The organism is Pseudomonas triclosanedens (genome assembly GCF_026686735.1).
In the GTDB taxonomy this organism is placed as follows: Bacteria; Pseudomonadota; Gammaproteobacteria; order Pseudomonadales; family Pseudomonadaceae; genus Pseudomonas; species Pseudomonas triclosanedens.
Genome location: NZ_CP113432.1, coordinates 2686121 through 2743791, shown reverse-complemented (window position 1 = coordinate 2743791; position 57671 = coordinate 2686121). Strand labels below are relative to the sequence as shown.

The following is a 57671-nucleotide window of genomic DNA, read 5'->3' as shown; positions in this document are numbered from 1 at the left end:
CCAGCACCTGCGCCACCTGCCCCGCCTCTCGGGCGCGCAGTTCGCTGGACGGCACATGCAGTTGCGCGGGCGCCTCGATCAGCCAGAGGCCAAGCATTTCGCGGCCCACCAGGAACAGCAGCGGGCTGGTCACCACCAGCAGGATCAGATACCAGCGCAGCTTGAACGCCACGCGCTTGCCCGGCGCATAGAGCACCTTGAGGCCCTGTTCCTGGGTGGGCTGATGTTCCTTGGGGCTGGAGAATCGAATCTTCATGGGATGCTCAATGGGGGAAGTAGGACCAGTCCTGCCAGTCGATACCGGAAACCCCGGCCGCCTGCAGACGCTTGCGCCAGCGCTCCACCTGCTGCTGTAACTGGGCGCGCGATACTCCGGCCCAGGACTCGTCGGCCGACAACTGCGGCTCGACGCTCTGCGCCAGTCGGAAACGCAGCGCCGGCCAACGCCGGGCGATGGACTCCGCAAGCTCCGCGCTGCGTTCGGGGTTGCGGGTGTAGATCATCAGGCTGACCTGGCGCACACCAAGCTTGGGCAGCGCGCAGGGCACGCAGGGGCCTCCGCTGGATTCGGCAAACCAGCGCGGGTGGCTGGAGAGCTCCAGCGGCCAGTAGTCGAGCCGGGCTACCGCGCCCACGGTGTCCAGCCAATCCTGAAGGCGGCTGTCGGGCACCGGCCAGCCGAGCTGCTCGACTTCCAGGTCCAGATGCACGGCATCGAAGCGGATGTCGCGCAGCCGGCCCAGCAGCGCCAGCAGGTCCTTGCGGCCGCCGGCGGACAGCCATGCCGGATCGCCCAGCAACAGGACGACCTGCATGCCCTGGGCTCGGGCGTCATCGAGCATGACCTGGAGCTGGCCGCGCAGGGTCGGCATGTCCGCGATCTGGCGGGCATCGAGGCCCACGTAGAGACGCTGCATGCCGGCGTTGCGCAGGGCCTTGAGTTCGGCATAGCGGGTGGTCGGTTGCAGCAGCGCCTGGCTCTTCCACACATAGGCACCCTGGTTCCAGGCCGCGCTGCGCGAGGGGCTGGCCTTGACCTGCGCCTGCGCTGCGGCCGGCGCCTGCCAACTGAGGTGCTGCGCACCAAGCAGCGGGCTGAGCGCCTGGTCGTCGTCGACGAACAGGCGCAAGGCCGCCTCGCGCAGCCAGACGGCATGCCACGCTGCGATCAGGCGCAGGCCGCTGTCGTAGCGCTCCAGCTCCACGGCCTGCTCTTCGCCCGGCCCATCGGACGCCGAACGCTCCGAGCGCAGGCGCTGCTCGCGCAATGCCACTGCCGACACGGCGAACTGTTCGCGCTCGCGCTCCAGCCCTTCCACGGCCTGTTGTTGACCTTGCAGTGCCCTGCCCAGGTCCTGCAGCAACTTCTGGCGCTCGGCCTTCAACTGGGCCAGCGCGGCCTGGTGCCGCGCCTCCACTTCCCGTCCACGGGCCTGGCCGTAGGACATCAGGTCGAAGGGTGCGGAGAAGTTCAGGCTGGCGACCAGACCGTTGCCATTGCTGCTGGCGCCATTACGGTCCTCGAGGCTCTGCGCGACACTGAAGCTGGAGTCGATGCTGTCATACCAGGGCGAGTTCAGGTTGCGCTCGGCATCGCGCACTTCATCCTGGCGCTCGCGCAGACGCGGATGTCCTTCCAGTGCCTGGCGCCAACTGGTCAACGGCTGGACCCGCGTGGCCAGCGATTCCGCCTGGGCCTGCTGGCTGGCGGTGATGTCCAGCCCGGAAAGTTCGGCGAGGCTGGCTCGGGTATCGTCAAGCAGCCGCGCGCTGGCCGCGCAACGACGCTGCAGGGCCTGCCACTGGCCATCCAGCAGCTTCGCCTGGGATGGCAGCACCCAGCCCTGGCGCTGGCGCAGGGCCAGCCGCTCGCGCGCGCTCGACGCAGCCGGCAGCAGGCCCTGGCACCAGCGGTTTTCCTCTTCCGCACGCCACCAGTCGGCGTAGGCGCTGCGCAGCGCCAGGCGCTGCTCGGCTTTTTGCAGCAGACGGCGGGACTGCTGGCGCTGCTGTTCCAGTTCAACGGCAGAAACCGCCTGGACCTGGCGCCGCAGGCTGCCCAGCAAGGGATGGCGCAAGCCCAGCGCCAGGTCCCGGCCGTAGTAGGTGTCGATCACACTTTCGGTCACCAGTTCGCGATAGTGGCCCGCGCTGGCCGCACCGAACCATTGCCAGCCCGCTTCGGCCTCGCGCTGCTCCTTGAGTGCATCCAGCGCCTGCAGGCCGGCATTGCTGGCCTGCATGGCAGCACTGTCGTCGGCGCTTTGGAGTACCTGCGACAACGGCAGTACGTCGGCCCGGGAAATGCCGGCGGCCAGCAGCAGGGAGCCAAGGAGCAGGTGACGCATCATCGATCAGAACCTCTTTGCCTTACGTAGCACCCACCAGGGCGCCATGCTGGTTTCTTCGTGGCCGCGGCGCAGGGCCTCGTTGAGCATGGCCACCGCGCTCCACAGGCGCATGACCAGCATGAACAGGGGAAAGACAAAGACCACCGGGAACAGCTTCAGGTCCTTGCGCGGGCGCTCGGAGACCAGCAACAGCATGACGGCGTACAGCAGCAGGGTCATGCCCAGGTAAACCAGGTAGATGAGCGATGCCAGGGCGAGGAAGCGCGGCAAGGGCACGACCAGGGGGCCGATCACGCAGTAGCCGAAAATGATGAACGGCAGCACCAGCTGGAAGAAGAAACCGGTCATCAGCGTCATCAGGAAGTTCGGCCAGCCGAGCAGGCGCGGGTTGAAGCTGTGGCGATGCTTGCGGATGTAGAGGAAGTAGAGGTCGCCATCCCAGCGCAGCCGCTGCTGGAGGAACTGGAAGAATTTCACCGGCGCATCGGTATGACCGATGGCACCGGGTTCGAAGGGAATGCGCAGCGGCTTGCGGCCGAAGTAGTTCTTGATCCGCAGGGTGAGATCCAGGTCTTCCGCCGTGTGGGTGTCCCAGCCACCGATCTTGTCGAGGAAGCTGCGGCGGAAGGCGCCGAATGCACCGGAGACGTTGTTCACCAGGTTCCATTCGCTCAGGCCGATCTTGGCCATGTGGATCGACAACTGGTACTCCAGCGCCTGCATGGCCGTAGTGACCGAGGCCCAGGCGTTGCGCACCCGCAGGCTGCCCGCCACCGCCGGTACGTCAGGGTCGGCGAAATGCCGGACGATCCTGCTGACCATGTCGTTGTCGAAAGACGTGTCGCCGTCCAGCGCCATGATGATCTCGCCCGTGCAATGCGCGAGGCCTGCATTGAGCGACGACACCCTGCCCCCGCGCTGCCATTTGGCGATGGGCCGCAGCAGGCGACGCGAGTACAGCGTCGGATCGACGCGGAAGTCCCGCACCGCCTGCATGGTGGGCTTGTTGACCGCCGCGCCGTCGACGACCGGGATCATCTCGATGTAGCCCGGATAGGTCTGCTCGCACAGGCTCAGCAGGGTCGTCTGCACGTCCCGGCCTTCGCTGTAGCAGGTGATGATGCAGGACACGCGCGGGCGGTAGCCGTTGTCCTTGGGCAGCTCGAACGGCTTGCGGATGAACCAGCGCAGCACGCCGATCAGGACCAGCAGGTTGAGCGGCACCTCCAGGAGCAGGAATGCCGGCAGCAACATGAAGGTCGCCTGGAAGAATCCGCCGCTACGGGCGAACTCCCCGATCAGCAACAGCCATTGCTCGATGAAGGCGTCCATGCGTCAGCCGAGTTGCCCGCCCAGCCTGGCCAGCAGCAGGGCAGCGTCTTCCTGCTCCAACTGGTCGTCCGGGGCGGTGAAGCCTACATGGCGGACCTCGATGCGCGTTGCCTTCTCCTGTGTCAATTGTTCGGCGCCCCTGGTCAGGCGCTGGCGCACCACCTCCAGCCCGGCGGCGTCGGTTTGCGGCATGAGCACCCAGAGCACCTCCTCGCTCATGCGCGAGCAACGGTCCGTTTCCCGCACGGCTTCCTGCAGACGCTCCACCAGCCCATCGACCAGGGCATGGCCACGCATCTCGCCCAGTTCGGCGAGGGTTTCCAAAAGGTTGACGAAGCGCAGCCCGAGCAGGGAGAACGGCGGATTGCGGTGTCGCGCGGTGAGCTGCAACTGCCAGGTGAGCAACTCCATGAATGCCTGACGCGGCAACAGGCTGAGATTGCCGAAGCGTTCCATGTTCGCCGTGGTGGCGGCGAAGCCTTCGCGGCAACGCAGACGCCCTGCCTCGGCAATGCGGAAGTGACGCACCTCACGCACCCGCAGCTTGTCCGGCTCGTGCTTCTCCCCGCAGTCCAGGCAACGCGCCTCCACGGCGGCATCGACGAAGAACGCCTGGCAGCTGCGGCAGCGGTAGTTTTCAAGGGGGCGGTCGTAGTCACTGCCGATGTGGCGCAGACGAGTCAGGCAGTTCGGACACAGCAGCAGGCCATCCTTGAGGAAGTGTTCCTGGGGCCCGACGTGCCCACAGGTGAAGCAGTGCAGCGATGGCTGGCGGCCGATGTCCAGGGCCTGGCACTCCGGGCACACATCCACGTAGTTCAGGCGCCCCGAACCACAGTCGGTGCACAGCCGCAGGCGGTCGAGCAACTCGCCCTCCTCCAGCCAGCCGTGCTGCCCCATCAGTTGCAGCCAGGAGAAGGCATTGACCTCCTCGCTATCGCTCAGCGCTTCGAGAATCGGGTAGCGGTAGTGCTGGGGCACGGAGGTATCGCGCACGGCATGCACGTCCCCGCGGGAGCGCAGCCACAGCCAGGCCAGTACGCGCTCCTCGAAGCGCGCCGGGGCCTGTCCGCGGTTGAACAGGCTGAAGCGCTCGCGCCACAGGCGCCAGAGCGGTGTGATGGCACCCACATCGGCCGGCGGCGCGCCATCTCCCAACGCGATACACCAGGGGTCGAGGTCCTGGCAGCAATAGATCAGCGAGAAGCGATAGCGCGGCTCCTGGCGCAAGTTGCGGAGTATCTGCCCGGCCTGGACGCCAGGCAGGTAGCAGCAGCACATCGTAGGTCGCCGCCGAGTGCAGGCTGGCCAGCTCGGCGAAATGGTCCAGCTCGCTGCCACTGTAACGGGAGGAAGCGTTGCCAATGACTGCTACCAGGGGTGACGCGGTATTCATGGAGAGTCTCTGTGAGTTGTCCCTAACCTGTTGATTGATTATAGCCAAAAAGCATCAAAAGGACGACATTTATTTGTCGCTGAAATTTAGAAAAACCCGAATTCAGTCAATTTATTGACTCCAATGAGTGCCAGAAACTTCACACCTTCAAGGGCGTACGCACACCGGCTTCCGCCAGCGGCCGTTCAGCACTTTAGATTGCCCATTCTAGACAGCCGGGGCGAGGCTTCCAGGCGCCTCCACACAAGAACAAGCCAGGAGCGTCACCTGCATTTTCTGCCCGTCTGCGAACCGGAGCGATCCGGAGGAGGACACATGCGATTGCGCTGCTTTTTCCTGGGATGTCTTTGGGATGAAGGGAATCTGACGGAAGTTGGCAATGTGCCGATGCTGTGCCAGCGCTGCATGCGCTGCGGTGCCCAGCGTTACCTGAGCGCGGAACCCGACGGCTGAGGTCCGCGCCACCGGAAAACCTGCCCGGGGCATTGCGTCCCCGGGCAGTTCTTTCAGCCGATCAGTTGGCGACGAACGCCTGGCTGGTGGTGATCGCCATGTCACCGCCGGGCAGCTTGAGGTCGCCGATGCGCTCCAGGCTGTCGGCGTCGAAGATCGCCACGTCGTTGAGGGTGCCGGTGAGGTACAGCTTGGTGCCGGCCTTGTTGGTGGACAGGCAGTAGTAGGAGTGATCGAGGTTGGCGGCCTTGATCAGCTTCTGCTCCTTGATGTCGTACTTGGCCAGGCGATTCAGCACGCCGTACACCACGTTGCGATCCTTGGCCGAGCGGATGCCGCTGAAGTACACCTCGGTAACCGGCCCGAAGTCGACGGTCTCGGTCTTGCCGGTGGCCAGGTCGATGTTGAAGAAACCGTAGAGGAAGTCAGCGGTGGCCGGATCCTGCTTGGCGTCCTTGAACTTCGCCGTGGTGTAGAGCAACGAGAAGTCGCGCGGATAAGTCTGCTGGTTCCACACATACAGCACATCCGGCGGCGAGTAGTTCGGGCGCTTCCAGTTGCGGCTGGGGATGACCACCTCGAATTTGCCGGTCTTCACGTCCACCTTGTAGATGTCCGGCCCTGCCACATAGAGGGTGCCGTCGTCGCCGGTCTGCATGATGGTGAGCTGGCGCGGCGCCGGGAAAGTACGCACCGGCCTGGCGCTCATGCCGTCGGCCACCGAGTACACCTGCAAGCGCGGTTGCTGCACCTCGTAGTGCTCGGCGAGGATCAGCGTCGGGTTGGCGACAGCGTAGATCTCCTTGCCGTCATGGCTGACGGTCATGGAGAACATCGCCCGCGCGTTCTCCCCCGGCTTCTGCGCGATGGTGGCGTGGAATACCGGCTTGCAGTCGTCGAGGCGGATGCCATAGATGTCCGCGTAGTGGTTGCTGAGGATGTAGGCGACCTTGCGGTCCGGCGACAACTGCGTCATGCCCGGGCCATACGCGCCAGGAATGGTGCAGGTCTTGTAGAGCTTGTCGGTCTGCATGTCGACCACATGCAGGTTGTTCGGATAGTTGGTGCTGATCAGGTACTCATGACCGGCTTCCAGCGCCTTGCTCTCGTCGGCGGCGGCATGCAGCGCGCAGGCCAGCGAGAGACCGCCGAGAACGGCGGCGAATGCTTTTCTGGACATGCAATTCTTCCTCTTGTTCTTCTGTCCGCTCATTTGTCGTCCGGGAATACGGTGCCAAGGTTGCGCCAGTTCTCCGCGGAGGCCTGGGCATCCTTGTTCCAGTCGGGATAGGTGCTCATCATGTCCGGCACCTGCGCCGGCCACCAGCAGGGGTCGGAGCAACCGTAGAGGTCGGCCTCCATCGGCTGGCAGAGCGACGAGACGCCACCGAACACGTCGATTTCCCAGCCCGGATCGGTGGTCGATGCGCAGCCGGCGACGGAGTTCATCGCCACCACGTCCTCGATGCGATCCTCGGCGGCAGCCTGTTCGAGCTTCTGTGCTTTGTTGTTGATCGGCTTGAGATGTTTCATGTCAGTGCGCCTTCCGCGGAGTGATGTGGCGGTCGATGAAGCTGGGGTTGGCAGCCATGATCCGGCTGTAGACCTCGATTCCGAAGTCGACCCAATCCCTCATCAGTTCGCAGTAGTGGTAGGTGGGGTGCGCCGGATCGCCGTAGCGCGCGTAGCTCTCGTGATAGCAGCCGCCGGAACAGAGATTGCGGATGCGGCAACTGTCGCAGCCGGTGTTGGTGCGATCCAGACGTTGTGACAGGAAGTCATTCAGCTCGGCCTGCTTCACGCCCTCGTGCACGTTGCCGAAGGTCGGCAACGATGACCCGGTGAAGCGGTGGCAGAGGTTCAGCTCGCCCTTGTGGTCCACTGCCAGCATCTTCAGGCCGGCACCGCACGGCAGGGCCTTTTTCTGCCCTTCGTGGATGTCGGTGATCAACTGGTGCAGGTTGGAGAAGCCGATGTTGCGCCCTTCCAGCGCCTCGGCGAGGTAGCGACGACCCAGCGCCTTCATGTTGGCGAAGACCTGCTTGAGCTCATCGCTGGTGAGGTTGAAGCTGCTGATGTCGCCGGAAGTCACCGGCGCGAAGCCGACCTCGGCGAAGCCCAGTTCATTGAACAGGTGATCCCAGATGGTTTCGACATCGGTGACTCCAGTGGTCAGTGTCACCCGCGCCCCGACCGGGCGGCTGCGGTAGCGCGACAGCAGCATCTCGGCCTTGCGCCGTACCACGTCATAGGTGCCCTGCCCGCCCACGGTGATGCGATTGCGGTCGTGCACGGTCTTCGGCCCGTCGATACTCACCGACAGGCCGAAGCGATGGGCGTTCAGCCAGTCGACGATCTCCTCGGTGAGCAGCGTGGCGTTGGTGGTCATGACGAACTCCACCTGCTTGCCCAGCTCGCCGAAGCGCCGCTCGCAATAGGCAACCATGTGCTCGATCAGCGAGCGGTTCGACAGCGGTTCGCCACCGAAGAACACCACGGTGTAGCGCTGCTCGTCGGGCGACTCCCTGAGCAGCATTTCCACCGAGGCTTCAGCGGTTTCCGCACCCATCTTCTTGCCGGCGGAGGGCTTGTCCAGGTCCTCCTTGTAGCAATAGGTGCAGGAAAGGTTGCAGCCGGTGTTGACGTTCAGCACCACGGTGTTGATCGCCGTGCGATCGACCTTCCTGATGCCGACCTCCGGCGTCAGCGGCGAGCCGTCGCTGACCAGCTCCAGCGCGATCAGCTCGCGCAGGGTCTCGTCGATCTCGGCGGCGGCGAAGCGTCCGCCCAGGCGTTGGCTCAGTTCGTCCGGCGAGCAGGCATGCCCGCGCAGCGCGTCGATGATCCCGCCGGTCAGCTCGTCGCTGGCGAACAGCGAGGAACTGGGGATGTGGAACAACAGTCGGTCGGCATCCACCCGCACTTCGTGCAGGTTGCGTTCGACCAGATTCAAGATGGCGCCCATGAGACGACCTCCCGGAACATACTCGTTACCCCCACCCAGGGCCTGTGCCGATTGCCGCAGGACGGCGCGGGTCACCCGCCGCCTGCTCGCTCGATCCCGGCCTGGCCCCTGGAGGGGCGCTCGGATCATCCTTCCCGTGGGTTACGGGATAGGCGGGTTGTTCCAACGCTGCACGGTCACGATCATGTGCCCTTCGCCCTTGTGCGACTGGCCCGCGTCGTCCACCGCGGCGATCACCTTCAGGTTGCCGGCGTTGTTGGTCATCATCTTGCGCGCCGGGTTCGGGCCGGCATCGCCCGGGGTGAAGATGCCCGTGGCGGCGTCCATCTCACCGGCGAACTTCACGTCCTGGTCTTCCCTGGCGCGATCGTCGAACGGCTCCACCGACCACTGGGCGGGGAACACGCCGATGCGGAACGGCTTTCCGTCGGCCCCCTTGCCCCAGGCCTCGGCATCGAAGCTACCCTGGACCTTCGGCGTGGAGCCGCCATTGCCGCCGATGCGCGATACCGAGAACTCCGGCACCACCTTCACTTCGGCGATTTCCTTGTACACCGCCAGGCTGCCGCCCTTGGCGGTGCCCACGGTCACGTCACGCTCGCCCACTGCGGCGGAATCGCTGGCCTTGACCTTCACCGTCACACGCTCCGGCGACTGCGCGACCACCGACAGCACCTCGACTCCGGGACCGAACGACGGCGTACCGGAAAGACCACTGCCGATCACGCTGACCTCCGCCTCGCCGCCCGCCTTCAGATACGCCGGCTGCACGCCCAGCACACGGGAACTGCCCTGCTGTGCGGCAACGAAATCCAGCCCGCGCTCGTCATGGCTCTTGTCGAACATGCGGCCCTGCATCCGACCGTTCAGTGCGGCGAACACCTGACGCATGGTGGTATCGCCGATGGCGACGTTGCCGCGCCACTCGTAGCCGTTGTACAGCACCGCACTGCCTTCGCCATCGAACGCTTCGCCGTCGGCGAACTTGCCCTTCACGGCGACTTTGAACTGATCGCCGCCCTTGCTGGCCACGCTCATCACACCGGAGATATCGCCACGGCCCGGCATGTGCCCGGCGAAGCTCCACTCCCCGGCCAGCGACTCGGCCTTCGGACGGTCTTTCTTCCAGTCGCTCCACGCCTGGTTATCCAGCGGGAAGCGCTTGGCCAGCTCCGGGACCATCTCCTTCCTGGCCAGGTCGAACCAGTCGCGGTCGCGGGACAGCGCCTGGTATTCCAGCGACGGCCAGCGGCCCAGATGGAAGTTCACCAGTTTCTCCCACTCCGCCGCCGGGCGCCGTTGCAGGGCGATGCGCGCAGCCGAGTGACAGCGGGCGCACATCTGCTCGAAGTTGGTATCGAAGTGCTCGACCGTATTCAGCCGGCGCTCCAGTGCGTAGCGCACGCCGTCGGTCTCGCTGGGCGCCAGGCCCTGCTTGTCGGCGAGGAACTTGACCACCGAGCGGCGCTCCTCGTCGGTGATCTTCAGGCCGTACATCACCTGCATGCGCGCAATGCTCATCAGCCAGCCTTCCGGCGTCTTGCGCTGGTGGCTGATGCGGCTCAGGGAATTGTTGCCCTCAGGGGTGTGGCACGCCTGGCATTTGGCGTTGATGATGGTTTGCCCATCCTCCGCCGCCTGCGCCGGCTGGTGCAACGCAAGGGCCAGCGCGGCGAGGGTTCCGGCGCCCAGATAGTGCCGAAGTCGAGTCATCTTCAAGATCAGGCCTCCTCGGTATTCTTGTTGAAATTCTTGTGCCCACCGATGGGCTAAGAGCGATTCCGTCTAGCTCTACCTGCGAGATAGCAGGTTGTATGCCACTACTGGGAAAACCCCGCCACATCGGGCTTGCGGCGGGATTCGCCGGCGCCTCCGGCAAGCCTGCCGAGGCTCGATACGTCTAATTTCGCGATTGCTGTCTAACTCTGAGACACCGCCCCTGCGACGCCCTGCAAGGCAGTATGGCCGCGCTGGCGCAAAGCGCCGCCCGCAGGCAGCACCAGGGCGCCGAGCAGCATCGCCAGCAGACCGATCCAGACCAGCGAGAGGAATGGGAAGCGCCGGATCACCACCACGCTCTCGATCTCCTCGCCACTGCGATTGAGCAGGCGTGGCGAGGCTGGCACCCATACCTGCAGGTCGCTGCCCAGGCCGCGCACGATGAACGGATGCAGCACATAGCCACGGTCGGAGGCGAAGCGCGCGTAGTGGTAGTCGAGAATCTCGCAGAGCTGCCGCACCGGCCCCTGGTAGGCCGGCGGCTGGCCTCGGCTGTCCTGGAACAGAGCGTGACCGGCGAGCTGCCGGTCGCCATCGCGCAACTCCACCCGCGCCAGCGCGTGGTAGCCGGAGAAGTCCGGGCGGCTGGTGTCTGGCAGCACGCGCAACTGCATGCCGCCGATCACCGGATGCCATTGCTCGAACGAGGTGCCCGGCGCGATGGTCACCTGCTGGTAGGTGTTCAGCGCGGTAGCCGCCAACCCGCCCACCAGCGCCACCACCGCACCGCCGTGCACCAGCGCCAGCCCGCCGCTGTAGCGCAGGTTGCCCAGGCGCCGGCTGCGCCACAGGCCCAGTACGCCCCAGAACACGCAGCAGAACATCAGGAACAGACCACCCAGCAGCGCCGCATCCAGCCACGGCAGAACCGCCACGACATTCTGCGAAAGCATGCCCTCGCCGCTGTAGCCATCGCTCAGCCAGCCACCGCGCCAGGCGACCGACCCCATCAGCAGCGCCATCGCCAGCGTCGCCGCCAGGGCCAGGCGTGGCCGGCCGCAGCGGCGCAGGAAGCTGTAGCCGCCAACCAGGCCGAGGCCGGCCAGCAGCGGCAGCAGCCAGCGCGCCAGGCCGTAGCCGTTCACGTCCCACTGATCGAAGGCGCGGCGCAGGCTGTTCATCTCATCGGTGGTCGCCCAGGCGGTGAGCGTCTCGAAGAATGGCTTCAGTTCACCTGGCCGCTCCATGCCCAGCCACTCATAAAGATGCGCCTGCAGCAACGCGGCCAGCGCCAGCACGGCGACACCGGCGAACAGATAGATCGCCACGTCCAGTGTCCAGTCGGTGGTGCCGCGGCGGCCACGGCGCTCGTGCCGTCGCCCGGCGAACAGATAGGCGACGGCCAGCGCCAGCAACACGGCGGCCAGCGCCAGGTGGGCCAGCCAGGATGTCGTCCCGATGTAGCGATGCGAGCTCGCCAGCACCGTGCTGCGGGTCACCGCCATCGCGCCGCAGGCCATCGCCGCCGCCAAAAGACTGAGCAACGGCAGCAGGCGCCCATGCGGGCCATCCGCGCGCCAGCGTCGGGCGCCATGCAGCACCGCGCCGAGCAGCGCCCAGATAATGAAGGCCGAGGTCTGCACCGGGTCCCAGTGCCAGAGCTGGCCGTAGGTGAAATCCTCCATCGCCCAGACCATGCCCACGCCGATGCCAGCGCTGAGAATCAGCCAGGCGCGGCGGCTATAGCGCGGCATCACCCAGGCATAGGCGCTGCCGCCCTGCCCCAGCGCAGCCAGCGCCGCACCCGCCGGCGCCAGCACCCAGGCGTAGGCGCAGAGAATCAGCGGCGCATGCAGCGACATCCAGAACGTCTGCAGATGCGCATTCATACCCTGGCTCGGCTGGGCAGCCAGCCAGTCCGCCGGAGTCGCACTGAACGGCCCGAGCCAGGCGGTGGTCGCCGCGTACCACGCGGCGATCAGCGCCGTGCCATGACCCGCCCAGCCGGGCAGCCCGGCGGAACGCTGGGCGATGGCCATGCAGAATGTCGCCAGCAACAGCACAGTGCCTTCGTCGCCGCCCCAGAGATTGGACATCTTCAGATAGTCGGGCAACGCCGCACTGCTGTAGAGCCAGGCGTAGCGGAGCTGGAAATGATCCGTCAGCAGGTGCAGCACCAGCGCCAGGCAGGCGCCAACCAACACGCCCAGCGCCACGGGCCAGCACCGCCGCCGCAGCTCCGGCCACAGCGCCCCCGCGACGATGCTCGCGGCCACCAGCCACAATAGGCCGTTACCCAGCGACGGCAGCCACCACACCAGGGCGCAAGCCACCGCGGCAGCGCCCAATCCCGGAATCCACGACGACATCCTCTTCAAGCTAGCCTCCCTTCCTTTAACGGCGCCTGGCACCCCATACGGAACGAGCCCTGCTCCTCTCACATTGCGTGCCAGGGGCAAAACTCCTTGGGAAACAAACGATTGGGCGAATCGAGCGGATTACCGGGCGTGGCAATACGCGACGGCTGTATCAGGCTGAGACAGCCCAGCCAGACTTATACGATGGTCTAATTGCGCAGAATTCGCATCGCGGAACGCCACATAACAAGGCGCCGGCCAGACACCTCGCGCCGCCGGGCATGTCCAGAACGCCCGCACCATGCGCGCCAACCCACGGCCCACGCGGGCTTGCGGGTGGATATCTGCGGCATGGCGATTATGCTTTCCGATGACCTTGCAGCGATGCAGGCCTGCCTGTTTTCACGCATCAGCAATCCGTATGACCTGACATCAGCCCTGGGCTCGAGTGCGGTAACGGTATTGAGGGACTCCGGCCCATCACAAGAACAAGACGGAGACGAACATGGCACAGACATACAGCCCGTCCGCGGGCAATGCGCCTTCCACCGGCGTGACCAAGGAGGAGCGCAAGGTCATCTTTGCCTCCTCCCTCGGCACCGTATTCGAGTGGTACGACTTCTACCTCTACGGCTCCCTCGCAGCGATCATCGCCAAGCACTTCTTCGCCGGAGTCAACGACACCACCGCCTTCATCTTCGCCCTGCTGGCCTTCGCTGCCGGCTTCGCGGTGCGGCCATTCGGCGCCATCGTGTTCGGGCGGCTGGGCGACATGATCGGACGCAAGCACACCTTCCTCATCACCATCGTCATCATGGGCGTATCCACCGCCGTCGTCGGCCTGCTGCCGGCCTACGCCACCATCGGCGTCGCGGCGCCGATTATCCTCGTCACCCTGCGCCTGCTACAGGGCCTGGCCCTGGGGGGCGAATACGGCGGCGCGGCGACCTACGTGGCGGAACATGCGCCCAAGGGCAAGCGTGGCTTCTTCACCTCGTGGATCCAGACCACCGCAACGCTGGGCCTGTTCCTCTCGCTGCTGGTGATCATGGCCTGCCGCACCGTGCTGGGCACCGAAGCGTTCGAAGCCTGGGGCTGGCGGGTTCCCTTCCTGCTGTCGATCCTGCTGCTGATCATCTCCGTCTACATCCGCCTGCAACTCTCCGAGTCGCCGGTGTTCCAGAAGATGAAAGCCGAGGGCAAGGCATCCAAGGCGCCGCTGACCGAATCCTTCGGCCGCTGGGAAAATCTCAAGGTGGTGATCATGTCGCTGCTCGGCGGCACCGCCGGCCAGGCCGTGGTCTGGTACACCGGGCAGTTCTACGCGCTGTTCTTCCTGTTGCAGACGCTCAAGATCGACGCGCAGACCGCCAACCTGCTGATCGCCGGCTCGCTGCTGCTGGGCACGCCGTTCTTCGTGTTCTTCGGCAGCCTCTCCGACCGGATCGGCCGCAAGAAGATCATCATGACCGGCTGCATCCTCGCCGCGCTCACCTACTTCCCGATCTTCCACGGGCTGACCCAGTTCGGTAATCCCGACGTCTTCGCCGCCCAAGAGAAGAACCCGGTCACCGTCGTGGCCGATCCCGCCGCCTGCTCCTTCCAGTTCGATCCGGTCGGCAAGGCGAAATTCATCAGCTCCTGCGACATGGCCAAGAGCCTGCTGGCGAAGAAGGCCATTCCCTACGAAAACATCAAGGCCGAGACCGGCGCAGTCGCCCAGATACACATCGGCGACAAGGTCATCGCCAGCTTCGAAGGCAGTGGCATGGCAGCCGCAGAGTTCAAGGCACAGTCCGACGCCTTCACCGCGCAGATGAGCAGCGCGCTCAAGGACGCCGGCTACCCCGAGAAGGCCGACCCCGCGAAGATCAACCACCTGATGATGCTGGTGCTGCTGACCATCCTCGTGATCTACGTAACGATGGTCTACGGCCCGATCGCCGCCTGGCTGGTGGAGCTGTTCCCGGCGCGCATCCGCTATACCTCCATGTCGCTGCCCTACCACATCGGCAACGGCTGGTTCGGCGGCTTCCTGCCCACCGTAGCCTTCGCAATGGTCGCGGCCACCGGCGACATCTACTACGGCCTCTGGTACCCCATCGTCATCGCGGTGATGACCGCCATCCTCGGCATCTTCTTCCTGCCGGAAACCAAGGACCGGGATATCACCCACACCTGAGGCCGCATGGCGGGATGGCCAGGCTCATCCCGCTGGCGGTCGTCTCAGCCGCTGTCGCACATTGCGACAGCGGCTTCTTCATCTCACTACCGAATACCGAATAAATCCCTTTAAATTCAAATAATTGAACGAACCAACCAGCATTGGCACAGCCGTTGCGATATTCCGCCTCAACGTTCCGTGAACAGACAACAAGAGGCAACCGCAATGCTCGCTTCCCTGCCCATCAAGCCAGAATCACGCGCCTTCCTGCAGCGCGCACCGAAGATGCTCATCGGCGCCGACTGGACCTCCGCCAGCGATGGCGCGCTGATGGACCTGCGCAACCCGGCCAGCGGCGAAGTGCTGTGCCAGGTACCGGCCAGCACCGCCGCCGATGTCGACCGCGCCGTGCGCGCGGCCCGCCAGGCATTCGACGACTCCCCCTGGAGCCGCATGCGCCCGCGCGAACGGCAGAACCTGCTGTGGAAACTGGCCGACCTGATGGAACGCGACGGCGACCTGCTGGCAGAGCTGGAATGCCTGAACAACGGCAAAAGCGCCGCCGTCGCCCGCGTGATGGACGTGCAACTGGCCATCGACTTCCTGCGCTACATGGCCGGCTACGCCACCAAGATCGAAGGCACCACCGTCGACGTCTCCATGCCCCTGATGCCCGAAGGCGACTTCCACGGCTACATCCGCCGCGAGGCCGTCGGCGTGGTCGGCGCCATCGTCGCCTGGAACTTCCCCCTGCTGCTCGCCTGCTGGAAACTCGGCCCGGCGCTGGCCACCGGCTGCAGCGTGGTATTAAAGCCCGCCGACGAAACCCCGCTGTCCGCCCTCAAGCTCGCCGAACTGGTGCTGGAAGCCGGCTACCCGGCCGGCGTGTTCAACGTCGTCACCGGCACCGGCATCACCGCTGGCGCCGCCCTCTCCCACCACCCGCTGGTGGACAAGCTCACCTTCACCGGCTCCACCCCCGTGGGCAAGGAAATCGGCAAGGCGGCGATGGACAACATGACCCGCGTAACCCTCGAGCTGGGCGGCAAGTCACCGACCATCGTGATGGCCGACGCCGACCTCGCCACCGCCGCCGCCGGCGCCGCCCAGGCGATCTTCTTCAACCAGGGCCAAGTGTGCTGCGCCGGCTCGCGTCTCTACGTTCAGCGCAAACACTTCGACAACGTAGTGGCCGATATCGCCGGCATCGCCAACGGCATGAAACTGGGCAACGGTCTCGACCCAAGCGTCGACATGGGCCCGCTGATTTCCGCCAAGCAGCAGAAGCGCGTGTACGACTACATCGAACTGGGCCGCGACAAGGGCGCCACCATCGCTTGCGGCGGCGAACAGTTCGGCCCCGGCTACTTCGTCAAGCCGACGGTGATCGTCGACGTCGACCAGAAGAACCCGCTGGTGCAGGAAGAAATCTTCGGCCCGGTACTCGTCGCCATGCCCTTCGACGACATCGACGACGCCCTGCGCATGGCCAACGACAGCCCCTACGGCCTGGGCGCGAGCATCTGGTCCAACGACCTCTGCGCCGTTCACCGCATGGTGCCGCGCATCAAGTCCGGCTCGGTCTGGGTCAACTGCCACAGCGCCCTGGACCCCGCGCTGCCATTCGGTGGCTTCAAGATGTCGGGCGTAGGCCGCGAGATGGGCGCCGCCGCCATCGAGCACTACACCGAACTCAAATCGGTGCTGATCCGACTGTAATTCCCCCGGCATTGATCGCGGATGGAACCCTCCTGCGCAGGCAATGCCACCTTTTACAGGAGCGAGCCTGCTCGCGGGCAAGGCCCGCTCCTGCGAAAGCCGGATCGTCTACCTCGCCCGTGCATCCCTGCGCGGGTCTTGTATCCCCCAACCGCAACAGCGCACGGGGGATTTTTTTGCCCGAAACCCAACCAGGCCCGCGATACTCGGCCCGAAGAGAATTGGCAGCGCAATCGCACTTGCTTGACCAACTGATTGCATTCCACTTGACCAAGCATTTGCATCGGATCTGACCCACTGAGTGGTCATGACCGGCAGAGAACGACACAAGGCAGACGCTGCACTTCTGGGCTATTGGGCCGCCCCTGAGCAGCGTTGCTTCGCCCCCGCCAACAAGCCGAGCGAACATCATTCATCGCTCTTATCCCCACTCATTGCGCCGCGAATAACTCTCAGGGCTCCTTGACCTTAAAGCTAACTTTAATCTTAGGGTTCCGCACAGACACCGCCAGTTGAGTCGGTGCACAGATGCTGCCTCCTATGGCGGAGCCAGCCCGAGACGCGGAGACCTTCGATATGAAACCTGTTTCACTTGCCCTTGCTTGTGGCCTTCTTCACGCAGCCATAGCTGTGCCTTCCTGGGCTTCACAGCCAACCGATCCAGCGGCCGCCCAGGCCACCACGACGATTGCCGGGCAAGTCATCCCTGTCGTGAAAGGCGGATTGTACGATCGCTACCACTCCAATCCGCCACTCTCGGTGATTGCCCGGGAAGCCCAGGACATCGACCTGAGCTGGTTCAAGACCCTGACAAAGACCAAGGTCGACATGGGCTTTGAATCCTATTCCCCGAATTTCTATTACAACAACAGCCGGATCACCGTGGTCTTCACAGCCGATCTGGACAGGCTCCGGGGCCTGATGCCAGCCAAGGTCCTGGAGCAGGTGCAGCCACTTCAGATCTGGCCTGGCCGAGGTCTAGTCGCCCTGACTGCCTATGCCTATCACTACTGCGACAACGACAGTTACAACGAAATTGCCTTGTCCATCGTCACCAACAAGCCAGGCCGCAGCAACCTGGGGCCCATCAGCCTGGTCAGCCAGTCGATGGGCAAGGACCTGTGGGGATACGTGCTGAAGCTGCCGGTCAACACCGAGTTGGCCAGAGTTCGCGGCGTGGTCGGCTATAACCTGCCCAAATGGCTGGCACCTATCGACTATCGTGAGACTGACAAATCGGTGCTGGTGAGCATCAGCGACAGCCAGACCGGCAAGGTCGACGTGACCCTGGAAACAGCAAGACTTGCTGACCTGTCGCAGGACGTCGAACTGGTCACCAACAGTTTCACCAATCTCGATCACAAGGCCGAGCTCAACTACGGCTATGCGGTCTCTCGACAGCAACGTCATGCCTCTACGACCCGTTCGGATGCCGTCAAACTGAGCCTGAGCGACGGCAGCCTGTCGACCTACATCAAGTCGCTGAAATTGGGTTCGATGCTGAAGTACGAGTATGTGCCGCAGTTCCAGAGTGCGTTGTATGCACCGGCACCGCTGCAGACGATGCTGTCGCGCGATTGAGTGTTGCGGATTCCCAAGGCCAAGCGAGGAAATCGCATGCAGACCATTTTGGGCGCCACCGGCCAGATTGCGGTGGAGTTGGCGCGAGAGTTGAGCCGCGCCTATACGACAGATCTGCGACTTGTGAGCCGCCGACCTGAGAAGGTCAACGACTCCGACGCCCTGGTGCCGGCCGACCTGCTTGATGCCGGTCAGGCCGCCAGGGCGGTAGAGGGTAGCAGCATCGTCTACTTCACTGCGGGGCTGCCGCCGGATACGCGGCTGTGGGAAGAGCGGTTTCCAGCGATGCTCAAGAACGCGCTGGATGCGACTCGAGCGGCAAAGGCCAAATTCGTCTATTTCGACAACACCTACATGTACCCGCAGGATGGCCGTGTACTGACCGAGGCATCCGTATTCGAACCCGTAGGCCGCAAAGGCAAGGTGCGCGCCGCGATGGCGTCGATGGCGTCGATGGTCCTGCAGGAGATGGCACGGGGAGAAATCCCCGTCGTTATCGGACGAGCCCCCGAGTTCTACGGTCCTGACAAGACGCAGAGCATTACCAATACGTTGGTCATCGACAGGATCAAGTCGGGTCAGACACCGCGAGTGCCGGTACGCGACGACACCAGGCGCACGCTCATCTGGACTCCCGACGCGAGCCGCGCGCTGGCGGCCTTAGGTAACGCAGCGGACACGTTCGGGCAAACCTGGCATTTGCCCTGCGACGATGATCGCCTCACCTACCGACAGATCGTGGCGGTGGCATCCGGACTGGTGGGCCGTGAGCCCTCTTACCGAGTTCTCGGCAAGTGGACTTTGATAGCCGCTGGCCTGCTTTCCGGGCCGGTCCGCGAGCTTCGAGAGCTGCTGCCGCGCTATGAGCGCGACAACCTGTTCGACTCGGCGAAATTCAAGCGGCGTTTCCCGAAGTTCAAGGTGACTGCTTATCGCCAAGGGCTCGAGCAGCTCTTTGCAGAATCCAGACCGAATCCGTTTGAAAGGTAGACCATCATGCCCCGTCGCATTCTCCATGTCGTCTCCAACGTGGCTCACTTCGACAATCCCGACGAGCCAACCGGCTTATGGCTGTCGGAGCTCTCCCACGCTTACGACCTCTTCGCTGCCCAGGGCTACGAGCAGCGGTTGGTGAGTCCCAAGGGTGGAGCAATACCTCTGGAGCCACGCTCACTCAAATGGCCGAACGCCGATGCCTCCGCTAAACGCTGGTTGGCTGATCCCGCCAGCATGGCGTTGCTTTCGCACACCGCCTCACCGGGTGAGTTACACGGCAAGGATTTCGATGCGATGTACTTCACGGGCGGTCACGCCGTGATGTACGACTATCCGGATGACGAAGGGCTGCAGCGACTCGCCCGCGAGGTCTATGAGCACGGCGGCATCGTTGCCTCCGTGTGCCATGGCTACTGCGGCCTTTTGAACGCTCGGCTCTCCGACGGCTCGCTGCTCGTCGCAGGGCGACGCGTGACCGGCTTTACCTGGATGGAAGAGATCCTGGCGGGCGTGGCCAAACAGGTGCCCTACAACGCCGAGGAAGAGATGAAGCGACGTGGCGCACGGTTCGAAAAGGCGCTGGTTCCCTTTACTCCGAAGGCTGTGGTGGATGGCCGCCTGGTGACAGGGCAGAACCCTCAGTCAGCCAAGGTCACTGCCAAACGGGTCATTTCACTACTGAGCGCCTGAAGACAACCCATGTGTTGGCCCTGGAGACCCGATGGACCTTCAGGTCGGTTTTGTTCCTGGAGTGATGGAACAGCGGTGCTGTGGTAGTCGAACGCGCAATTTCGGAGGTAACGCTGCCGCCGTGATTGACGCGAAGGAGGCTCCGCATAGCGGCGGTCCCGGACAGCACGCTGCGGAGCAGCCGCTACAAGGGGCGTGGTGGTATCGCTGCAGAAGCAGTCTGGGGCGATTTTCGGAAAGCTGTACGCAGTTGGCTAGCGGCTGGCGTCCGCCTTACCGGCAAACCATCGGCAGCCGGGCTGAGCTGCCGGGCCGGCACGGTACGGCATCTGAAATCAGATTTCCTTATTTTGCATTAGGCGAATTCATTGGAGCTGATGACGCCCTCCAGGTAGAAATACGTCGGCGGACACTTGTTCGTCACCTTGCGTCGCCGACGTCATCCCACGATACAGCGGCTCTTCACTAGCCTTCAGGTGCTCTCGTGGCCTGGGGGCACTACAACGCGCGAAACCTGGTTCGTCGCTGAACCGCCCTTGCACATACAGGAGGAAGCTTCTCAGATGCTGTCCGTCATTCCCCGGATCGACCCCGCCATCGCCACCCTGGCCCCCGGCTTCCGGGCGCTGAGCATCTCGGTCGAGGCCGCTCCGCTAATCGACCCAGGTGTTGCCGAGCAGGCCCTGCGGGATGCCTGCCGCTCGCTCGATACGCAAAGCCCACCGTGGGCGGCGGCCCATCTGGCGGCCTGGGCCGAAACCTTCCGCCGCTTCGGCGCCAAGCCGCAGCGCACGCCCTGCTCGGCCGAGGCGCTGCGCAAGCGTGTGCTGCGCGACGGCGAGTTGCCGAGCATCAACCCGGTGGTCGACCTCTACAACGCGATCAGCCTTCGCTATGCGATTCCGGTGGGCGGGGAGAATTTCGCGGCCTATGTCGGCATGCCCAGACTGGTGATCGCCGACGGCAGCGAGCGGTTCGACACCATCAAGGACGGCGAACCGTTCGACGATGCGCCGGAGGCTGGCGAGGTGGTCTGGCGTGACGATGCCGGCGTTACCTGCCGGCGCTGGAACTGGCGGCAAGGCATTCGCACCCGTCTGGACGCGGACGCAAGGCAGATGTGGTTCATTCTGGAGAGCCTGCCGGAGATGCCCCTCGAGGCATTGCAGGAAGCTGGCGAGCGGCTGATCGAAGGGCTCGGCGCAATGATGCCGGGCGCCGTGATCGAGTCATCGCTGATTGCGCCGTTCGAGCGCAGATAGCCGAAGCGGCGGAAACGGGGCCATTGCGGCCCCGCTCGCGCCCTTCGGGTGTCAGGCCAGCGGCGGAGTACGCGGCGGAACCATGCGCTTCGAGCCAGTGGACTCGAAGGCTGCGGCGAAGCGCAGCAGCGCGTTATCGCTGTAGGCGCGACCGGCGAAGGTCAGGCCGACCGGCATGCCGATGTCGGCCATCACCCCCATCGGTACGGTGACAGTGGGCACGCCCAGGTGGCGAATGGCGAGGTTGCCGTTGGCGACCCAGACGCCATTGCTCCAGGCGATGTCCGCGGACTCCGGGTTCACATCCGCATCGGCCGGGGCGACATCGGCCACGGTCGGGAACAGCACCGCGTCCAGATGCAGGCGATCCATCCACTCTTCCAGGTCGATGCGACGGGTTTCTTCCAGGCCGCGCAGGCCGTCGGGCAGGCTTTCGATCTGGTCCCAGGTCTTCAGGCCGCGCTGGGCCATGTTCACGTACTCGTCCATGCCGGCGCAGAGGTCGCCCTCGCGGTTCGGCAGGGTGCCGGGGTCATGAGGGAAAATCTGCGGGCCGTCGACGTCGGCCAGCTTGTTCAGCTTGGGATCGCCGTTGGCGCGCAGGAAGTCGTCGAAGCCCCAGCCAGACAGCTCCCACAACTCGTCATGCAGGAACTGCTCGGAAACGATGCCGCGGTTGAACACCGTGGGCGCGCCAGGGCGGTCGCCCTCGCAGTTGGAAACCAGCGGGAAGTCGACCTCAATCACTTCCGCGCCAGCCGCTTCCAGCGCCTTGCGCGCCTCTTCCCACAGTGCAATCACCGACGGGCGCGTGTTGATGCGCTGGCCGGTGGGGCCGCCGATGCCGGGCTTCTCGCTGGTGCCGGCCTCTTCGTCCTTGTTGATGAACATGCGCGGCACGCCCAGGCGCTTGCCCTTGAGGGCTTCGGCCTTGACTGCGAGGTCCAGGTACGAGGCCGGGCGCACGGCGGCGACGGTCGGGATCGGTACCCACGGTTGCAGGCGCCACAGGTCGCCGCGCTTGTCCGGGTCTTCGGCCACCACGACATCCAGCACTTCGAGCAGATCGGCCATGGTGCGCGCGTAAGGCACCACCACGTCCATCGTTGGCGTCAGCGGCCAGTTGCCGCGCACCGAAATCACACCGCGCGACGGGGTATAGGCGCACAGGCCGTTGTTCGATGCAGGGCCGCGGCCACTCGACCAGGTTTCCTCGGCCAGGCCGAAGGCGGAGAAGCTGGCGGCGGTGGCGGTGCCGGCACCGTTGGAGGAGCCGGAGGCGAACGGCGCGGTGAGGTAACCGGCGTTATACGGGCTTTCGGCACGGCCATAGACGCCGCGCTGCATGCCGCCGTTGGCCATCGGCGGCATGTTGGTCTTGCCCAGGCAGATCGCACCGGCAGCGCGCAGGCGCTCGATGGTGAACGCATCGCGATAGGCGACAAGGTCCTTGAAGGCCGGGCTGCCGGAAGCGGCGGTGAGCCCCTTCACCAGGTAGCTGTCCTTGGCGGTGTAGGGAATGCCGTCCAGCGGGCTGAGGGTTTCGCCACGGGCACGGCGGGCATCGGAAGCCTCGGCTTCCTTAAGTGCCTCGGGGTTGCGCACCACGACCGAGTTGAGACGAGTGGCCGTTTCCGGGCCATCGTAGGCGTCGATGCGCGCGAGATAGGCGGTGACCAGCTCGACCGCGGTGGTGCGGCCCGACTCCAGGGCTTCACGCAGCTGCGCAATGGAAACTTCGGTTACCTCGATCATGCTTTCACCGTCGGCTGGAGGTTGGTGGGAAGGGGCAGGTCTGCGTCGCGACGGACCCAGACGGCGCAAGTCGGAAAATGCGTGTTCATCTCGATTCTCTTGTACTTCTGTTACGCGACGGGAGTGAGTGTACCGTCGGCCAGCGGCACCGATCAGCGCCCGGCGGACAAACCGGATACGCAACGCATGGCATCGGTGGCGAAAGGAGCCGCCAGGGCGCACACACTGGCACGACCGATCAGAATACACAACAGCCGTAAATTAAAATAAACGCCGCACGACAGACCCGACAACCGCTGGAGCCGCCCTCCCTCGCCGCAAAGCTGCAAGCCAAACCGCGAAGCGTGCGCTGCCCGGTGACCAGGCAACGGGCAATAACCGCTCAACTGCCTGCAGGAGGTATGGCAAACCTCATGTCGGCTCCCCAATTGCGCAGCCTTCTACACCGCAAGCAGAAAGCGAATTTTCCTACCGTCATTTATCATTGTGGGCCTACGAGCGCTGCCGGTAGATTCCGTTCGCCGCGGTCAATCCCGTGGTCGGGTGTCGCAACCCGGATCGGTTCAGGCGCGTAGACGCCAGTGCGCAAGCATTGGCGCCCTCATGTCGTCAGTGCTTCGTGCATCTATGGCGGCCGCGCGAGGTGGGCTTCGGCCTAGCCGGATTTCCTTGAACCTCCGGATTGCGACCCTCGTGCGGCCCGCCTCCCTCTCTGAATCGCAACAGGATGGTGGCGGCTCCTTACAAAGGTTCAAGGAGCAACGGAAAATGCACTATCCCCCTTTCACCCCCGCGCACCACCGTTCCCTCTCTCTCCGCCCGGAGGTGCAGCATGGCTGAACGTCACCCGATCCCCCTGATCGCCCAGCCCCACGACGATGTGCTGCTGGTGAACCCGCAAGCCTCCGTAGACCATCTGTACGACACCGCCGCACGGCGACTCAACGCCGTGGAGGACCTGCTGCGCCTGCTGGAGAGCAAGCCCGACTGCGCTCTGGTGGACGAAGTGGCGCGGCTGGCGTCGGCGCTGGCACCGCTGCTGAGCGAGTCTCGCCAGTTGTTCGAGCTGGCGCTGGACCAACACTCCCGCAAAAGCGCGGGGCTTGCGCGATGACGCTACCGGACGATTCCGCGTTGCTGCATTACGAGGCAGCCCTGGCAGGCATCGCTCGCTTGCGCGGGCAAGCGTTCATGGCGGGGACGGAAGCGGACTGGGATGAGTTGCGCGAGCACGTCACCCAAGCCTTCTGGCAGGCTCGGATGACACCCCGAGTGACGCCCAGGGAAGTTGCCGCAACGCCCTATTGCCGCGCCATTCCGCTGCTGGAGAGGCAAGGCAAGCATGTCGAGGCGCTACGCAAGGGCATGCTGGCGGCAGAGCGCAGCGTCTCCACACGCTACACAGTGGCTCCGTGGGCGGCGCTGGTGCACGGGCGCACCGCCATTGCCAGCGGCCTGCCCCGGCACGCCTATGAATATGGTTTCGTGATCCGCCTGTACCAGTTGCTGCTTGAGGCCTGCGCGACCTCTGGCGCATCACCCTGAGCATTACGCCGACGCGTTGGAAGGCAGAGGGCGCCATTTGCGGCGCCCTTCTTCGTAGTGGATCAGAAGCGCCAGTAGGCGGACAGCGAGGTCTGATCCAGGTCGACATCGCCGACCTCGAGGGTTTCCTGCTCCAGGCGCAGGCCCAGACCGCCGAGCACGTCCATTTCCGCGCCATAGCCATACAGGCCGTCCATGTCGTCGGACTTGCCCGCCACGTCATCATCGGCGTGCCAGGCGTGCACGCCAGCGGTGCCGAACAGACGGATGCGCTGGCCGATGGGGAAGCCCAGGCGCATGTTGGCCTGGACCGACTGGCCGTCGAAACGCTCCTTGCCGTCGCGCATGTCGCCGAAATCGACCAGCGCGCCTTCGAATGCCAGGTAATTGTTCACGCGATAGCCCGCATAAAACTTGTAGCTGTCGTCCTTGTCATCGAAACGGGCCTCGTCGATTTCCGAACGAGTGACGCCGCCGCCGATGTAGATGCCACGGTCATCGGCCATTGCCAGCATCGAACCGGACAACAGAAACACTGCGGAAACCACTTTTGCAAAACGCATGAAAACTCCTTACCCGAGGCAATCGCTGCCACGAGCACAAACTTGAAATGAACAGGTTGGATAGACGCGAAGGGAATGAGCGTCGTATCAGCCGATAGCCAGGCCAATGAAAACCAGAGTCGGTGGGAGTCCGTCTGGATCGGCCCTTTTATCCAGCCCGCAAGGGCGTGCAATTAAAGCCAACCGGGTACTGCGACGGCCATCGTAGATTGTCGATAGTCGACGTTCGCACGATGAGGCAGCGCAATGGCCGCTCAGTTGCCGCGAATCAGTTGGTCGAGTTTCTCCGCATCGGTATCGACCATTACTTTCGCCCAGATCGGGAAGTGGTCAGAAAGCTGGAACGACAGGTTTGCCCTGCTCACGCCGAACCAGTGTGCGTCGTCTTCCGAGAACAACTTGCAGACACCGCCTTCATTGGTGAACGACTTGAGAAACTCGGGGTTGTGCAGGATGTGGTCGTAATGCTGTTGCTGGGCCAGGGTGGTCTTGATGTCCACCAGCGCTGTCGGCATCTTGAAACCTTTCGACAACAACGCGGCGTGCATCTCCGGGGTTTCGGTATTGAAGTCGCCGAAGACGATGATGTCGGTATCGACCGTCTTGTTGCGGCGCATCTTGAAGTCCACCCATTCGGCGAAGCGGCGAATCTCATCCAGCCGCGCGGTCTGGCTGTCGCCCCAGCGCAGGTGCGCGGCGATGGCGACGAAATCGAAGCTGCCCGAGCAGAAGGCGGCGGAATACGGCGGGCGCCAGAACGACTCCGCGCCGATGTACTCCTCCCCCACCCGTTTGCGCGGCGGAATACCCGAACCGGCGAGCCCGGAAAACTGCACCGCGCGCTTGTCGTAGACGAATGCCAGACGCTCCCAGTTGCCGCCGTAGTCTTCGGTGACGTCCGAATAGACAACGCTCCAGTACGGGCCGAGGTACTTCAACACGGTCGAGAGATCGCCGAGATTCTCGCGTAGTTCGACGACCGATACGAGGTCGAACTGGCCGATGATTTCCGCGATCAGGTGCAGTGCCAGCGGTGTGCGCTTGCCCTGGCCAAAGGCGCGGATATTCCACGACGCCACCAGTATCGATTCGTCCAGTTCCGATGACGGCAGGTTCAGCGCCTTGATTCGATCCTGCAGCTCACGCAGGACTTTTGCGGATGCCACATCCAGGTCACCGTGGAACATGCTGCACCTCCTCGATCGTTGCGTCGGGCTCGGTGTGTGCAACGATCCGGAAGGGAGTGCCTGTCCGACTGCCTGCGGGTGATGTCGTCCGGCCAAGGCAGGCCAAAATCAGGCGTGGCCTTGGCCCCTCCTTGAGGCTAGTTCCAAGTCGGCGGAACTCAACCCGGCACCAGCGTTCATTCCCGGATCAGGCGCGTGACGTTCTGGTACAACTCATCGATCAGGCGCTTGGCGTCTTGCCCATAATGGAGTTCGCGGTGGCAGTTGGGGCAGATCGCTACCGCGTTGGTCACCGAATCGGAACCTTTGTCGGCAAGTTTTCGAACGTGGTGGACCTCTAGGAACGGATCGCCCTCGACAGTTTTGAACGGCGCGGGCTGCGCACAGCGCTCGCAGGTACCGTTCGCCTCTTTCAGCACCCAGGCTTTGACCAAGGGATCGCGCTGGTACTGCGTGATCGTCGATGTCGACGTGGTTGGCGAAGCATTGCCTTTGGGTTGCGGCAACGACTTCTTCTTGAGGCTCTCTCGAACGGTAATCTCGAATTCCACGACAGGACGCAGCGGCTTCTCTTCCGCCTCGGCGATCAGCGCCTCGATCTGCGCAGCGATGTTGCCCCCCACGTTCGTCGCTGGGTACAGCCCATCCAACCAGTCCCGCCCCAGGAGCGACAAGACATAAGAGATGTTCCGCATCCGGTACTCGAAGGCTTTGGCCGAGCGGCCGAATCGCTCGGATAGCGCTGCATAGAAACTGGTCTTGGTGAACTCGATGCCTTCACGGACGCACTGCTGCATCTCAAGGTACGCCGCCACCGAGGCGCGTAGCTCGTCTATCGTCCAATCGTCACCGACGGAAGTGTCTTTCTCATCCTCGGGATTGGCGACGTATGGCGTCCAGTCGAAATGCTTGGCTTTTTCGATCTCAGCTAGCCACCAACCGTACTCCTCGCCGCCTCGATTATGCACAGTGAAATATCCCGGCCCAGGCAGTTGGGATTCCCGGTCAACGATCAGCCCGGTAATGCCGGGTAGACCTGACTCGACCGTCCAGTGAGCAAGACTGTTGAGGCCCTGGTGTTGGAGGCTTCGCCCCAATGTTTGCCCTTGCTGCGACAACCCCAATGCCTCATGAACCTGCCTATAGGTAATGAAGGTTCTTGGGTCATTGGCTTTCACTTTGGGTAAGCGGGAGACCAAGAGTCGGAGCAGCCTTTGCCCTTGCTGATCCAACACCGAGATATTCGCCATTACGTGCCATCCTTGCGCAGTCGATGAATAGCCACTCTTTTATCAAAGCTTGATCGACTTCGCACTAGCAGCCACTTAGCTCAACTGCAACTGCACGACAGAGCCCGCTGGCCCGGTATTTGCCACGCACTGAAGCAGTCGTCGCGCACAGGGCGACTCAGGCTTTTCAAGTAACGACTTGGTGCCTTTGGCCTCAACGACGCACACATTTTGTGCAGAACCATCCGAGCGGGCAGCCATATGCAAAACACCCTTCCTAGAGCTGTTTCAGGCGAAAATAAGATTAACCCATCGGTCAGCTTCCTTTCCGCAGACCAAAAAGATGTATACAAATCAGTAGATATTTCATGGCAATTTTGTCTACAGTGCTCGCACAACAAAAACAAGCGAGTCCTCAGCCATGAATGATCGTTCAGCTGTAGCGTCCGTCGGATCACGTCCGGAAGACGAGAACCTTGGCATCGGCGCCAACCTGGCGTACGGCCTGCAACACGTTCTGACCATGTACGGTGGGATCGTCGCCGTACCCCTGATCCTCGGCCAGGCGGCTGGCCTCTCACCCAGCGAGGTCGGGATGCTGATCGCCGCATCGCTGTTCGCCGGTGGCCTCGCCACCCTTCTGCAAACCCTGGGTATTCCTTTCTTCGGCTGCCAGCTCCCGCTGGTGCAAGGCGTGTCGTTCTCTGGCGTAGCGACGATGATCGCTATCCTCGGCGGCGGCTATGAGGGCGGCGGCATGCCTGCCGTGCTTGGCGCGGTGATGGCGGCCTCGTTCATCGGCTTTCTGATCACGCCGGTGTTCTCACGCATCACCAAATTCTTCCCGCCGCTGGTCACCGGCATCGTGATCACCACCATCGGTCTGACCCTGATGCCTGTGGCGGCTCGCTGGGCGATGGGCGGCAACTCCAATGCACCGGAGTTCGGCAGCATGTCCAACATCGGCCTGGCGGCGATGACTCTGGTGATCGTCCTGGTCCTGAGCAAACTCGGTAGCGCCTCGATCTCGCGCCTGTCGATCCTGCTGGCAATGGTGATCGGCACGCTGATCGCCGCCGCGCTCGGCATGACCGACTTCTCCCGCGTGACCGAAGGCTCGATGGTGGCGATTCCGTCGATCTTCCACTTCGGTATGCCGACCTTCCACCTCGCGGCCATCATCTCGATGCTGATCGTGATCATGGTGACTCTGGTGGAAACCTCGGCGGATATCCTGGCCGTCGGCGAAATCATCGGCACCAAGGTCGACTCCAAGCGCCTGGGCAACGGCCTGCGCGCCGACATGGCGTCGAGCATCCTCGCGCCGATCTTCGGCTCCTTCACCCAGAGCGCCTTCGCCCAGAACGTCGGCCTGGTGGCCGTGACCGGCGTGAAGAGCCGCTATGTCGTCGCCACCGGCGGCCTGATCCTGGTGGCTCTGGGCCTGCTGCCAGTGATGGGACGGGTGATCGCGGCGGTGCCGACGCCGGTTCTCGGCGGCGCCGGCATCGTGCTGTTCGGCACCGTGGCAGCCAGCGGCATCCGTACGCTGTCGAGTGTCGACTACCGCAACAACATGAACCTGATCATCGTCGCCACCTCCATTGGCTTCGGCATGATCCCGATTGCCGCTCCGAGCTTCTACGAGCACTTCCCGAGCTGGTTCGCCACCATCTTCCACTCGGGCATCAGTTCTGCGGCGATCATGGCCATCGGCCTGAACCTGCTGTTCAACCACCTCAAGGTCGGTAACTCGGACCATCAGTCGGTGTTCGTCGCCGCCGAGGAGCGCACCCTGCGCTACCGCGACATCGCCGCGCTGAACGAGGGTGACTACTTCCAGAACGGCAAGCTGTACGACTGCGATGGCAAGGAGGTGCCGATGGTCCATGACGATCACGACGACCACCATGCCTCCGCACCGAAGCGACCTTTGCGCGAAGCGGAAAACAGTAGCGCCTGAGTACCGGCGACACTCGCTGAAAGGCCCCACACGGGGCCTTTTTTCGTGCCTGCGAAAAATCCACAAAATGGCGTGCCGGGGATTTCCCCTGAAGCAGCCGGCTATCGTTCCGTTGCTCCTCCAGATGGTTGTCCGATGCCTGCTCATTACGCTTGCCGCAGCGTCCGAAAGCTCCACCTGATGAGGCCGGATGCCCAGGTCGACAACGCCGGACGCCATCAAGCCAGGCGCCTGAAGGGCCGTGCGCACACGGAGCGGCGGCTGGATGAACGACCCGCGGCGCCGAAGCACTCTCCGGCAGGTGACTTGCGAAGCGCTGCTCACACTGCCCTAGCAAAGTTTTCTGAAGGCAGTCTGAAGCCCGTTCCAGAGCGGTTCAGCTTGGTTTAAGCACCCCCACTCAAAGTAGGGTCTCCCCTGAAGGAGGCTCCCTCATGAAGACTACCGCCATCACCCTCGCCGTCGCCGGAGCGCTCGCCGGTCCCGCAGTGGCCCAGGCCCGTGAGCTGAACCTGAACACTACCCTCGCCGACTACAGCGGCGACAAGGCCTACCTGGCCATCTACCTGACCGACGCCCAGGGCCAATACCAGCGCACGCTTTGGGTCGCCGGGCGCAAGGCCAAGTACTACAAGCACCTGGGCGACTGGGCGCGCGGCAGCGGCCTGCGCGCATCCGAGTTCGACGGTCTGAGCGGCGCCAGCGTCGGCAGCGGCGACACCCTGACGGTGTCGGTGGACGTCGCCGACAGCCTGATCGACGCCGGCTACCAGATCCGCATCGACAGCGCAGTGGAAGACAAGCGCTCCAACCGCGCCGAAGTGAAAGTGCCGCTCACGCTCGACGGCGCCGGCAAGGAAAACCCCGGCAGCGGCTACGTCTCGAGCTTCCGCTACGACCTTTGACAGCGGAGGCCGCCATGCTTCGTCGACTGCACGCCTGGCCCGGCATCGCACTGGCCATCCTGCTCCTGGCAGTGGCCGGCAGCGGTGCCCTGCTCGCCACCCAGCCGCTGGCCGAACGCCTGGTCGCAGGCGCCGAACCCGCTCGCAGCGTGGCGCAGATTGCCGACCAGGCAAGCCATGCGGTGCCCGGCATCGAACGCCTGGAGCGGCACGCTTCCGGCCTGCTGATCGCCTACGCAGAACAGGGCGCGGTGCGTATCTCGCCGCTGGACGGCACGGTGCTCGGCGCCTACGAACCTTCACCCCTGTACCGCCTCAGCCGCGACCTGCATCGTGCGTTGCTGATGGGCGAGCCGGGCCATGCCCTGGTCGGCATCGGTGCGCTGGGCATGCTCCTGCTGGGCGTCTCAGGGCTGGTGTTGCTGGCCCGCCGCCAAGGCGGCTGGCGCAAGCTGGCGAGCCCAGTACGGGGCGATACCGTCTCGCGCTGGCACAACCGGGTCGGCCGCGCGCTGTTGCCCGTGGCACTGCTGTTCGGCGTGAGCGGCGCCTACCTGTCAGCAGAGCATTTCGAGCTGATCGCCGCTGACCAGGATCGGGAGCCGGCCTTCCCCACATCACTGGCACAAGGCGCCGCAGCACCGCCGACTGAGCTGGAAGGCTTGCTGCGCGTGCCGCTGGGGCAACTGCGCGAACTGGAATTTCCGCTCCCCGGCGATACCCAGGGCGCCTATACGCTGCGCACCGCCGACGGCGATGGCTATGTCGACCCGGTGAGCGGCGAACTGCTTGGCTATCTGCCCCACTCGCCGGCGCGGCGACTCCATGAATTCATCTATCGCCTGCACAGCGGGGAGCTGCTGGGAGCCGCCAGCCCCCTGCTCGGTCTCGCAGCCCTGGGCATGCCGCTGCTGGGCTTCACCGGCGCACTGCTGTTCCTGCGGCGCCGGCACTCCCCGGCAAGCCCGGTGACGCAGGCAAGTGCCGAAAGCGCCGACTGCGTGTTGCTGGTCGGCAGCGAAACCAACGGCACCTGGGCCTTCGCCCAGGCATTGCAGGCGGCTCTTACGACATCCGGCCGGCGTGTGCATGGCGCCACACTGAAACAGGGCGCGCGGGAGTATCCCGCCGCCCGTGAGCTGCTGGTACTGACAGCGACCTACGGCGATGGCGATGCCCCGCAATCGGCAACCGGCTTTCTCGACCGGATCGAACACCTGCGCCTGCCGGAGGACGCGCGCTTCGCCGTGCTCGGTTTCGGCGACCGTCGTTTCCCGCGCTTCTGCCAGTTCGCCGTCGACGTGGACAACGCCCTGGCCGAGCGAGGGTTGACCCGTCTGCTACCACGCCGCGACATGGAAGCGACACACCCACAGGACTTCGCCACCTGGACCGGTGAGCTTGGCGATGCGCTGGGGGTGAGCCTGGCGGTCGGCGACGTGGACCGGCCCCGCCCGCAGTTGCACCTCAGGCTCATGGAGCGGCAACTGCACGCCGCGCCCGGCGATGTGCCCCTGGTCGTGCTGCGCTTCGCCGCGCTGGGCCAGGCCACTCACCACCAACCGGGCGACCTGCTGGCGGTTTATCCGCCCGGCCTCCACGCGCCACGCCAGTACTCGCTGGCCAGCGACAGCCGTGATGGCCTGCTGGACATCTGCGTGCGCCTGCGGCCCGGGGGGCTCTGCTCCGGCTACCTGCACAGCCTGCGTCTCGGCGACACCATCGAGGCCACTCTCCAGCCTCACCGCGCATTCCAGCCGCAGCCCGGCGACGCACCGCTGATCCTGGTCGGCGCCGGCAGCGGCATCGGCCCGCTGGCCGGTTTCACCCGGCATAACAGCCGCGGGCGCCCCCTCTACCTGTACTGGGGTGGGCGGATTCCACAATCCGGCGTGCCGTTCCAGCACGACCTCGACCAGGCCCTCGCCGACGGCCGCTTGAGCTTGTTGCGCACGGTGTTCTCCGCCGGGCGGCAACCGGCCTACGTGCAGGAGCGGCTGTACGAGGACGCGGCGCAACTGCGCCAGTTGCTGGAAGCCGGCGCCCAGGTGCTGGTGTGCGGCGGCCGCGATATGGCCAAGGGCGTGCAGCGCGCCTTCGACGAACTGCTCGCGCCGCTGGCATCGAGCGTCGAGCAACTCCGTACCGAAGGACGTTACCGTGAAGACCTCTTCTGAATCCGCCAGCGCACGGCGCCACTGCCTCAACGGCGCCATCATGGGCACTCGCTACTGCGCGCTGTTCTACGGCTTCGAACGCATCGACGAGACGGAGCTGGCGCGTGCGCTGTACGACGCCGTGGCGCTGGTCGACGCACAGATGTCGAACTGGAAGACCGACTCCGACCTGATGCGCCTGAACGCCGCCGAACCGGGAGCATGGATGAGCCTGCCGACGGAGTTGCTCTGGGTGCTGCAAACCGCCATTCAGGTTGGCGCGCAGTCCTCGGGCGCGTTTGATATCGCGGTGGGCGATCTGGTCGGCGCCTGGGGCTTCGGGCCGCAGCGCCGCTTGGCCGCAGCCGCCGAGCGCGAGGCGCTGCGGCGACAGCCACGCTCCAGCGCGGCGGCGGCGCTGGAGTTCGACTTCGGCGGCGGCCGCGTGCGCAAGCGCCATCCGGTCTTCCTCGACCTGTCCGGCATCGCCAAGGGCTTTGGCGTCGACCAACTGGCCCGTTGCCTGGAAGATCGGGGCATCCACGACTACCTGGTGAGTATTGACGGCGAGTACCGCGCACGCGGCGGCAAACCCGGCGGGCAGTGCTGGAGCGTAGCCATCGAGAGCCCGCAGGCGGGCAGGCGCGAAGCGCTGGGCGTACTGGAAATGACTGACGGCGGGCTGGCCACGTCCGGCGATTACCGGCACTTCCACGAGCAGGCTGGCAAGCGCTACGCCCACACCTTCGACCCGCTGCGCGCGGTGCCCCTGGACAACGGTGTGGCCTCGGTGTCGGTGCGGGCTCGCACCTGCATGCTGGCCGACGCCTGGGCCACCGCCCTCATGGTGCTGGGCCCGGAGCGCGGCGCAGAACTGGCCCGCGAGCAGCGCCTGGACGTGCTGTTCGTGCTGCGCGACGGCGATGCGCTGCGGCAACTCTGGGTGCCGGGCGCATCGGGTTGACCGTCAGGCCACGTCTGCTTCGTCGCGCGGATCTTCCAGCAGGTCGATGAAGGCGCGCAGCGCCGGGGTATCGGTGCCGCGGCGCCAGAACAGCCAGGTGGTGGCGTCGGCATGGTGCGGCGCCAGGCGGTGGATCGCCACGTTGCGGCCGCCGGCCAGGCTCTCGAACATCGCCCGCGGGATGATCGCCACCCCGCCGCCCGCGGCGATGCACGCGAGCATGCCGTGGTAGGACTCCATCTCGACGATCTTGCCCGGTACCACGCGATGCTCGGCGAACCAGCCTTCCAGGCGCTTGCGATAGGAACAGGTGTCGCGGAAGGCGAACACCGTCTCCCCCGCCACATCACGCGCATCACGCACCGGCGGGTGCGACCTGGCACTCATCAGCACCAGTTCCTCGCGGTACACCGGCTGGCCATCCAGTTGCGGGTGGTTGGCCGGGCCGTCGGCGAAGGCGGCAATGAAACGGCCGGAGAGCACGCCATCGATCATCTCGCCGGACGGGCCGGTGGAAAGGTCGAGCTGCACCTTGGGGCATTGCTGGTGGTAGCGCGCGAGCATCTCGGGAATGCGCACCGCCGCGGTGCTCTCCATCGAGCCCAGGGAAAAACTGCCGTGGGGCTCCGCGCCCACCGCCACCTGCCGTGCCTCGTCCACCAAGTCGAGGATGCGTTCGACGTAGTCGAGGAAGCTGCGCCCGGTAGGCGACAGGCGGAGGCGCAGCTTTTCCCGGATGAACAACTCGGTGCCCAGCTCCGCTTCCAGCTGCTTGATGCGCGTGGTCAGGTTCGACGGCACGCGGTGTAGACGGGCCGCGGCAGCGGTGATGCTGCCCTCGTGGGCGACGGCGCGGACGATTTCCAGCTGGGTGAGGTCCATTATTCTCTCCGAGAGAAAGACTCTTTCTTGATTATTCATTTTACATGAATGAATGCGCATCTTAATTTCTGCGTCATCCCGGAGCCACCATGCCCGGACGAACGACCGGCCTTGCCGCCTCAAGCAGAACAAGCAGGACTCACCATGAACCAGATTGCCGCCATCCCCGCTGCCATCTCGCGCAGCCCCGCCACCGGCCAGGAACTGGCCCGCTACACCTTCGAAGACGCCGCCCAGCTGGAAACCTCGCTGGCCCGCACCGATGCCGCGTTCCGCCAGTGGCGCGACACCAGCATCGCCGAGCGTGTCGCCGTGCTGCGCAAGATGGCCGAAGTACTGCGCGCCAATGTGGAGCCGATGGCCCGCATGGAAGCCCAGGAAATGGGCATGCCGGTCACCCAGGCTCGTGGCGAGATCAACAAGTGCGCCAACCTGTGCGAGTGGTACGCCGACAACGGCCCGGCCATGCTCGAAGACGAGAAGACCAGCATCGAAGGCGCATACATCTCCTACCTGCCGCTGGGCCCCGTGCTGGCCGTGATGCCGTGGAACTTCCCCACCTGGCAGGTCATGCGCGGTGCGGTGAGCATCATCCTGGGTGGCAACACCTACGTGCTCAAGCACGCGCCGAACGTCATGGGCTGCGCCTATCAACTGCGCGACGCCTGGCTGCAGGCCGGCCTGCCCGAAGGCGTGTTCGAAGTGCTGAACGTCGAGCCGCCGCTGGTTTCCAAGGCCATCGCCGATGATCGCATCGCCTCCATCGCCGTGACCGGCAGCGTTGGCGCAGGCGCCGCCATCGCCTCCCAGGCCGGTGCCGCGCTGAAGAAGTGCGTGCTGGAGCTGGGCGGTTCCGATGCCTTCATCGTGCTCGCCGACGCCGACCTCGACGCCGCGGTGAAAGCCGCCGTCGCCAGCCGCTTCGGCAACTGCGGCCAGGTGTGCATCGCCGCCAAGCGCATGATCCTCGAAGAATCCATCGCCGAAGCCTTCACCGAGAAGCTGCTGGCTGCCGTCAAGGCGCTGAAGATCGGCGACCCGCTGGCGGACGACACCTTCGTCGGCCCGATGGCCCGCTTCGATCTGCGCGACGAGTTGGACGGCCAGGTGCAACAGGCCATCGCCGAAGGCGCCACCCTGCTGCTGGGCGGCCATAAGCTCGAAGGCGAAGGCAACTACTATGCGCCGACCGTGCTGGCCAACGTGAAGCCAGGCAACACCGCCTTCAAGAAGGAAATCTTCGGCCCGGTGGCCTCGCTGATCGTCGCCCGCGACGCCGAGCATGCCCTGGAGCTGGCCAACGACAGCGAGTTCGGTCTCTCCGGCGCCATCTGGACCGCCGACAAGACCCGTGCCCGGCAGATGGCTCGCCAACTGGTCAGCGGTGGCGTATTCATCAACGGCTTCTCGGCTTCCGACCCGCGCGTACCGATCGGCGGCGTGAAGAAGAGCGGCTTCGGCCGCGAGCTGTCGCACTTCGGCCTGCGCGAATTCACCAACCCGCAGACCGTGTGGATCGACCGCAAGTAAGGCCTGCTCAAACCGGCGTCTGGCGCAGGATGGGTAGCGCAATGCGACACCCGTCCTGCGCGCTGTGCGAGTCTCCCGATTCGCACAGCGCTTGGATCGACCGCAGGTAAGGGCCTATCCTCAGCCCTTCGCCCCACGCCGCTCTCCTCGGCGCGGGCGTCGTCCGCACCGGCATTTCGCCGGGGCGTTCCCACCTAGGAGGTTCCATGATCGAGCTGTACTACTGGCCCACGCCCAACGGCCACAAGATCACCCTGTTCCTGGAAGAAACCGGCCTCGACTACCGCATCCACCCCGTGGACATCAGCGCCGGCGACCAATTCAAACCCGACTTCCTCGCCTTTTCGCCGAACAACCGCATGCCGGCGATCATCGACACCGCGCCCGCCGACGGCGGCGAGCCGATCACGGTGTTCGAGTCCGGCGCCATCCTCGTCTACCTCGCGGAGAAAACCGGGCGGTTCCTGCCGGCCGACGTACGCGGCCGCAAGACGGTGCTGGAATGGCTGTTCTGGCAGGTCGGCGGCCTGGGCCCGATGGCCGGGCAGAACCACCACTTCGTGCAATACGCGCCGGAAAAGCTGCCCTACGCCATGCAGCGCTACGTCAACGAGACCAACCGCCTGTATGGGGTAATGGACCGGCGCCTGAAGAAGGTGCCCTATCTGGGTGGCGAGCACTACAGCATCGCCGACATGGCCAGTTACCCGTGGATCGTGCCGTGGCAGCGCCAACAGCAGAACCTCGATGACTTCCCGCACCTCAAGCGCTGGTTCGAAGGCATCGCCGCGCGCCCGGCCACCGTACGCGCCTACGAACAGGGCAAGCCGTTCCAGTCGCGGCCCTCAGTGACCGAGGAAGGCAAGAAGATCCTGTTCGGGCAGACCGCCGCGAGCCTGGGCAAGGACTGACCCCCGCGGATCGTCAGCCAGCTCGCTCCAGCACGGCAACCACAGGAGCGAGCTGGCGGCGCCGGCTCGCCACTGCGCGGCCGCAGCTCGCTCAGGAAGGAGCCGCATCGTTCCTGTATTTGAGAAGTTCGCGGGTGCTGCGCCGCAGGTTCTCGGCCAGGCTGCCTTCGCCATTGATGCAATCCTCGACGCGCCAGCCCCTGGCGGTGCGATGCAGAAGCAGATCGAGGTTTCGCCCTTCTCCCGTCGACAGGTCCTTGAGCACCAGTGTGGCCGTCAGCCGTTCGCCATTCACCGGTTTGAAGACCAGCGACTGAATCCGGATGTCACCCCAGTCCTGACAATCGCAAAGAGGATCGCCATTCAGGTATCCCACCTCGCCGTCGGCGGCATCCTGATCGGCCTGCATCAGGGCAATCAGGGAAGCGTCGTAGATATCCGCTTGCGCCAATGAATCATTCGGCACGCCCGGCCCGTCGTTGGCGTAGCTGGCGTATATCTGCCGCAGAAAGCGCTTCGCGCTGGCGTTATCGTCCGCGGAGGGAGCGCTGGCGGCGATCGACGCATCGGCCATCGTCAGCAGGACCAGCAATAGTGCAAAGGCGTGTCGCAGAAATAGCATGGAATTCTCCGTCAATGAGCCGCGCATCCTGGCCAGAGGGTATTCGGTGATGGGCCTCGCGCCTTACGGTTCAGGACGCGGACGATATCCGTGCGCCAATAGCCAACCCTGGAACGCCCGGCGCCGCTCCACGGGCAGGTCCGCCAGCACCCGGGCTTCGGGCTCGGAGCGAAGACGGCGCAGCCAGGGCGCAAGCTCCATCCCGTCCAGATGCCAGATACCCAGCGGCTGGTCGGCACTGATCACCACCTCCGCCTCGTCGACGAATTCTCCGCGCAGCACCGGCGCGCGTTCGATGCGCAGGCCGAAGAAGTCCGCCGGCGCGTGGCTCGGCTGCGAGTCCGGCCAAGCTCGACGGGCCTGCCAGAACGGCTGTCCGGCCCAGCGTTCCTCGCTGGCGTAGAAATCCCGCCCGACACGGGCGAAACGCAGGAATAGATGCTCCACCCGCTGCTGGTGGAAACGCCTTGCCAGTGCTGCGCGCTCCGGGGCGCGCAGCAATGTATTGATCACCAGCGGCGCCTGCAGGGCCGACGACAGCGACTGGAATATGCCGTTGCCGGACAGCGGATCCACCGCCATCGCAGCATCGCCCACGCGGATCCAGTTGTCGCCGCAGGCTTCCAGCGACAGGATCGCCGTGCTGCTGCGGGCATGAAGGTCCAGCTCGCGCTGTTCGCCAGCGCCGAAGAACTCCCGCGCCAGCAGCGAGGCGGCGCGGCGTTCGCGGCAGTAGTCGAGCAGGTGCTCGCGTGGCGGTAGCTGGCTGCTGGCGACATCCAGGGTGAGCTGCCAGTAGCAGCGCCCGTCGCCCAGGCGAGCCATCCACGCCCAGCCGTCCGGCAGGCTTTCCACGGCACTCGCCAGAGGCCCCGGCCCGCCCTGCCAGCGATTGAGCAGGCTCAGAGTCTCCGGCCCGCGCCGGGCCTTGCCGCCCTTCTGGTTCAAAGGCGCCTGGCGGCCACGGGCCTCGACGAGGAACGCACCGCACAGCTCGCGGCCATCGTCGAGCTTCACGCTCCAGCCACGGCCGCCTTCTTCTACCGCCAGCACCTGCGCTTCGACCAATTCGACGCCCGCCGCGCGCAAGTCTTCGCGCAGGCCGGCATCGAAACGGGGGCGGTCGAGGATGTATTCGATGTTCTGCGCGCTGACCGTGCCGTTCCACTGTACGCGGCGCTGCGAGGGCGCGGCGACGCAACCCAGGGCGCGTTCCAGGCCGGCGCTGCGCAGCCCTTCCAGCACGCGCAGGGAAACCCCTTCGACGGCGGCGAAGCGGCGCCACTCACTGATGATGGCGACCGCATGGCCGAGGCGCCGCAGGCCCAGCGCGACAGCCGCGCCAGCAGGGCCGGCACCAAGGATCAGGACTGCCGGCTCGGCTCCGCTCATGCACCCACCTTCCGTTCGATACCGCGAAACGCCGCCCGCTCGCGCAGCGTCTCGATGAGCTGCGCGTTCGACAATGCCGGCTGCTCACCCAGCAGTTGCGCGAGATGGCCACTGAGCGCCGCGCAGCCGAGGCTCGCTCCGGCGCGCCCGGCAACCCTGACCGCCGCGCCGAAATCCGCCTGCGGGCTATCCAGCCACGACCACTCGCCTTCGGCGCAGCGCGCATCGCCCGTCACCCGGATCACACCCGGATAACTCGCCGGGAACACCGGCTCGCCACGCGCCGGGCTGGATGCACAAACCAATACACCGGCGCCAACCAGTTCCGCCACGGCCTCGCGCAGGAGCGGTCGGTCCTGGCGCACGCCCAGGCTCAGGTTGATCAGCCGCACACCCTGCCCAGCCAGCCAGTGCAGCGCGGCGGCGATCTGTAGCGGACTGGTCACGCCGCGTTCGTCGAACACCTGCGCCACGCACAGGCGGGCTTGCGGATTGCGGCGGAGAATGGCATCGCAGACGGCGCTGCCGTGTCCGAGGGCATCGGCCAGCGCGGCGTCCTCGCCGTATCCGCTGTCAGTCAGAAAGAAACGGCGCGCAACGATCACGCTGGCGGCCCGCGGGTCCGCGAAGCCGCTATCCACCACCCCGATCCGCACGTCAGGCTTCATATCGCTGCACCGGCTGGGGCTCACGCACGCGTATCTGGCCATCCTGCAACTCCAGGTGCAGATCGGCGGCGGCCAGCGTCGAGGGACGATGGCTGATCAGCAGGCGCGTACGCCCGGCGAACAATTGGTCAATGGCGGCGATCACCTCGCGCTCGGTACTTTCATCCACCTGCGAGGTGGCTTCGTCGAGCACCAGGACCAACGGATCCTGCAAGAGCGCGCGGGCGATGGCGATGCGTTGCTTCTGCCCGCCGGAAAGCTGCTGGCCGCGCTCGCCCAGCGGGCTGTCGAGGCCTTCGGGGAGGCTGGCGATCAGGCCGTCGAGCTGCGCAGCGCGGGCGGCCCGGTCGATGGCCTCGCGGCTCGACTCCGGCGCACTGTAGGCCAGGTTGTCGGCCAGGCTGCCGCGGAACAGCACGATGTCCTGGCTGACCACCGCCACGCGCCGGCGCAGGGCTTGCAGGTCCAGCTCGCGCAGGTCCACGCCGTCCAGCAGGATGCGCCCCTGGTCGGGGTCGTAGAAGCGTTGCAGCAGGTCGATCAGGGTGCTCTTGCCGACGCCGGACGGGCCGCTCAGGGCAACCTTGAGGCCGGCGGGAATGACCGCCTGTGCATTCTGCAAGACCGCCTGCGCGCGCCCCGGCCAGGCATAGTGCAGATTTTCCAGGCGCAGCTCGCCCACCGCCGGCATCGGCCGTGGTGAGGCGGGCGAAACGATAGCGGCTTCCTCGCCGCGCAGCTCCATCACCCGGCCCAGGCTGACGGTCATGCGCTGCAACGCCACATACAGGCCGAGCAGGCTCTGCACCGGCCCGATGGCCATACCGAGGTAGGTGGAGAAGGCGATCAGCGAACCGAGTTGCCAGGTCCCCTGCACCACCCAGTAGCCGCCGACCAGGAAGGCGCAGGCGCGGGACAGCGACATCAATGTGCCGGGTACCGTCTGGGTGAAGAATTCGGTTAGCTGCAGGCGCAACAATTGGCCCAGGTAGCCCTGCCCCAGACCTTCCAGGCGCCCGGCCTCGCGGGATTGCTGGCCGGCGGACTGGATGAATTTCATGGCCGGCAGCGTCTCGACGAAGAACGACGAGAGGTCCGCCGAACGCTCGCGCAGGCCGCGCGCCTCGCGCTCTACCTTGCGCCGCATCCAGCGCAGCCAGAGCACATCCAGCGGGATCAGCAGCGCCACCAGCAGCGACAGCTTCCACGACAGGGTAAGCAGCAGCACCAGCGCGCCGACCAGCCCGATGACACTGGAGACGGCAGAGAACAGCGAGTCCACGGCGAAGCGCTGGATCTCGGCGACGTCACCGTCCAGCCGGGACATCAGGTCGCCGATGCGGCGGCGGCCGAAGAAGCTCGGCGACAGTGTCTGCAAATGGCGGTAGAGCGCATCGCGCAGGGCGAACAGGATGCGCCCGGAGAGGCGCGTGTGCAGGTAGCGGTTGAGGCCGGACAGCGCAGTACCGACCAGCCCGGCGACGATCATCGCCGCCGCCACCGCGACCAGCACCGGGAAATTCTTCGCCAGCAGGCCGTCGTCGATCAGCAGTTTGGTCAGCCAGGGCTGCGCCAGCACCAGCAGCGATGCGCAGAACGACAGCCCGAGCAGCCCGGCAATCGCCAGCCGGTGCGGGCGCACGAAGCCATACAGCCAGCGCAGCGACGCCTTGAGCGCCTGCGGATCGTCGCTCTCGATCAGGCGGGTGAAGAACATCAGCCCACCTTGAGTTGCTTGAGTTTGCGGTACAGCGTGGCGCGGCTGATGCCCAGCGCGTCGGCGGCGGCGGAGACGTTGCCCTGGTGGCGCTCCAGCGCCTGGCGGATCAGCTCCAGCTCGTTTTCGCGGATGCTGCCGCTCTGCGGCCTTTCGCCAGCGCTGAGTTCATCCAGGGTGCTGTCGGGCAGATGCTCCAGGCCCAGCTCTTCCTCACCCTCCTCGCGCATGGCCAGCGCTGTACGCAGGACCATCTCCAGTTGGCGAATGTTGCCCGGCCAGTGGTACTCGCGCAGCAGCGCCAGCAGTTCGGTGGAAAGTTTCACCTTGGGCGCGCCGAGACGTGCGAGCACGCCGGCGGCCAGTTCGGCGAGGTCCTCGCGCTCGCGCAGGGCCGGCAGCTTCACGCTGATGCCATTGACGCGGTAGTAGAGGTCTTCACGGAAGTGCTTTTCTTCCACCAGGCGCTTGAGGTCCCGGTGGGTAGCGCAGATCAGCGCGACATCGATGTCCTGCTCCTCGCCAGCCCCCAACGGCGCCACCTTGCGCTCCTGGAGCACACGCAGCAGACGCGCTTGCAGGGCCAGCGGCATGTCGCCGATTTCGTCGAGGAACAGCGTGCCGCCGTGGGCCTGTTGCAGCCGGCCTACCATGCCGCCGCGTCGTGAGCCGGTGAAGGCACCGTCACGGTAGCCGAACAGTTCAGACTCGATCAGCCCTTCGGGAATCGCTGCGCAGTTGACCGCGACGAAGGGCTTGTCGCTGCGCGCGCTGGCCTGGTGCAGGGCACGGGCTACCACTTCCTTGCCGCTGCCGGTTTCGCCCAGCAGCAGCACCGGCAGTTCGTTCACCAGCCCCTGACGCGCCATGCGCAGCGCACGGGCGTAACGCGGGTGGTTTCCGGCCAGGGCATCGAGATCGGGACCGGCCGCCGGGCGCGGCGCGCGGGCGCTGACCGGCACCGCATGGCTGCGCAGCGGCGCTTGCAGGGTCTTGTAGAACAGCTCGCCCTTGGGCGTCTGCAGGCTGCCCACGCCGCCCTGATAGAGGCGCGCCAGCAACTGGTCGCCGCGCAGGCCGAGCAAGTCTTCGCTGCGCCGGCCCACCAGGCTTTCGCGGTTGGCACCGAGCAACTGGCAGGCCTGCCCGCTGACGGCCAGCACCTTGCCGTCCAGCCCCAGCGCCAGCAGGCCCTGCCAGGCGGAGTCGAGGTACTGCCGACGGTAATGGAAGGCGATCACCACCTGCCCCGGGTGACTGACGGCAAATAGCCGCGCCTCGATCTGGAACACTGCGAGGCTGAGCAGCGAAAGGCTTTCGCGCGGGCCGGAAAGCGGCCCCTCGCGAGTCATGTCGAGCACGCCGAGCAAGGTGCCCTGCGGCCCTTCGATGGGTACCGAGGTGCAGGAGAAGCGGCTGAGGCGGTCAAGGAAGTGCTCGCCGCAGTCGATCTGCGTGGCGCGCTTTTCCACCAGGGCGGTACCCAGGGCGTTGGTGCCACGGGAGGCTTCGCTCCAGCAGGCGCCCTGGACGATGTCGGCCAGGCCCTTGCTCTGCATGCGCTCGCGGGCACCCTCGACGGACAGGATGGTGGCGTCGGCGTTGGCCAGGATGATCACTCCATCGTGGCCCTGGCGTTGCTGCAGATAGTCGAGTTCGGGAGTGGCGGCATCCAGCAGCAGGCGGTTGCCGGCCAGCAGCACATCGGGCTCGATCCGTGTGTCGAGGGCCTGCTCGGTGCCACTCGCGCAATCCAGGCCGTGGCCCAGGCTGCGGCGCCAGGACGCGTCGATCTCCTCGCGGAGCACGCCGCTGGGCACTTCGCCCTCCTGTTGCAGGCGTTCGCGGGCAAGGTGGGCTTCACGCAGCGCGTCGCTGCTTATTGTTCTTGTAGTCATGCTTCGCTCCGGTAGGTTCCGCGCCCTGTGTTGGGGCGGAACTCGCAGGCTGGTCAGGGCTGTGTACACCCGCAGGCGGCGTCAGTAAAGGGGAAGCCCCTGCCGGCAAGGTCAGTCCCGCGAGGCAGGCAATTCCCAGGCCAGGGTTTCTTCCCACACCGCCTTCGAGGTGTGTTGACAGTGACTCGAGGCAGGTTTACGTTAACGTAAAGGTAAACAACCGAGCAAGCCCATGCCCACGACCTACACCATCTCAGAGCTGGCCCGCGAACTGGACGTCACCACCCGCGCCATTCGCTTCTACGAGGAACAGGGCATGCTCAGCCCCGAGCGCCGTGGCCAGGAGCGCATCTACAGCCCGAAGGACCTGGTGGCCCTGAAGCTGATCCTGCGTGGCAAGCGCATCGGTTTCTCGCTGGCCGAGTGCAAGGAACTGATCGACCTCTACGACCCCAGCAGCGGCAACCACAAGCAACTGCAGACCTTCCTCGACAAGATCACCGCGCGCCGCGCGCAACTGGAACAGCAACTGCTCGACATCGAGCAGATGAAACTGGAACTGGACACCGCCGAGGAACGCTGCCTGGCGGCCATGTCCGAGACCGCCAAACCCCGCAAGCAGCGCGTGCCGAGCTGACCCCGACGCCCTGCTCCGCTCTCTCATCAAATTACAAATACAAGTACAGGTGATTCCATGAGCTACCCCTCCCTCAACTTCGGCCTCGGCGAAACCATCGACATGCTGCGCGAGCAGGTGCAGGGCTTCGTCGCCAGCGAACTCGCCCCGCGCGCCGCGCAGATCGACGCCGACAACCTGTTCCCGATGGACATGTGGAAGAAGTTCGGTGACATGGGCCTGCTCGGCATCACCGTCAGCGAGGAATACGGCGGCGCCAACATGGGCTACCTGGCCCACGTCATCGCCATCGAGGAAATCAGCCGGGGTTCGGCGTCGGTTGGCCTGTCCTACGGCGCGCACTCCAACCTGTGCGTCAACCAGATCAAGCGCAATGGCAACGCGGAGCAGAAGGCCAAGTACCTGCCCAAGCTGATCAGCGGCGAGCACATCGGCGCCCTGGCCATGAGCGAGCCCAACGCCGGTTCCGACGTGGTGTCGATGAAGCTGCGCGCCGAGAAGCGCGGCGACCGCTTCGTGCTCAACGGCAGCAAGACCTGGATCACCAACGGCCCGGACGCCAACACCTACGTGATCTACGCCAAGACCGAGCCGGAGAAAGGCGCCCACGGCATCACCGCGTTCATCGTCGAGCGCGACTGGAAGGGCTTCAGCCGCGGCAACAAGTTCGACAAGCTGGGCATGCGCGGTTCCAACACCTGCGAGCTGTTCTTCGATGACGTGGAAGTGCCGGAAGAGAACGTGCTGGGCGCGGTCAACGGCGGCGTGAAGGTGCTGATGAGCGGCCTGGACTACGAGCGCGTGGTGCTCGCCGGCGGCCCGATCGGCATCATGCAGGCATGCATGGACGTGATCGTCCCCTACATCCACGACCGCAAGCAGTTCGGCCAGAGCATCGGCGAGTTCCAGCTCATCCAGGGCAAGGTCGCCGACATGTACACCCAGCTCAATGCCAGCCGCGCCTACCTCTATGCCGTGGCCCAGGCCTGCGACCGTGGCGAGACCACCCGCAAGGACGCCGCCGGGGTGATCCTCTACACCGCCGAGCGCGCCACCCAGATGGCCCTGGACGCCATCCAGATCCTCGGCGGCAACGGCTACATCAACGAGTTCCCCACCGGCCGCCTGCTGCGCGACGCCAAGCTCTACGAGATCGGCGCCGGCACCAGCGAAATCCGCCGCATGCTGATCGGCCGCGAGCTGTTCAACGAGACCCGCTGAACCCACCCGCTCCTTCGATCCCTTAGGAGCGGACCTTGTCCGCGAAATCCCGGCAACGCCGGGACAAGAGCATCGCGGAGAAGCTCCGCTCCTACGAAAGCAGCTTTCCCGCTCGTGGAGACCCCATGACCATCCTCGGCACCCAACTCAATACCCGTTCCCCGGAATACGCCGCCAATGCCGCGGCCATGCTGGAGAACGTCCAGGACCTGTGCGCCCTCCTCGGCCGCGTCCACGAAGGCGGCGGCGCCGCCGCCCAGGCCAAGCACACCGCGCGCGGCAAGCTGCTGGTGCGCGAGCGCATCAACCGCCTGCTCGACGCCGGCTCGCCCTTCCTCGAAGTCTCCGCCCTCGCCGCCCATGAGGTGTACGGCGAAGATGTCGCCGCCGCCGGCGTGGTCGCCGGCATCGGCCGCGTGGAAGGCGTGGAGTGCATGATCGTCGGCAACGACGCCACGGTAAAAGGCGGCAGCTACTACCCGCTGACCGTGAAGAAGCACCTGCGCGCCCAGACCATCGCCCAGCAGAACCGCCTGCCGTGCATCTACCTGGTGGACTCGGGCGGCGCCAACCTGCCGCGGCAGGACGAAGTATTCCCCGACCGCGAGCACTTCGGCCGCATCTTCTTCAACCAGGCCAACATGAGCGCCCAGGGCATCCCGCAGATCGCCGTGGTGATGGGCTCCTGCACCGCCGGCGGCGCCTACGTGCCGGCGATGAGCGACGAGACCATCATGGTGCGCAACCAGGCCACCATCTTCCTCGCCGGCCCGCCGCTGGTGAAAGCCGCAACCGGCGAGGTGGTGAGCGCCGAGGACCTGGGCGGCGCCGACGTGCACTGCAAGACCTCCGGCGTGGCCGACCATTACGCCGAGAATGACGAGCACGCTCTGGCCATCGCGCGCCGCTGCATCGCCAACCTCAACTGGACCAAGCAGGGCAAGCTCAACACCCGTACTCCGCGCGCGCCGCTATACGCCGCCGAGGAGCTGTACGGGGTGATCCCGGTGGACAGCAAGCAGCCCTTCGACGTGCGCGAGATCATCGCGCGCCTGGTGGATGGCAGCGAGTTCGACGAGTTCAAGGCGCTGTTCGGCACCACCCTGGTGTGTGGCTTCGCCCACCTGCACGGCTACCCGGTGGCGATCCTGGCCAACAACGGCATCCTCTTCGCCGAGGCCGCGCAGAAAGGCGCGCACTTCATCGAACTGGCCTGCCAGCGCGGCATCCCGCTGGTGTTCCTGCAGAACATCACCGGCTTCATGGTCGGCCAGAAATACGAGGCCGGCGGCATCGCCAAGCACGGCGCCAAGCTGGTCACCGCCGTGGCCTGCGCCCAGGTGCCGAAGTTCACCGTGATCATCGGCGGCAGCTTCGGCGCCGGTAACTACGGCATGTGCGGCCGCGCCTACGATCCGCGCTTCCTGTGGATGTGGCCCAACGCGAGGATCGGCGTGATGGGCGGCGAGCAGGCCGCCGGCGTGCTCGCCCAGGTCAAGCGCGAGCAGGCCGAACGCGCCGGCAGTGCGCTATCCGCCGAGGACGAGGCGAAGATCAAGGCGCCGATCCTCGAACAGTACGAGCGCCAGGGCCACCCCTACTACTCCAGCGCGCGCCTGTGGGACGACGGCGTCATCGACCCGGCGCAGACCCGCGACGTGCTCGGCCTCGCCCTCTCCGCCTCGCTCAACGCGCCCATCGAAGCTACCCGCTTCGGCGTCTTCCGCATGTAAGGCCGCCGCCATGACCGACTTCCAGAACATAGAACTCGATATCGACCCGCGCGGCGTCGCCAGCCTCTGGCTGAACCGCCCGGACAAGAACAACGCCTTCAATGCCCAGACCATCGCCGAGCTGATCCGGGCGCTGGACGCGGTGGCCAGCGACAAGCGCGTGCGCCTGGTGGTGCTGCGCGGACGCGGCAGGCATTTCTGCGGCGGAGCGGACCTTTCCTGGATGCAGGAATCCGTGCAACTGGACTACCAGGGCAACCTGGCCGACGCCCAGCAGCTCGCCGAACTGCTCTACAACCTGCATCAACTGAAGAAACCGACCCTCGCCGTGGTACAGGGCGCGGCCTTCGGCGGCGGCCTCGGTCTGGTGTCCTGCTGCGACATGGCGCTGGCCGCCGAGGATGCGCAGTTCTGCCTGTCCGAAGTGCGTATCGGCCTGATCCCGGCCACCATCGGCCCGTTCGTCACCAAGGCCATCGGCCAGCGCGCCGCCACCCGCTACGCCATGACCGCCGAGCGCTTCAGCGGCGTGCGCGCCCGCGAGCTGGGCCTGGTGGACGAGCACTACCCGGCCGCCGAGCTGGACGACAAGGCCGACGCCTGGATCGCCAACCTGCTGAACAACAGTCCGGCGGCCCTGGTGGCCTGCAAGGCGCTGTTCCATGAAATCGGCGCCGGCGAACTCAAGCCCGAACTGCGCCGCTATACCGAAGCGGCAATCGCCCGCATCCGCATCAGCCCCGAGGGGCAGGAAGGCCTGCGCGCCTTCCTGGAAAAACGCAAACCGGCCTGGCAGGAGCAAGTCTGATGAGCACGATCGATACCCTCCTGGTGGCCAACCGCGGCGAGATCGCCTGCCGCGTGATGCGCACGGCCAAGGCCCTGGGCCTGACCACCGTGGCCGTGCACAGCGCCACCGACCGCAACGCCCGCCACGTCGAAGAGGCGGATATCGCCATCGACCTGGGCGGCGCCAAGCCCGCCGAGAGCTACCTGCGCGCCGATGCCGTGCTGGCCGCCGCGAAGGCCGCCGGCGCCCAGGCCATACACCCCGGCTACGGCTTCCTCTCGGAGAACGCCGGCTTCGCCCGTGCCTGCGAAGAGGCCGGGCTGGTCTTCCTCGGCCCGCCGGCCAGCGCCATCGACGCCATGGGCAGCAAGTCCGCCGCCAAGGCGCTGATGGAAACCGCCGGCGTGCCGCTGGTGCCCGGCTACCACGGCGAGGCCCAGGACTACGCGACCTTCCAGCGCGAAGCGCAGCGCATCGGCTACCCGGTGCTGCTGAAAGCCGCCGCCGGCGGTGGCGGCAAGGGCATGAAAGTGGTCGAGCGCGAGGCCGAACTGGCCGAGGCGCTGGAATCCGCCCAGCGTGAAGCGCAGTCCGGTTTCGGCGACTCGCGCATGCTGGTGGAGAAGTACCTGACCAAGCCGCGCCACGTGGAAATCCAGGTCTTCGCCGACAAGCACGGCAACTGCCTGTACCTCAACGAGCGCGACTGTTCGATCCAGCGCCGCCACCAGAAAGTGGTGGAAGAAGCTCCCGCACCGGGCCTCTCCGTGGAGCTGCGGCAAGGCATGGGCGAGGCCGCCGTACGCGCCGCCCAGGCCATCGGCTACGTTGGCGCCGGCACCGTGGAATTCCTCTACGACGAAGGCAGCGGCCAGTTCTTCTTCATGGAAATGAACACCCGCCTGCAGGTGGAGCACCCGGTCACCGAAGCCATCACCGGCCTCGACCTGGTAGCCTGGCAGATCCGCGTCGCCCGTGGCGAGCCGCTGCCGATCACCCAGGAGCAGGTGCCGCTGATGGGCCACGCCATCGAAGTGCGCCTCTACGCCGAGGACCCCGAAGGCGGCTTCCTGCCCGCCAGCGGCCACCTCGCGCTGTACCGCGAGCCTTCCGCCGGCCCCGGCCGCCGGGTGGACAGCGGCATCCGCGAGGGCGACGACATTTCGCCGTTCTACGACCCGATGCTGGCCAAGCTGATCGCCTGGGGCGAGAACCGCGAGGAAGCGCGCCAGCGCCTGCTGTCGATGCTGAGCGAAACCGCCGTCGGCGGCTTCAAGACCAACCTGGCCTTCCTGCGCCGCGTGCTGGCTCACCCGGCCTTCGCCGACGGCGAGCTGGATACCGGCTTCATCGCCCGCCACCAGGACGCCCTGCTGCCCACCGCCACCGCCCTGCCGGAGCGCTTCTGGCAACTGGCCGGCGAAGCCTGGGTGCAGAGCGAAGCCGCCCGTGTGCGCAGCGACGACGCCCACTCGCCCTGGTCCGCCCAGAGTGGCTGGCGCAGCGGCCTGCCGGGAGAAACCGACCTGCACCTGCTGGCCAAGGGCGAATCGCAGGTGGTACGTCTGCGCCATGCCGGCGGCCAGCGCATCGCCCACCTCGACGGCCAGTGGCTGGAGGTGAAGGATGGCGACATCCGCCGCCGTCACCAGGTGATCCGCCGTGGCGACAGCCTCTATCTGGAGTGGAACGGTGAACTGGTGGCGGTGCAGCGCTTCGACCCCATCGCCGAGGCGGAAGCCGCGCACTCGCACCAGGGCGGTCTTGGCGCCCCCATGAACGGCAGCATCGTGCGCATCCTGGTCAAGCCCGGCCAGAGCATCGAGGCCGGTGCAGCTCTGGTTGTACTCGAAGCGATGAAAATGGAACACAGCATTCGCGCGCCGCACGCCGGCGTGGTGAAATCGCTGTATTGCAGCGAAGGCGAGCTGGTGTCGGAAGGCACCGCGCTGGTGGAGCTGGAGGAAACTTCGGCCTGAGGCCCGACCTCCCGCGATCTCGCAGGATGGGCGAAGCCTGGCGACCCCCATCCTGTGCTCCAGTCTCCGGCCTTCGCCCGAATCCAAAGAGGACAATCCATGACCCTGCCAACCTCCGTCCGCCTGGTCGAAGTCGGCCCGCGCGACGGCCTGCAGAACGAGAAACAACCTATCTCCGTCGCCGACAAGGTACGCCTGGTGGACGACCTTACCGCTGCCGGCCTGGGCTACATCGAAGTCGGTAGCTTCGTCTCGCCCAAGTGGGTGCCGCAGATGGCCGGCTCGGCCGAAGTCTTCGCCGGTATCCAGCGCAAGGCCGGTGTCACCTACGCCGCGCTGGCGCCGAACCTGAAGGGCCTCGAGGCGGCGCTCGAAGCGAAGGTCGAGGAAGTCGCGGTGTTCGCCGCCGCCTCCGAGGCATTCTCGCAAAGGAACATCAATTGCTCGATCAAGGAGAGCCTGGAGCGTTTCGTCCCGGTCATGGAAGCCGCCCGCCAGCATGGCGTGCGCGTGCGCGGCTATGTCTCCTGCGTGCTCGGCTGCCCCTACCAGGGCGAAGTAGACGTGGCGCAAGTCGCCGCCGTCGCAGAAGAACTGCACACGATGGGCTGCTATGAAGTCTCGCTGGGCGACACCATCGGCGTCGGTACCGCCGGCGCTACCCGCCGCATGTTCGAAGCCGTCGGCCAGCGCGTGCCTCGCGCGCAGCTCGCCGGACACTTCCACGACACCTACGGCCAGGCCACGGCGAACATCTACGCCAGCCTGCTGGAAGGCATCGCGGTGTTCGACAGCTCGGTCGCCGGTCTCGGCGGCTGTCCCTACGCCAAGGGGGCGACCGGTAACGTCGCCACTGAGGACGTGCTCTACCTGCTCGACGGCCTGGGTATCCACACCGGTATCGACCTGAACCGGCTGATCGACGCCGGCCAGCGCATCTGCGCGGTGCTCGACAAACCCAACGGCTCCCGCGTGGCCAAGGCGCAACTGTCCAAGCGCTGAGTCCGGCCGTCCCGCGGGATGGCCCAGCTTCAGCAAACGCTGCTTTCGCAAGGGCGACGCGGCGCCAGCCGATGCGCAGGGGCACCGTCCTGGCAGTTCCGTAGGATGGGTGGAGCGAAGCGATACCCATCGAGCAACGCACGACGGTATTGATGGGTGTCCGCAAGCCCCACCCATCCTACGATTGCGGTCGGCCTTGAGTACGGCTCGGGCTTTCGCAGGGGCATCTGCCTCGGCAGACCTCTCCCGCAAAAGCACGTCGCGCCCTCCTACATCCTTGAGTCCCGTGCCACACTGGTTCGAAAGAAAAACCAGACGGACGCCCAAGATGACCCCGCTGTGGACCCCCTCCCCCGAACGCATCGCCGCCACGCGGATGGACGCCTTCCGCCGCAAGGTCGCGCAGCAGCACGCCATCGACCTGCCTGACTACCAGGCGCTGCACGCCTGGAGCGTCGAGCAGCGCGAGGCCTTCTGGCTGGCCATCGTCGATGCCTTCGACGTGCGCTTCCACGAAGCGCCCACGGCGGTGCTCGAAGAAGGCCCGGCGATGCCCGACGCCCGCTGGTTCCCCGGCGCCACCCTGAACTTCGCCGAGCACCTGCTGCGCCGCCGCGACGGCAAGCCGGCACTGATCGCCGTGAGCGAAGACGAACGTCGCGAAGTAATCAGCCACGCCGAACTGGCCGCCCAGGTCGCCGGCCTGCAACGCAGCCTTCGCGAAGCCGGCGTGGGCGTCGGCGACCGCGTCGCCGCCTTCATGCCCAATACCTGGCAAACCGTAGTCGGCATGCTCGCCGCCAGCAGCCTGGGTGCCACATGGTCGAGTTGCTCGCCGGACTTCGGCATCCAGGGCGTGATCGACCGCTTCGGCCAGATCGAACCGAAAGTGCTGATCGCCTGTGCCGGCTATCGCTACGCTGGCAGGCAACTCGACCTGACCGGCAAGCTCAACGACATCCTCGCCCAGTTGCCGAGCCTTGTGCAGCTGGTCATCGTCCCCTATTCCGCCGGCCACGCGCAGATTGGCGACTTCAAGACTTCCGCGCGGGTCAGCCTCTGGCAGGACTTCTACCAGAGCGGCGGCACGCCGGTGTTCACTCCGGTACCGTTCGACCACCCGCTGTACATCCTCTATTCCTCCGGAACCACCGGCGTGCCCAAGTGCATCGTCCACAGTACCGGCGGCGTGCTGCTGCAGCACCTGAAGGAGCACGGCCTGCACACCGACCTGGGGCCGGACGACACGCTGTTCTACTACACCACCTGCGGCTGGATGATGTGGAACTGGCTGGTCTCGGGCCTCGCTGTCGGCGCCACGCTGGTGCTATACGACGGCTCGCCCTTCCACCCCGGGCCGGAGCGGCTGATCGACCTGATCGATGCCGAGCGCATCAGCGTGTTCGGCACCAGCGCCAAGTACATCGCCGCCCTGGAAAAGGCTAATGTGCGCCCGCGCCAGACCCACTCGCTGGATCGCCTGAAATGTCTGCTGTCCACCGGCTCGCCGCTGGCCCATGAGAGCTTCGATTACGTCTACCGCGACATCAAGCCGGAGCTGTGTCTGTCGTCGATCTCCGGCGGCACCGATATCGTATCCTGCTTCGCTCTGGGCAACCCCACCGCGCCGGTATGGCGTGGCGAGTTGCAATGCAAGGGCCTGGGCATGGCGGTGGAGGTCTGGAACGAGGCCGGCCATCCGGTGCCCGGCGAGAAAGGCGAGCTGGTCTGCGTGAAGCACTTCCCGTCGATGCCCGTAGGTTTCTGGAACGACGAGAACGGCGAGAAATTCCACAACGCCTACTTCGCCACCTTCCCCGGCGTATGGGCCCACGGCGACTATGCCGAGGAGACCGCGCACGGCGGGCTGGTGATCCACGGCCGCTCCGACGCCGTGCTCAACCCCGGCGGCGTGCGCATCGGCACCGCGGAAATCTACCGCCAGGTGGAAAAGGTCGAACAGGTGCTGGAATCGATCGCCATCGGCCAGGACTGGCAGGGCGACGTGCGCGTGGTGCTGTTCGTGCGCCTGCGTGAAGGCATCGAACTGGACGACGCGCTGCAGGAGCGGATCCGCCAGACCATCCGCAGCAACACCACTCCGCGCCACGTACCGGCGAAGATTCTCGCGGTGACGGATATCCCGCGCACCATCAGCGGCAAGATCGTCGAACTGGCGGTGCGCAACGTAGTACATGGGCAGCCGGTGAAAAACACCGACGCGCTGGCCAATCCGCAGGCGCTGGAGCTGTTCAGGGATCGGAAGGAGTTGGAGAGCTGAGCCTTTCAGCATGGCTATCGCTTCGCTCCACCCATCCTACGAAACTGCCAGGGCGGTACTCCAGCGCATCGGCTGGCGCCATGTCCGCTCCTGCGAAGACTCACACCGTAATCAAAACCGGTCGTAACCGTAGGATGGGTGGAGCCTGCGATACCCATCAATACCGGCACATGGGGCTCGATGGGTATCGCTTCGCTCCACCCATCCTACAAAACTGCCAGGACGGTGCTCCAGCGCATCGGCTGGCGCCGCGTCCGCTCCTGCTAAGACTCACACCATAGTCAAAACCGGTCGTAACCGTAGGATGGGTGGAGCCTGCGATACCCATCAATACCGGCACATGGGGCTCGATGGGTAAAGCTCCGCCTATCCTACAAAACTGCCAGAACGGTGCTCCCGCAAGAGCTAGCCAAGCGCTGTCGAATCACTCGCCCAGCGATTCGGTGCCCAGTTCGTTCCACACTTCCTCGGCAAGGTGGAACGTCGCATTGGCGGCGGGAATGCCGCAGTAGATCGCGCTTTGCAGCAACACTTCCTTGATCTCCTCGCGGCTCACGCCGTTGTTGCGCGCGGCGCGCAGGTGCAGCTTGAGTTCGCCTTCGCGGTTCATGCCGATGAGCATGGCGATGGTGACCAGGCTGCGGGTATGGCACGGCAGGCCCGGGCGGGTCCAGATGTCACCCCAGGCGTGGCGGGTGATCATTTCCTGGAATTCCTCGTTGAAAGCCGTGCGGTTCTGCAGGCTGCGGTCGACGTGGGCGTCGCCCAGCACTGCGCGGCGCACCTGCATGCCGGCTTCGTAGCGTTCTTTCTCGTCCATATCCAACTCCGGTGTGAAGCGCTGGCCGCCCGCGCGGGCACGGCCACGGGAAAGCCAAGGTCAGCCGCGCAGGAAACCCAGTACGCGCTGGCTGAAGGCGTCGGCGGCCTGCACGTTGGACAGGTGCGCGGCACGGAACTCCACAAGTTCCGCACCGGGGATGCGCGTCTGCAGGAAACGGCCATCCTCGGTGGTCGTCACCGGGTCGGCGGCGCCGCATACCACCAGGGTCGGCGCGGTGATCGCGCCGACCTCAGCACGGAAATCGGCGTCGCGCACGGCAGCGCAGTTGGCCGCGTATCCTTCCGGCGAAGTCTGCGCGAGCATGCCGACGATGGCATCCACGGCCGCCGGGTTGGCTTCGGCGAAATCGGCGGTGAACCAGCGCGAGATCGACGCATCGCGCAGGTTGCGCATGGCCTCGGCGCCGCCGCTGAGCACGGTTTCGATGCGCGGGTTCCAGACTTCCGGGCTGCCGATTCTGGCGGCGGTGTTGCACACCACCAGACGCTCGATGCGCTCCGGCGCATGGATGCCCAGCCACTGGCCGATCAGGCCGCCCATGGACAGGCCGCAGAAATGCGCGCGCGGGATGTCCAGCGCGTCCAACAGGGCCAGCACATCGCGGCCGTTCTGCTCGATGCTGTAGGGGCCGGGCGTGACCAGCGAGGCGCCGTGGCCACGGGTATCGTAACGCAGCACACGCAAGTGCCCGGTAAACACCGGAATCTGCGCGTCCCACATGTGCAGGTCGGTGCCCAGGGAGTTGGACAGCACCAGCACAGGCGCGCCGGCCGGGCCTTCCAGTTGATAGTTCAGGTCGCCATCGGCGAGACGTACGGCAGGCATGCAAGGCTCCTAGCGCAAAGTAAATGTTTGATGTTCGGCCAGCGCGCGCTCGACCCAGCGGCGCGCCTGGCCCAGGTAATGGGCCGGATCGAGCAGGCGATCCAGCTCCCCGGCGCTCAGTTGCGCGGCGACGTCGGCGTTGGCGCCGAGCACCGCGCGCAGGTGTGCGCCCTCCTTCACCGCCTGCTTGCAGCATTGCTCCACCAGGTGGTGCGCGGCGTCGCGGCCGATGCGCTGGGCCAGGGCGATGCTCACGGCTTCGGCGAGCACCAGGCCACGGGTCAGGTCGAGGTTCGCCAGCATGCGCTCGGCATCGACCTCCAGCCCTGGCACCAGGCTCAGCGCCTGTTGCAACGCGCCGGAAACGAGGCAGCACAGCTCCGGCAGGCTTTCCCATTCGGCGTGCCACAGGCCGAGGCTGCGCTCGTGCTCCTGGGGCATGGCGGCCAACAGGGTCGCGACAAGGCCCGGGGCGCGGGTGGCCGCGCCGATCAGCACCGCGGCGCCCACCGGGTTGCGCTTGTGCGGCATGGTGGACGAGCCGCCCTTGCCCGGCGCGGAGGGTTCGAAAACTTCGCCGGCCTCGGTCTGCATCAGCAGGCTCAGGTCGCGTCCCAGCTTGCCGAGGCTTCCGGCGATCAGGCCGAGCAGGCTGGCGAACTCGACCAGGCGGTCGCGCTGGGTGTGCCAGGGTTGCTCGGGCAGGTGCAGCTTCAATTCTTCGGCCAGCGCTTCGGCCACTGCGAAACCCTGCTCGCCCAGCGCTGCGAGGCTGCCGGAAGCGCCGCCGAACTGCAGGCATAGAAGGCGCGGCTTGAGTTCACCCAGACGCTGGCGATGGCGGGTGATAGCACCCAGCCAGCCGGCGATCTTCATGCCCAGGGTGACCGGTGTTGCGTGCTGCAACCAGGTACGGCCAACCATCGGTGTGCCAGCATGGGCCCCGGCCTGGGCAGCGAGGGCATCGGCCAGGTGGCCGAGATCGCGCTCCAGTAGTTCGATGGCCATGCGCAGTTGCAGGACCAGCCCGGAGTCCATCGCATCCTGGCTGGTGGCGCCCAGGTGGACGTAGCGTTCGGCCTCGGCGTCCTCGGCGGCGATGCGCTTGCCCAGGGCCTTCACCAGCGGAATTGCGGAGTTGCCAGCACTGCAGATGGCCTGGGCCAGTGCATCGAAATCGTAGAGTTCGGCGCGGCAGGCAGCGGCGATGGGCGCCATCGCGCTGGCCGGGATAATCCCGACGCGGGCCTCGGCGCGGGCCAGTGCGGCCTCGAAGTCGAGCATGCCCTGCACCCGGCCCCGGTCGCTGAAGACCGCGCGCATGGCGGGCTGGGTGAAGTAGGCGTCGAACAGGAGATTGTTACTCACGGGAAGAACTCCGGAGGTCGGCAGGCGGAATCGAGACAGTATGGCGTGTTGGCAGCCCTCACCCCAGCCCTCCCGCAGGGAGAGAGCCAGGATGCAGGTGTATCGGTCACACGCGCTCGACCACCAGGGCCACGCCCTGCCCTACGCCCACGCACATGGTGCACAGGCCGAGCTTGCCGCCGGATTTCTGAAGCTGGTGCACGGCGGTCAGCACCAGCCGCGCGCCGCTGGCACCCAGCGGGTGGCCGAGGGCGATGGCGCCACCGTTGGGGTTCACTCGCGCGTCGTCGTCGGCGATGCCGAGCTCACGAGTCACCGCCAGGCCCTGCGCGGCGAAGGCTTCGTTCAGCTCGATGACGTCGAGCTGGCCGACCGACAGGTTCAGGCGCTCCAGCAGCTTGCGTACCGCCGGCACCGGGCCGATGCCCATGACGCGCGGCGCAACGCCGGCGCTGGCCATGCCGAGCACTTTCGCGCGCGGCGTCAGGCCGTGCTTCTTCACCGCCTCGGCGCTGGCGAGGATCAGCGCCACGGCGCCGTCATTGACGCCCGAAGCGTTGCCTGCGGTGACGGTCTTGCCTTCGCCATTGACTGGTTTGAGCCTGGCCAGCGCTTCCAGGGTGGTATCCGGGCGCGGATGCTCATCGGTATCGACGACGGTTTCACCCTTGCGGCCCTTGATCACCACCGGGACGATTTCCTCGGCGAAGTAGCCGTTGGCCTGGGCAACGCCAGCGCGCTGCTGGCTGCGCACGGAGAACGCATCCTGGTCGGCGCGGCTGACGTTGTAATCGTCGGCCACGTTATCGGCGGTCTGCGGCATGGCATCCACACCGTACTGAGCTTTCATCAGCGGGTTGATGAAGCGCCAGCCGATGGTGGTGTCCTCGATCTTCTGGCCACGGCCAAAGGCGCTGTCGGCCTTGCCCATCACATAGGGAGCGCGGGACATCGATTCCACGCCGCCAGCGATGGCCAGTTCGATCTCGCCGCTGGCGATGGCGCGGAAGGCGGTGCCCACCGCGTCCAGGCCCGAGGCGCAGAGGCGGTTGAGGGTCACGCCCGGCACGCTTTCCGGCAGGCCGGCCAGCAGCAGCGCCATGCGCGCCACGTTACGGTTGTCCTCGCCAGCCTGGTTGGCGCAGCCGAGGTAGACCTCGTCCAGCGCGGACCAGTCTACCTGCGGATTGCGCTCCACCAGCGCCTTCACCGGGACGGCGGCGAGGTCGTCGGCGCGCACTGCCGACAGAGCACCGCCAAAGCGACCGATGGGCGTACGCACGGCATCGCAGATAAAGACCTCGCGGCTCATTCCTCGCCTCCTTGCTGGCCGTGGGCGGCTGCGGTGCGAGCTTCCAGGGCGCGCAGGGCCTCCAGTTCGATAGCGGTGGGGGCGACGGTCTCGGCGACCTGCTCGGCGAAGCGAATCGCCCAGCCGGTGTTCTCGATCACCTGCTCGCGGGTCACGCCCGGATGCAGCGAGGTGACGATGAATTCGTTGCTGCCGGCTTCCGGCTCCATGATGCAGAGGTCGGTAATGATCGCCACCGGGCCCTTGCCCGGCAGGCCCAACTGCTGGCGATGATCGCCGCCTTCGCCGAAGCCGACCGAGGTGATGAAGGCCAGCTTGTCGACGAAGGTGCGGTGCGACTGCTTGAGGATGATCAGCACTTCCTTGGCGGAACCGGCGATTTCCGGCGCGCCGCCGGCGCCCGGCAGGCGTACCTTCGGCGAGTGGTAATCGCCGATGACGGTGGTGTTGATGTTGCCGAAGCGGTCGACCTGGGCGGCGCCGAGGAAGCCGACGTCGATGCGCCCGCCCTGCAGCCAGTAGCGGAAGATCTCGCCGGTGGGCACCACGGTGTCGGCGGTCTCGGCCAGTTCGCCGTCACCGATGGACAGCGGCAGCACGCTGGGCTTGGCGCCGATGGGGCCGGATTCGTAGATCAGGACCACATCCGGGGAGGCGGTCAGGCGCGCCAGGTTGGCGGCCTTGGACGGCAGGCCGATGCCGACGAAGCAGACCGCGCCGTTCTTCAGGCGGCGGGCGGCAGCCACGGTCATCATTTCATTGGTGCTGTAGGCGCTCATTATTTGCCCTCCGCGAGTTTCTTCTGGA

General features: G+C 65.7%; 47 protein-coding genes (2 of these 47 running past the window's edge). 22 read left to right on the top strand and 25 right to left on the bottom strand.

Going from position 1 to position 57671, the window contains the following annotated elements:
* The 4 genes in view from OU419_RS12865 to OU419_RS12850 are tightly spaced (at most 7 nt apart) and all read right to left on the bottom strand, a layout consistent with a single transcriptional unit that may run on beyond the window.
* Positions 1 to 256, bottom strand: partial view of an HlyD family secretion protein gene (locus tag OU419_RS12865; RefSeq protein WP_254472668.1) — the 5' end (the start) only. The gene continues 785 nt to the left of window position 1, outside the view; 256 of the gene's 1041 nt are visible here — the first part of the coding sequence; it begins with the start codon at positions 254 to 256; the stop codon falls past the left edge of the window.
* 7 nt (positions 257 to 263) lie between these two features.
* Entirely contained in the window at positions 264 to 2351 is a 2088-nt protein-coding gene (locus OU419_RS12860) for a TolC family protein (protein ID WP_254472670.1), read from the bottom strand.
* Positions 2352 to 2354: 3 nt separating this feature from the next.
* Complete coding sequence (locus tag OU419_RS12855) at positions 2355 to 3683, bottom strand: glycosyltransferase family 2 protein (protein WP_254472678.1); 1329 nt, start codon at positions 3681 to 3683, stop codon at positions 2355 to 2357.
* A 3-nt stretch (positions 3684 to 3686) separates the two neighbouring features.
* Positions 3687 to 4964, bottom strand: a complete 1278-nt coding sequence (locus OU419_RS12850; protein WP_326494074.1) for a TackOD1 domain-containing metal-binding protein — start codon at positions 4962 to 4964, stop codon at positions 3687 to 3689.
* A gap of 430 nt (positions 4965 to 5394) precedes the next feature.
* Between OU419_RS12850 and OU419_RS28910 the strand changes: the two genes are divergently transcribed.
* A complete protein-coding gene (locus OU419_RS28910) occupies positions 5395 to 5532 on the top strand; it encodes a PSPA7_2676 family Cys-rich small protein (RefSeq protein WP_302329005.1) in 138 nt (45 codons plus the stop codon).
* Positions 5533 to 5593: 61 nt separating this feature from the next.
* Here the strand turns inward: OU419_RS28910 and peaD are convergent, their stop codons facing one another.
* The 5 genes from peaD to ccsA form a co-directional block, all read right to left on the bottom strand.
* The gene (gene peaD / locus OU419_RS12845) at positions 5594 to 6712 is read right to left on the bottom strand and encodes a quinohemoprotein amine dehydrogenase subunit beta (protein ID WP_254472687.1); all 1119 of its coding nucleotides are present in this window, start codon (positions 6710 to 6712) and stop codon (positions 5594 to 5596) included.
* Positions 6713 to 6741: 29 nt separating this feature from the next.
* Complete coding sequence (gene qhpC / locus OU419_RS12840) at positions 6742 to 7065, bottom strand: quinohemoprotein amine dehydrogenase subunit gamma (RefSeq protein ID WP_254472696.1); 324 nt, start codon at positions 7063 to 7065, stop codon at positions 6742 to 6744.
* A gap of 1 nt (position 7066) precedes the next feature.
* Positions 7067 to 8497, bottom strand: a complete 1431-nt coding sequence (gene peaB / locus OU419_RS12835) for a quinohemoprotein amine dehydrogenase maturation protein (protein WP_254472704.1) — start codon at positions 8495 to 8497, stop codon at positions 7067 to 7069.
* Positions 8498 to 8638: 141 nt separating this feature from the next.
* Positions 8639 to 10210 (bottom strand): quinohemoprotein amine dehydrogenase subunit alpha, encoded by a 1572-nt coding sequence (peaA, locus tag OU419_RS12830; protein ID WP_254473481.1) that lies wholly within the window; start codon positions 10208 to 10210, stop codon positions 8639 to 8641.
* 206 nt (positions 10211 to 10416) lie between these two features.
* Positions 10417 to 12585, bottom strand: a complete 2169-nt coding sequence (ccsA, locus tag OU419_RS12825; RefSeq protein ID WP_254473483.1) for a cytochrome c biogenesis protein CcsA — start codon at positions 12583 to 12585, stop codon at positions 10417 to 10419.
* 493 nt (positions 12586 to 13078) lie between these two features.
* Between ccsA and OU419_RS12820 the strand changes: the two genes are divergently transcribed.
* The 6 genes from OU419_RS12820 to OU419_RS12795 all read left to right on the top strand — a co-directional run bounded on the left by OU419_RS12820 (position 13079) and on the right by OU419_RS12795 (position 20985).
* The gene (locus OU419_RS12820) at positions 13079 to 14755 is read left to right on the top strand and encodes an MFS transporter (RefSeq protein ID WP_254472706.1); all 1677 of its coding nucleotides are present in this window, start codon (positions 13079 to 13081) and stop codon (positions 14753 to 14755) included.
* A 207-nt stretch (positions 14756 to 14962) separates the two neighbouring features.
* The gene (locus OU419_RS12815; protein WP_254472708.1) at positions 14963 to 16456 is read left to right on the top strand and encodes an aldehyde dehydrogenase family protein; all 1494 of its coding nucleotides are present in this window, start codon (positions 14963 to 14965) and stop codon (positions 16454 to 16456) included.
* Positions 16457 to 17032: 576 nt separating this feature from the next.
* Positions 17033 to 18037 carry an acetoacetate decarboxylase family protein gene (locus OU419_RS12810; RefSeq protein ID WP_254472710.1) on the top strand — a complete coding sequence of 335 codons (1005 nt, stop codon included), beginning with the start codon at positions 17033 to 17035 and terminating at the stop codon, positions 18035 to 18037.
* A gap of 36 nt (positions 18038 to 18073) precedes the next feature.
* Positions 18074 to 19027, top strand: a complete 954-nt coding sequence (locus OU419_RS12805) for an NAD-dependent epimerase/dehydratase family protein (RefSeq protein WP_254472718.1) — start codon at positions 18074 to 18076, stop codon at positions 19025 to 19027.
* Positions 19028 to 19033: 6 nt separating this feature from the next.
* Complete coding sequence (locus OU419_RS12800) at positions 19034 to 19723, top strand: type 1 glutamine amidotransferase domain-containing protein (RefSeq protein ID WP_254472720.1); 690 nt, start codon at positions 19034 to 19036, stop codon at positions 19721 to 19723.
* 563 nt (positions 19724 to 20286) lie between these two features.
* Complete coding sequence (locus tag OU419_RS12795) at positions 20287 to 20985, top strand: B3/B4 domain-containing protein (protein WP_254472722.1); 699 nt, start codon at positions 20287 to 20289, stop codon at positions 20983 to 20985.
* A gap of 51 nt (positions 20986 to 21036) precedes the next feature.
* Here the strand turns inward: OU419_RS12795 and OU419_RS12790 are convergent, their stop codons facing one another.
* On the bottom strand, positions 21037 to 22740 hold the full coding sequence (locus OU419_RS12790; RefSeq protein WP_254472724.1) for an amidase: 1704 nt from the start codon (positions 22738 to 22740) through the stop codon (positions 21037 to 21039).
* Positions 22741 to 23572: 832 nt separating this feature from the next.
* Here OU419_RS12790 and OU419_RS12785 point away from each other — a divergent pair.
* Both OU419_RS12785 and OU419_RS12780 read left to right on the top strand, forming a co-directional pair.
* Positions 23573 to 23854 carry a hypothetical protein gene (locus OU419_RS12785; protein WP_254472726.1) on the top strand — a complete coding sequence of 94 codons (282 nt, stop codon included), beginning with the start codon at positions 23573 to 23575 and terminating at the stop codon, positions 23852 to 23854.
* The gene (locus OU419_RS12780) at positions 23851 to 24285 is read left to right on the top strand and encodes a hypothetical protein (RefSeq protein WP_254472728.1); all 435 of its coding nucleotides are present in this window, start codon (positions 23851 to 23853) and stop codon (positions 24283 to 24285) included. The genes OU419_RS12785 and OU419_RS12780 overlap by 4 nt, the downstream gene beginning before the upstream one ends.
* A gap of 62 nt (positions 24286 to 24347) precedes the next feature.
* On the opposite strand, the gene OU419_RS12775 is transcribed toward OU419_RS12780, so the two are convergent.
* From OU419_RS12775 to OU419_RS12765, 3 genes are all read right to left on the bottom strand, one after another.
* Positions 24348 to 24848 carry an outer membrane beta-barrel protein gene (locus OU419_RS12775; protein WP_254472730.1) on the bottom strand — a complete coding sequence of 167 codons (501 nt, stop codon included), beginning with the start codon at positions 24846 to 24848 and terminating at the stop codon, positions 24348 to 24350.
* 254 nt (positions 24849 to 25102) lie between these two features.
* On the bottom strand, positions 25103 to 26035 hold the full coding sequence (locus OU419_RS12770; protein WP_254472732.1) for an endonuclease/exonuclease/phosphatase family protein: 933 nt from the start codon (positions 26033 to 26035) through the stop codon (positions 25103 to 25105).
* A 176-nt stretch (positions 26036 to 26211) separates the two neighbouring features.
* Positions 26212 to 27285, bottom strand: a complete 1074-nt coding sequence (locus OU419_RS12765; RefSeq protein WP_254472734.1) for an HNH endonuclease — start codon at positions 27283 to 27285, stop codon at positions 26212 to 26214.
* Between the two features lie 400 nt (positions 27286 to 27685).
* On the opposite strand from OU419_RS12765, the gene OU419_RS12760 reads away from it, so the two are divergent.
* The 4 genes from OU419_RS12760 to OU419_RS12745 all read left to right on the top strand — a co-directional run bounded on the left by OU419_RS12760 (position 27686) and on the right by OU419_RS12745 (position 33252).
* A complete protein-coding gene (locus OU419_RS12760) occupies positions 27686 to 29227 on the top strand; it encodes a nucleobase:cation symporter-2 family protein (protein ID WP_254472736.1) in 1542 nt (513 codons plus the stop codon).
* A 434-nt stretch (positions 29228 to 29661) separates the two neighbouring features.
* Positions 29662 to 30132 (top strand): DUF2271 domain-containing protein, encoded by a 471-nt coding sequence (locus OU419_RS12755; protein ID WP_254472738.1) that lies wholly within the window; start codon positions 29662 to 29664, stop codon positions 30130 to 30132.
* 14 nt (positions 30133 to 30146) lie between these two features.
* Positions 30147 to 32309 (top strand): PepSY domain-containing protein, encoded by a 2163-nt coding sequence (locus OU419_RS12750; RefSeq protein WP_254472740.1) that lies wholly within the window; start codon positions 30147 to 30149, stop codon positions 32307 to 32309.
* The gene (locus tag OU419_RS12745) at positions 32293 to 33252 is read left to right on the top strand and encodes an FAD:protein FMN transferase (protein WP_254472742.1); all 960 of its coding nucleotides are present in this window, start codon (positions 32293 to 32295) and stop codon (positions 33250 to 33252) included. The genes OU419_RS12750 and OU419_RS12745 overlap by 17 nt, the downstream gene beginning before the upstream one ends.
* 3 nt (positions 33253 to 33255) lie before the next feature.
* Here OU419_RS12745 and ptrR read toward each other — a convergent pair whose 3' ends face one another.
* Positions 33256 to 34134: a putrescine utilization regulator PtrR gene (ptrR, locus tag OU419_RS12740; RefSeq protein WP_254472744.1), complete on the bottom strand. Its 879-nt coding sequence runs from the start codon at positions 34132 to 34134 to the stop codon at positions 33256 to 33258.
* Positions 34135 to 34278: 144 nt separating this feature from the next.
* Here ptrR and OU419_RS12735 point away from each other — a divergent pair, with 144 nt between their 5' ends.
* Positions 34279 to 35664: an NAD-dependent succinate-semialdehyde dehydrogenase gene (locus tag OU419_RS12735; protein WP_254472746.1), complete on the top strand. Its 1386-nt coding sequence runs from the start codon at positions 34279 to 34281 to the stop codon at positions 35662 to 35664.
* 206 nt (positions 35665 to 35870) lie between these two features.
* On the top strand, positions 35871 to 36575 hold the full coding sequence (locus tag OU419_RS12730) for a glutathione binding-like protein (RefSeq protein ID WP_254472748.1): 705 nt from the start codon (positions 35871 to 35873) through the stop codon (positions 36573 to 36575).
* 91 nt (positions 36576 to 36666) lie between these two features.
* On the opposite strand, the gene OU419_RS12725 is transcribed toward OU419_RS12730, so the two are convergent.
* From OU419_RS12725 to OU419_RS12705, 5 genes are read right to left on the bottom strand one after another with little or no spacing between them, the layout of a single operon-like run.
* A complete protein-coding gene (locus OU419_RS12725; RefSeq protein ID WP_254472750.1) occupies positions 36667 to 37212 on the bottom strand; it encodes a DUF3828 domain-containing protein in 546 nt (181 codons plus the stop codon).
* 48 nt (positions 37213 to 37260) lie between these two features.
* Positions 37261 to 38589: a flavin-dependent monooxygenase QhpG gene (gene qhpG, locus OU419_RS12720; RefSeq protein WP_254472752.1), complete on the bottom strand. Its 1329-nt coding sequence runs from the start codon at positions 38587 to 38589 to the stop codon at positions 37261 to 37263.
* On the bottom strand, positions 38586 to 39257 hold the full coding sequence (gene qhpE / locus OU419_RS12715; RefSeq protein ID WP_254472754.1) for a subtilisin-like serine protease QhpE: 672 nt from the start codon (positions 39255 to 39257) through the stop codon (positions 38586 to 38588). The genes qhpG and qhpE overlap by 4 nt, the downstream gene beginning before the upstream one ends.
* On the bottom strand, positions 39247 to 40974 hold the full coding sequence (locus OU419_RS12710; protein WP_254472756.1) for an ABC transporter ATP-binding protein: 1728 nt from the start codon (positions 40972 to 40974) through the stop codon (positions 39247 to 39249). Before OU419_RS12710 ends, qhpE begins: the two co-directional genes overlap by 11 nt.
* Positions 40974 to 42872: a sigma-54-dependent Fis family transcriptional regulator gene (locus OU419_RS12705; RefSeq protein ID WP_254472758.1), complete on the bottom strand. Its 1899-nt coding sequence runs from the start codon at positions 42870 to 42872 to the stop codon at positions 40974 to 40976. The genes OU419_RS12710 and OU419_RS12705 overlap by 1 nt, the downstream gene beginning before the upstream one ends.
* A gap of 232 nt (positions 42873 to 43104) precedes the next feature.
* Between OU419_RS12705 and OU419_RS12700 the strand changes: the two genes are divergently transcribed.
* The 7 genes from OU419_RS12700 to OU419_RS12670 all read left to right on the top strand — a co-directional run bounded on the left by OU419_RS12700 (position 43105) and on the right by OU419_RS12670 (position 52515).
* Entirely contained in the window at positions 43105 to 43509 is a 405-nt protein-coding gene (locus tag OU419_RS12700; protein ID WP_254472760.1) for a MerR family transcriptional regulator, read from the top strand.
* 57 nt (positions 43510 to 43566) lie between these two features.
* On the top strand, positions 43567 to 44730 hold the full coding sequence (locus OU419_RS12695; protein ID WP_243806826.1) for an isovaleryl-CoA dehydrogenase: 1164 nt from the start codon (positions 43567 to 43569) through the stop codon (positions 44728 to 44730).
* 125 nt (positions 44731 to 44855) lie between these two features.
* Positions 44856 to 46463, top strand: coding sequence for a carboxyl transferase domain-containing protein (locus tag OU419_RS12690; protein WP_254473486.1), 1608 nt, complete (start codon positions 44856 to 44858; stop codon positions 46461 to 46463).
* Positions 46464 to 46473: 10 nt separating this feature from the next.
* Entirely contained in the window at positions 46474 to 47271 is a 798-nt protein-coding gene (locus OU419_RS12685) for a gamma-carboxygeranoyl-CoA hydratase (protein WP_254472762.1), read from the top strand.
* Complete coding sequence (locus OU419_RS12680) at positions 47271 to 49232, top strand: acetyl/propionyl/methylcrotonyl-CoA carboxylase subunit alpha (protein WP_254472764.1); 1962 nt, start codon at positions 47271 to 47273, stop codon at positions 49230 to 49232. The genes OU419_RS12685 and OU419_RS12680 overlap by 1 nt, the downstream gene beginning before the upstream one ends.
* Positions 49233 to 49331: 99 nt before the next feature.
* Entirely contained in the window at positions 49332 to 50234 is a 903-nt protein-coding gene (locus OU419_RS12675) for a hydroxymethylglutaryl-CoA lyase (RefSeq protein ID WP_254472766.1), read from the top strand.
* Positions 50235 to 50562: 328 nt separating this feature from the next.
* A complete protein-coding gene (locus tag OU419_RS12670; protein WP_254472768.1) occupies positions 50563 to 52515 on the top strand; it encodes an acetoacetate--CoA ligase in 1953 nt (650 codons plus the stop codon).
* A gap of 424 nt (positions 52516 to 52939) precedes the next feature.
* Here OU419_RS12670 and pcaC read toward each other — a convergent pair whose 3' ends face one another.
* The 6 genes from pcaC to OU419_RS12640 all read right to left on the bottom strand — a co-directional run.
* Positions 52940 to 53335 carry a 4-carboxymuconolactone decarboxylase gene (gene pcaC, locus OU419_RS12665; RefSeq protein WP_254472770.1) on the bottom strand — a complete coding sequence of 132 codons (396 nt, stop codon included), beginning with the start codon at positions 53333 to 53335 and terminating at the stop codon, positions 52940 to 52942.
* A 60-nt stretch (positions 53336 to 53395) separates the two neighbouring features.
* A complete protein-coding gene (gene pcaD, locus OU419_RS12660) occupies positions 53396 to 54184 on the bottom strand; it encodes a 3-oxoadipate enol-lactonase (RefSeq protein ID WP_254472772.1) in 789 nt (262 codons plus the stop codon).
* A 9-nt stretch (positions 54185 to 54193) separates the two neighbouring features.
* Positions 54194 to 55507 (bottom strand): 3-carboxy-cis,cis-muconate cycloisomerase, encoded by a 1314-nt coding sequence (locus tag OU419_RS12655; protein ID WP_254473488.1) that lies wholly within the window; start codon positions 55505 to 55507, stop codon positions 54194 to 54196.
* A 151-nt stretch (positions 55508 to 55658) separates the two neighbouring features.
* Positions 55659 to 56864, bottom strand: a complete 1206-nt coding sequence (gene pcaF / locus OU419_RS12650; RefSeq protein ID WP_254472774.1) for a 3-oxoadipyl-CoA thiolase — start codon at positions 56862 to 56864, stop codon at positions 55659 to 55661.
* Positions 56861 to 57643, bottom strand: coding sequence for a CoA-transferase subunit beta (locus OU419_RS12645; protein ID WP_254472776.1), 783 nt, complete (start codon positions 57641 to 57643; stop codon positions 56861 to 56863). The genes pcaF and OU419_RS12645 overlap by 4 nt, the downstream gene beginning before the upstream one ends.
* Positions 57643 to 57671, bottom strand: partial view of a CoA transferase subunit A gene (locus OU419_RS12640; protein WP_254472779.1) — the final stretch only. 820 nt of this gene lie beyond the right edge of the window; only the last 29 of its 849 coding nucleotides appear in the window; the start codon falls outside the window, past its right edge — the gene reads right to left on this strand; it ends in the stop codon at positions 57643 to 57645. Before OU419_RS12640 ends, OU419_RS12645 begins: the two co-directional genes overlap by 1 nt.

Coding starts and splice junctions, on each gene's coding strand:
- peaD (WP_254472687.1), bottom strand. CDS start 6,712: ATGTCCAGAAAAGCATTCGCCGCCGTTCTCGGCGGTCTCTCGCTGGCC.
- peaA (WP_254473481.1), bottom strand. CDS start 10,210: ATGACTCGACTTCGGCACTATCTGGGCGCCGGAACCCTCGCCGCGCTG.
- OU419_RS12670 (WP_254472768.1), top strand. CDS start 50,563: ATGACCCCGCTGTGGACCCCCTCCCCCGAACGCATCGCCGCCACGCGG.
- OU419_RS12730 (WP_254472748.1), top strand. CDS start 35,871: ATGATCGAGCTGTACTACTGGCCCACGCCCAACGGCCACAAGATCACC.
- OU419_RS12680 (WP_254472764.1), top strand. CDS start 47,271: ATGAGCACGATCGATACCCTCCTGGTGGCCAACCGCGGCGAGATCGCC.
- pcaC (WP_254472770.1), bottom strand. CDS start 53,335: ATGGACGAGAAAGAACGCTACGAAGCCGGCATGCAGGTGCGCCGCGCA.
- OU419_RS12820 (WP_254472706.1), top strand. CDS start 13,079: ATGGCACAGACATACAGCCCGTCCGCGGGCAATGCGCCTTCCACCGGC.
- OU419_RS12790 (WP_254472724.1), bottom strand. CDS start 22,740: ATGATCGAGGTAACCGAAGTTTCCATTGCGCAGCTGCGTGAAGCCCTG.
- OU419_RS12700 (WP_254472760.1), top strand. CDS start 43,105: ATGCCCACGACCTACACCATCTCAGAGCTGGCCCGCGAACTGGACGTC.
- qhpG (WP_254472752.1), bottom strand. CDS start 38,589: ATGAGCGGAGCCGAGCCGGCAGTCCTGATCCTTGGTGCCGGCCCTGCT.
- OU419_RS12685 (WP_254472762.1), top strand. CDS start 46,474: ATGACCGACTTCCAGAACATAGAACTCGATATCGACCCGCGCGGCGTC.
- ccsA (WP_254473483.1), bottom strand. CDS start 12,585: ATGTCGTCGTGGATTCCGGGATTGGGCGCTGCCGCGGTGGCTTGCGCC.
- OU419_RS12705 (WP_254472758.1), bottom strand. CDS start 42,872: ATGACTACAAGAACAATAAGCAGCGACGCGCTGCGTGAAGCCCACCTT.
- OU419_RS12775 (WP_254472730.1), bottom strand. CDS start 24,848: ATGCGTTTTGCAAAAGTGGTTTCCGCAGTGTTTCTGTTGTCCGGTTCG.
- OU419_RS12750 (WP_254472740.1), top strand. CDS start 30,147: ATGCTTCGTCGACTGCACGCCTGGCCCGGCATCGCACTGGCCATCCTG.
- OU419_RS12815 (WP_254472708.1), top strand. CDS start 14,963: ATGCTCGCTTCCCTGCCCATCAAGCCAGAATCACGCGCCTTCCTGCAG.
- peaB (WP_254472704.1), bottom strand. CDS start 8,497: ATGGGCGCCATCTTGAATCTGGTCGAACGCAACCTGCACGAAGTGCGG.
- qhpC (WP_254472696.1), bottom strand. CDS start 7,065: ATGAAACATCTCAAGCCGATCAACAACAAAGCACAGAAGCTCGAACAG.
- ptrR (WP_254472744.1), bottom strand. CDS start 34,134: ATGGACCTCACCCAGCTGGAAATCGTCCGCGCCGTCGCCCACGAGGGC.
- OU419_RS12655 (WP_254473488.1), bottom strand. CDS start 55,507: ATGCGCGCGGTCTTCAGCGACCGGGGCCGGGTGCAGGGCATGCTCGAC.
- OU419_RS12785 (WP_254472726.1), top strand. CDS start 23,573: ATGGCTGAACGTCACCCGATCCCCCTGATCGCCCAGCCCCACGACGAT.
- OU419_RS12810 (WP_254472710.1), top strand. CDS start 17,033: ATGAAACCTGTTTCACTTGCCCTTGCTTGTGGCCTTCTTCACGCAGCC.
- qhpE (WP_254472754.1), bottom strand. CDS start 39,257: ATGAAGCCTGACGTGCGGATCGGGGTGGTGGATAGCGGCTTCGCGGAC.
- OU419_RS28910 (WP_302329005.1), top strand. CDS start 5,395: ATGCGATTGCGCTGCTTTTTCCTGGGATGTCTTTGGGATGAAGGGAAT.
- OU419_RS12765 (WP_254472734.1), bottom strand. CDS start 27,285: ATGGCGAATATCTCGGTGTTGGATCAGCAAGGGCAAAGGCTGCTCCGA.
- pcaD (WP_254472772.1), bottom strand. CDS start 54,184: ATGCCTGCCGTACGTCTCGCCGATGGCGACCTGAACTATCAACTGGAA.
- OU419_RS12850 (WP_326494074.1), bottom strand. CDS start 4,964: ATGTGCTGCTGCTACCTGCCTGGCGTCCAGGCCGGGCAGATACTCCGC.
- OU419_RS12760 (WP_254472736.1), top strand. CDS start 27,686: ATGAATGATCGTTCAGCTGTAGCGTCCGTCGGATCACGTCCGGAAGAC.
- OU419_RS12855 (WP_254472678.1), bottom strand. CDS start 3,683: ATGGACGCCTTCATCGAGCAATGGCTGTTGCTGATCGGGGAGTTCGCC.
- OU419_RS12755 (WP_254472738.1), top strand. CDS start 29,662: ATGAAGACTACCGCCATCACCCTCGCCGTCGCCGGAGCGCTCGCCGGT.
- OU419_RS12800 (WP_254472720.1), top strand. CDS start 19,034: ATGCCCCGTCGCATTCTCCATGTCGTCTCCAACGTGGCTCACTTCGAC.
- OU419_RS12690 (WP_254473486.1), top strand. CDS start 44,856: ATGACCATCCTCGGCACCCAACTCAATACCCGTTCCCCGGAATACGCC.
- OU419_RS12645 (WP_254472776.1), bottom strand. CDS start 57,643: ATGAGCGCCTACAGCACCAATGAAATGATGACCGTGGCTGCCGCCCGC.
- OU419_RS12860 (WP_254472670.1), bottom strand. CDS start 2,351: ATGATGCGTCACCTGCTCCTTGGCTCCCTGCTGCTGGCCGCCGGCATT.
- OU419_RS12710 (WP_254472756.1), bottom strand. CDS start 40,974: ATGTTCTTCACCCGCCTGATCGAGAGCGACGATCCGCAGGCGCTCAAG.
- OU419_RS12805 (WP_254472718.1), top strand. CDS start 18,074: ATGCAGACCATTTTGGGCGCCACCGGCCAGATTGCGGTGGAGTTGGCG.
- OU419_RS12695 (WP_243806826.1), top strand. CDS start 43,567: ATGAGCTACCCCTCCCTCAACTTCGGCCTCGGCGAAACCATCGACATG.
- OU419_RS12780 (WP_254472728.1), top strand. CDS start 23,851: ATGACGCTACCGGACGATTCCGCGTTGCTGCATTACGAGGCAGCCCTG.
- OU419_RS12735 (WP_254472746.1), top strand. CDS start 34,279: ATGAACCAGATTGCCGCCATCCCCGCTGCCATCTCGCGCAGCCCCGCC.
- OU419_RS12675 (WP_254472766.1), top strand. CDS start 49,332: ATGACCCTGCCAACCTCCGTCCGCCTGGTCGAAGTCGGCCCGCGCGAC.
- pcaF (WP_254472774.1), bottom strand. CDS start 56,864: ATGAGCCGCGAGGTCTTTATCTGCGATGCCGTGCGTACGCCCATCGGT.
- OU419_RS12795 (WP_254472722.1), top strand. CDS start 20,287: ATGCTGTCCGTCATTCCCCGGATCGACCCCGCCATCGCCACCCTGGCC.
- OU419_RS12770 (WP_254472732.1), bottom strand. CDS start 26,035: ATGTTCCACGGTGACCTGGATGTGGCATCCGCAAAAGTCCTGCGTGAG.